Here is a 56,047-nt window from a genome sequence, read left to right as displayed (position 1 = left end):
CCTCGAGCAGGGCCCTGACCTCGGCCAACGGAGCCGCTTCCGCGCCCAACCGGGCCTGCAGTGTGTGCGACCACGCCGGATCGACCTCACCGTCGACCAGGATCGTGCCGCCGTTTGTGGTGATGGCGAAGCGCGGCACCGACCCCGGCAGCTGCACCCGGCTGTACTGGGCGACGGTGCGGGTGGTGACCGGCACGAACGTGGCGGTCGCGGCGAGGTCGAGCAGAAGCTGCTCGGCGGCGCGTGTCATGAACGAGATCGGCACGCCCTGATAGACCTCGGAGACGACGATCGGTGGAGCCTGGGCGTCGGTCGTCTCGAGCCAGAAGGCGCGCGATGAGTAGATGAGGGTGCGGTCGAGATCGCAGGCGACCAGGGGCATGCCGGTCACTGTGCACCCGCAATCCCGCGACCGGGCCGAATGAGCCCGACACAGCTGTACGGCAGGTCGGGAACGACCTCGATCGGGACGCCGCGCTGCTCGGCCAGCAGCAGCACGTGCGCGACATCCGCCACGGCATCCGCCCGCACCAGCACCTTCCAGGGCACCCGGCGCAGCAGGACCCGGGTGGTCTCGCCGACTCCCGGCTTGACCAGGTTCACATCGTTGATGCCGTACTCGGTGCTGATCTTCTCGACAGCCTTCCAGCCGACCCACGACGGGGTGCGGTCCTCGCCGCTCGCCGCCGCGACTCCGGCGGCGACGTCGGCGGCGACATCGGTGAAGTAGCCGCAGACGGTGTCGAGAAAGTCGCCCGAGACGTCGTTGGGGCTCAGCTCGGCGTAGAACTTGGCGCCGTGGAACTCGTCCTCGCCGATCAGGTCCCGGTTGAAGACGGTGCGGGACACGAGCCCGGACACCGTGGAGTTCAAGCAGGCGGACGGGATCAGGTAGTCCTCGCGGGTGCCGTGGATGGTGACGCAGTGTCCTGGGTCGGCCAGCACTGCCAGGTCGTCCCTGAAGAACACGCCGTCGGTCCGGCCGAACAGGGCGATCGCCGCGGACAGCTCCCGCGCGATGGCGCCCTTGCCGGTCCAGCCGTCGACGAAGATGATCTGCTCGGGATCGTGGTGGGCGGCGAGGTAGCGCAGGGCGGTCTGGTCCAGCCCCACGCCGCGCACGATGCTCATCGTGTAGTGCGGCACGTCGATCCCACGCGCCTGCTGGGCCCAGCGCCGCATCAGGATGCCTATCGGGGTGCCGGCCCGGGCGAGGGAGACGAACACCGGCCGGTCACCGCGGGCGGCGAGGGCCAGGTCGGTGACGACGCCGACGGCCACAGCGAGCCGGCGGCCGGAACGCTGGAGCGCCTCCCGGTAGAGCGCCTCGTATTCCGGCGACGGCAGGTACTCGATGGGTAACGACTCGGCGTAGTTCGCCGCCCCGGTCTGGATGGCGTGCTCGCGTTCCTCGGCCGGTGCCTCGAGGGCAACGCCCTGCAGGTCCTGCAGCAGCCAGCTCACGTCCTCGGCGGCGTATGAGCCGAAGGCGGGGCCGCTGAGCGGATGCGGCAGCAGGGCCGCCGGCGGGAGAGGGCTGGTGGTCACGGGGTGGGTATCCCATCGGTGGGGGCTGAAGCGGTCAGGAGCACGACCACGATGCGGTCGCTCACGCGGCGGAGGGCATCGATCACGCCGTCGGCACCGGTCAGCCGGGCGGGGTCGGTGCCGGGTTCCGGCATGAACACCACGGTGCCGAACCGGTGATGGCCGGCGGTGAGGTTGTAGGCGAATCGCACGCCGGCGCCGTCGGAGGTGGTGTCGTGGCTGCGGAAACTGATGGCGCTTCTGATCGGGTAGTCGGCTGCATCGAGGGCGGCGATCGGCGATCGGGTGCTGGTGGAGAACCTGACGAACAGCGGCGCGGCGGCGCGTCCGAGCTCGTCCGCGGTCAGCATCGGCAGGGCGATGAACTCTTCCGAGCCCAGGACCAGGACCCCGCGGTCGTCCACGGTCGCCTCCCCGGCGGGGAGCAGGGCGGCCACACGATTGGCGACCGCCGCGGCGAGGGCGGCGTCCGCGGGTGCCGTGGTGCCGAATCGGGCGCTTCGCAGCGGGGCGAGGTCGGTGCAGTCGAGCAGGTGCACCTCGCCGGCAGCGGCGGGCGCCGGGGTGATGACGGGCATCGACTCGATCATCCGGCCGGCACGGGGAAGCACGTCGGCGGGGAGCCCGATCGAGCCGGCGGCCAGGCAGACCACGGAGATGCGGGTGCCGAGCGTGGCCGCCAGCTCGTCGAAACGGCCGAGGTCGGCGGGGGACCGCAGGTCGATCAGCGAGGCGATCACCCAGTGCGATTGCGGGATGAGGGCATGCAGCGCCGTGATCGTGTTGATCACCGTGGTGCCGGTGCTCAGCTCGTCGTCGACCAGAATCGTCGTGCCGCCCGCGCGCAGCCAGTGCGGGTCTGTCGGCAGCAGGGCATGCTCGGTGGCGTGGGAGTGTTCCTCGGCGAAGCCGGCGAACGGGGTCGCCCCGGCCGGCGCGTGCCGGGTCGAGTGCAGGTAGTAGGCGCCGAGGGCGTCCGCGACGAGCTGGCCGAGGCCGGTGGCCGTCTCGGCGTAGCCGAACGTCACGACGTCCGGTTGCGGCGCCGTCGCGGCGCGGATGTCGCGGCGGAGGTCTGTCAGATCGCGGTGGGCCTGGGCCAGGGATTCCGCATCCGTCGACTCGGCCTTCTCGGCCAGCCGGGCCACCAGAACAGCGAATCGGTCGCCCAACTCGTTCGCGGCCGGAGGGCCGCCACTGACGACCGCGGAGACGAGCAACCCGAGCAGTTCCCCGGCCGCCAGGGCGATGCCGGGCACCGTCGGCACGTGTTTGGCGAGCACCGTGGAGACGAGCAGATGGGCGCGCTTGGGGTTGTGGCGGAGGGCGATGCCGACGAGTTCGTCTACGCCGAGGATGCTCCGGGTGTGGTCGGTGGCCACGTGAATGTCGAGGGCCGTTGCCACCGTCACCGCATGCTCGCTTCGAGGAGGTCGACGAAGGTGGTGGACTCCGAGGCCACCCCGAAGGCGTCGGCGCGCAGCATCGTCTTGTGCGCCCACGCGGAGTGCGGCTTGGCCTCGTTCATCTTGTTGCCGTACGGGGACGCGCTGGCTCCGCCGCCCACGTTGTCGAGAATGACCGCAGCGTCGAGGAACTCCTCGTGGCTCACGACAGACAGGGCGTGCACCACCGACACGTGGGTGGGGTGGATCACGGTTTTACCGAGGAGCCCGTTGGCCTGGTCGAGGGAGATCTCGCGGATCAGCCCGTCCAGGCCGCCCAGCATCAGCCGGTGCCGGAGTTCTCTCTCGTTGGCTTCGACGAACGGGGTCATACGCAACTGCGGACGGAGGATGCGCTCGGTCTCGTAGTGCTCCCACACCGTGCCGGTGATCACAAAACTGTCGTCTGACCGGCCCAGCACGTTCACGATGTCGGAGATCATCGAGGCGACCACCTTGACGTCGTACACCGTGAGGTCGCGCGAGCGGCGCAGCCCGAAGGCGCTGGACAGGTCGGTCGCGCCGATGCGCGCGGCCAGCACGTCCTCGCGGTTGTCGTGCAGAATCGTGCGGATCGACGCGAGCGCCGAGGTGCGCGTCTCGCTGTGGATCATGTTCGGAGACTCGAGAATGGGCATCAGCCGCAGCCGTTGGCCGCCCCGTGAGCCGTCGGCGCCGCTCTGCCGCTGGATCTCGCGGAGCGCAACGAAGAACCCCTCGGCATAGCCGGTTTCGTTCTCGAACTTGGGGACCACGAATCCGCTGAGCAGAGCCAGGCCCGCACCGCAGGACTCGGCCACCCGCAACATCTGTTCCGGGGTGCGCACCCGCACGAAGAGCAGGGGGAGGGCGGTGTCAGGCTTGTCCGTCGCGGTGCGGTGCAGGGCTCTGATCGCTTCGGCGACGTTGATCTCCGCGGCATCCACTGCGCTGTCGGCGATCGAGTCCTCGAGGCAGAGCACCATGCTGACGCAGCCGCGCGAGGCCTGTTTGATGACGTCGTCGGCGATAGCGGGACGGTCGCCGGGGCAGTAGAGCGTGGCGCCGAGGAACGCGGCGAGCAGCGGGGCGGGCGAGTCGACCGAGATTTCCTGGGGCCGCCGGTGGAAGAGCTGGTCGGTCTGGGAGTCATCGAGGAAGGCGAAGTGGCGCATGGGGGATTATCGGCTCCGGGACTCTCGAGTAGCGACGTGGGGGGTGAGGGTGAAACCGAACTGGCTCAGAATCGCTTCGTCAGACGCCGTGCGGTCCACGGGTTCCGCCCGCAATTCGACGAGGTTACCGACCCTCAGCAAACAGAGGATGAACATCCGTGAGTCGTCACCCCGTGCCGTCGTGACCGTGGAGCCGTCGAAGATCTGCACGCCGAGGGTGTGCGGTCCGCGTGCGATGAACAGGGCGCGTCGCAGCCTCTGCAGGTGGCGCAGGGAGACGATCGCATCGGCCTCGTCGAATCCCACCAGCGGCCGATTGCCGGCTGTCGTCACGGGAGTGCCGGCGGTGTCGCCTGCAGCGCTCTCCGAGCCGGTCACCCGGTCGGCGTCCTCCCACACGGCGAGGTCGGCGCCGCTCACGATGAGGCTGCCCACAGCGGACTCGCGGGCGTTGAGCCGGAGTACCGGCTCGTTCTCGCCCAGTTCGCGAACCTCGTCGATCGTGGGGGCCGGGAAGGGAAGCGAATCCGGCGAGACGGTGGCCGGCGCCGTCGCGACGGATGCCGGGCGGGCCGGTGATGCTGCTGTGCCCGTCGTCGCGGGGGCGAGAGACAAACCGGCGGATGCGGCCCGACGAGGTTCCGGCTCGGTGGCGGCGGCATCGCGCGCGACGGCGGCCGGCGCTGCGGGCTTGACGCGGCGGCGCAGGAACCCAATGTCGGTGCGGACCGGGGAGCTGTTCAGTGCCACCGGTCAGAGGTCGATCCGGAAGTCGGCGGCGACCCCGCGCAGGCCCGTCGAATAGCCCTGGCCGAGGGCACGGAACTTCCAGTCGTCACGGTGGCGGTAGAGCTCGCCGAACATCAGCACGTCCACGGTGCGGTACTCGCCGGACGGGAGAACAAAACGCACCAGCTCGCGGTTGTCGCGGGTGGCCACCCGGACGTACGCGGAACGGACCGAGGAGAAGTTGCCGGCGCCCCGCACGTCGGGGTCCACGTAGACGACGAACACGATCTTCGCGACCTCGGCGGGCACCCTGGCGAGGTCGACGTCGATCTCTTCGGTGTCCAGGTCGTCGCGGAAACCGACGGAGCCGTCCTGGCTGACGATCTGGTTGAAGAACACGAGATGGTCGTTGGAGAGCGACTTGCCCTGGGCGTCACACAGGATGGCCAGGGGCACGAGCTCGGACTGCGGACCGCGGCTGGGGATGATCTCCCATCCGAAGCCGATCATCAGCTCGGTGAGCCCCGGGTTCTCGGCGGTCAGGGCGGCGTTGGCCCCCGGGATCAGTGAGGTCATCGTCCGTCCAACGTGAGGGTGGGAGCCGCGAACTTGTCGGCCAGGAAACGCCCGTGGGTGGAGAGCTCCGCGATGGCGCCGATGCGAATCTGGTTGAGCAGGTCGCCGATGGTTTCCTCGAGGATCCCGAGTTGGGCCGAGAACTGCAGGGTGGCAGCGGAGGTGTTGGTGCGTTCGGCCTCTGGCAGAGCGAGGTAGGCCCGCAGCGGGGTCGGCAGGTAGTCCCGGATCATCGCATCGAGCAACACCCGCTGCTCGGTCGAGGCGTTCTGGGCGGCGACCATTTCGATGACGCGACGGAGCAGGTCGTCGATCTGGGCGAGCCTGGAGGTGAGCAGGGTGGGCAGTTCGCCCCCGGAGCTCCGAACGGCTGCGCGCAGCTGGTCGAGGGCGCGCCGTGTCGCTTCATCCTCGGATTCCACGACGGCAGCCGGCTCCACGGCCGCGGAGTGGGCATCCGTCGTCGCCGGACCCTTGAACAGAGAGTCTACGAACTTGCCGAACGCCATGCCCTCACCGTCCTCGTTACGTTGCCCGATTGTCTAGCGTAGCTCGCGCTGTTCCCCCTGCTTGCTGCGTTCCAGGTACGGCTTCGCCTTCTGCAGTCCGGTTTCGAGGGCCGAGACCGTGCCCTCCATGTTTTTGGCGGCAGCGGCGCGGAAGGTGTCGATCGCGTCCATGGTGGCGAACACGTTGTCGAAGGCCTTCTGCAGCGTCTCGACGCTCACTCCGGAGTTCGACGCCTGCTCGTGGATGCGCACGGTCTGGTCCTTGAGCATCTCGCTGGTCTTGAGGATCATGTTGTTGGTGGTGGTGTTGATCGCGTCGATCTGGTCGAGCACCATCTTCTGGTTGGCCAGGGCCTGCGCCACGATGACGGCCGTGCGGAGCGCCGCGATGGTCGTCGTGCGCGCCCGGTCGACACCCTTGATGAGTTCCAGGTTGTTCTTGCGGATCAGATCCATCGCCAGGTAGCCCTGCACCGACACGGCGAGCTGGGTGAGGATGTCCTGGTGCCGCTGGCGGATCGGGAAGAGCACGTCGGCTTCGAGCTTCTGTGCTTCGTCGATGCGACCGGCCGACCGCGAGGCGTCGATCTTCTCGACGGTGGCGTTGTCCAGGGCCTTGGCGAAGACCGCGTACTCGCTCAGCGTCTGCATGGTCTCCCAGAGCTGCACCTTCTCACCGGCCAGCGACGCGTTGTCCTTGAGGAGTTCGTCCTGCCCGCTCATCAGCGACTTGATGATCGCGTCGAGCTGGGTCTGGGCTGACTCGTACTTCTGGAAGTACTTCGCCAGCTTGTTCCCGCCGGGGATGAAGCCCAGGATCTTGCGTCCCATTCCGAGGTCGGCGTCGTTGGGCGTGAGGTCCTCAACGGTCGAGCGCAGCTCACCGAGAGTGTTCGCCACGGTGATCTGCGCGCTGTTGCCGGTGCGCTTGGCGCCGGCGACCGAAGTCGACGAGCGCTCGAGCATGCGGGTGGAGTAGCCGCTGGACTGCACCATCTCGGCGCTCGCGAGGCCGGAGATGCCCTCGATCTTCGCGCTGAACTCGGGGGTCCGCGGATCCAGGGACGAGACATCCGCCACGAACTCCCGCGCCTGACGGGCGATCTCCTGCTGCCGCTCGGCCGGAACCGGCACCATCCCGGGCGCGTCGTCCGCCACCACGATGTCCGGTGCATCCGGCGCTTTCAGCACCAGGGCCAGCTCGGAGGCGTCCGGGGGAGAGAGGGGTGAACTCATGCGTGGTCCTGTCTGATTCTGGTGCGGCGGGCGGCGACGAGCGTGGGCCGGTTAGTCGAGGGAGATGCCGAAGTCGGTGGCGATGCCCGCGAGTCCGGTGGTGTAGCCCTGGCCGACGGCCTTGAACTTCCAGTCGGTGCCGTTGCGGTAGACCTCGGCGAACAGCATGGCGGTCTCGGGTGCCGCGTCCTCGCTCAGGTCGAACCGCACGATCTCCTGATCGTCCTGGTCGACGATGCGGCAGTACGCCCCGCGCACCTGGCCGAAGTTCTGGCGGCGTGCGTCGGCCTGGTCGATCGAGACCACGATCACCACGCGGGAGACGTCGCTGGCCACCTGACGCAGGTCGATGTTGATCTGCTCGTCGTCGCCGTCCCCGGCTCCCGACCGGTTGTCACCGAGGTGCACAACCGACTTGTCTGCCGAGGAAGGCTGGTTGTAGAAGATGAAGTCGGCGGAGGAACGCACCTTGCCGTTGTCGCCGATGAGGAGCGCGGAGGCGTCCAGGTCGAAGGCTTCGCCGCTGGTGGTGCGCGGGTCCCAACCCAGGCCGACAGTCGCGACGGTGAGTCCGGGGCTGACCTTGGTCAGCGAGAGGTTGTTGCCTTTTGCGAGTGTCAGACCTGCCATGGGAATTTTCTCCTTGTGTGTATGGGGTGGGTGAACGGCCGTGCGGTGGCGCGGTTAGAGGACCTTCGCTGCCGCGGTGAGCAGGTCCATGGCCGAACGGCCGGTGGCGCGCTCGCCGATGGCCTTGAAGGTCCAGCCGGTGCCGTCGCGGGAGACCTTCGACATGATCATGGCGGTGTGCGGGCCGCTGTCGGTCAGCTGGTAGCGGGCGACCTCAGGGGTGCCGGCGGACGAGTCGTCGACGAGGCGGCTGAACGCGTTCTCGACGAGGTCGAAGGTCTGCTGGCTGTAGCTGCTGATGACGAACACGATCTGCGAGACCGCCGCGGACACCTGGGCGAGGTCGACGAGGATGGTTTCGTCATCGCCATCGCCGGCCCCGGTCAGGTTGTCGCCGGTGTGGCGGGTCGAGCCGTCCTTGCTGCTGAGCTGCTGGAACCAGACGGTGTCGAGGACCTTGCCGGCGGCGTCGAAGAAGATCGCCGAGGCGTCGAGGTCGACCTCTGCGGCCTTGCCGCGACCGAACAGGCCGCGCTTGACGGGGGCGGCGCTGTCCCAGCCGAGGCCCATGCGGACCTTCGAGAGGCTGCCGCCATCCGCCTTGGTCAGCGAGAGCGACTGGCCCTTTGACAAGCTCAAACCCATTGTGTACTCCTTCGTATGACGTTTTGTGTTGGTCAGCGCCAGTGCGCGCCCAGTCTAGAGGCCACCGGCACGGAAAATCCTGTACGGAGCGGGCGGCGAGGCGGCGACAGCCGCGCGCGTCGCCGCCCGCTCCGTGGGTGGTGCTACTTCGCGACGCCGGCGTGGGCGTTGTGCGCCTCGGCCAGCAGCGCCTGCAGCTCTTCGTCTTCGGCGGCACGAGCCCGGTGCTTGGGGGTGAGCAGGCCCAGGGCGCGTTCGTGGGCGACGACGAGAGCGTAGGTTTCGTCGCGCGTCTCACCCTTGCCGCTGAAGTCGCCGGTCAGGTACTTCTTGGCCGAAGCCTTGCTGAGCGCGATCGCGCTGTGCGCGCGGCCGGCCGGGCTGACGAGCGAAGCGATGACTGTGACCGTGAGAACACCGATGATCACGGCGAGCGAGACGCCGGTGCTGATCTCGAAGACCGGGACGTGCTCGCCGCCGTTGATGAACGGCAGCGTGTTCTCGTGCAGGGCGTGCAGTACGAGCTTGATGCCGATGAAGCCGAGGATCGCGGCCAGGCCGTAGCTGAGGTAGATCAGGCGGTCGAGCAGGCCGTCGATGAGGAAGTAGAGCTGGCGGAGGCCCATGAGCGAGAACGCCGTCGCGGTGAAGACGATGTAGACGTTCTGGGTGAGGCCGAAGATCGCGGGCACGGAGTCCAGCGCGAACAGGAGGTCGGTGCCACCGATGGCGACCATGACGAGAAGCATCGGCGTCATGACCTTCTTGCCGTTCTCCCTGGTGAAGAGCTTGTCGCCGTCGTACCGCTCGGTGGTGTGGAACAGGCGCTTCGCCAGCCGGATGATGAAGTTGTCGGCCTCGTCGCTCTCGGCTTCGGGCTTCAGCAGCTTGACCGCGGTGTAGATGAGGAATGCGCCGAACAGGTAGAACAGCCAGGCGAACGAGTTGATCAGCGCCGCGCCGAGGAAGATGAACCCGGTGCGGGCGATCAGCGCGAAGACGATGCCGAAGAGGAGCACCTTCTGCTGGTCGGCGCGAGGCACCTTGAAGCTGGCCATGATGATGAGGAAGACGAAGAGGTTGTCGACCGACAGCGCCTTCTCGGTGATGTAGCCCGCGAAGTACTCGGTACCGAGCGTGCCGCCGCCGAAAAAGAGAACACCGAGTCCGAAGGCGATCGCGATGCCCACATAGATGGCGGACCACTTGGCGGCCTCGGGGAGGGTCGGCTCGTGAGCCTTGCGCACGTGGAAGAAGAAGTCGAAGGTGAGCAGGGCGACGATGCCGAGGATCGTGAGGAGCCAGACGTAGCCGGGTATGTCCATGGGTGGTGTTCTCCGCGGGGGTAGTGGTGTGATTAAGTTGGGGTCGCCCAACCATTCGCATCCCAACCGAAAGGTAAGGTAGCTCCACTATGTTAGTTGGATCCGTCCAACTATTCGCACAGCCTCCGAAAAGTCAGGAAACTTTCAGCCATGGTGTACAGCCGGGAAACCGCTCCAACGGTCGGTGAGGCTCTGGAATCGGCCCTGTCGACCATCCTTCGCTGGTCGACGCGCGCCGACAATAAACGGATGCTGCACGATTCGAGCGGTGCCGCCCTCTCCAGCACGGACTCCTGGTTGCTGGAACGCGTCGTCGTCGCCGGGCCGCTGCGGATGTCGAAGCTCGCGGGCTGGATGGCGGTGGACAAGTCCACCATGACCACCGAGATCCGGCGGCTGGAGAAATCCGGACTGGTGAGTCGGCGATCCGATCCGACCGATCGGCGGGGCGTGCTCATCACCGCGACGGAAGAGGGGCGTACCGCTATCGCCCGGCACCGCCAGCTCGCCCAGGACGTGTACGGAACCCTGGTCGGCAAGTGGACTGAAGTGGACCGCACCGAGTTGGCCCGGTTGCTCGGTCGTTTCGTCGACGAGCTCTCCTGGGTGACCGATGCGGTGGCCAGGCACAACGAGTCGATCTGACCTCGCGCTGGGCTACCCGCCCAGGCCCAGCCAGAGGCCCAGGAAGGCGCAGCCCACCGCGAGCGCGAGCATCCCGAGCCCGTTGACGAGCGCCGGAAGGGACCGCCGGTCCTGCGCCAGCCGCACGGTCTCGTAGCTGGCGGTGCTGAAGGTGGTGAAACCGCCCAGCAGGCCGCCGCCGAGTACCAGGTGCCAGGCCTCCGGCAACCACAGCGCCAGGGTGAGGCCGGTGATGAGTCCCAGCAGCAGGGAGCCGACCACGTTGATGAGCAGGGTGCCGACCGGCAGCGTGGTGCGCACCCTGGACTTCACGACGCCGTCGAGGACCAGCCGCAGGGTCGCGCCGAGACCGCCGGCCAGCGCCACGGCGACAAAGAGCAGCGGGGTCATCGGGCCGCCGTCCCGCTACGATTCGGCCGCCGGCCGTGCAGCGCCCCGGCCGCGCCGATCCCGGCCCACGAGGCGACCGCGCCGATCAGAACCGTGCCCAGCGCGTAGAGCAGGGCGGCGCCGAGTCGACTGTCGGCCAGCAACAGGCCGGTGTCGGTGGCCAGGGCGCTGTAGGTGGTGAAGCCGCCGAGCACGCCGGTGCCCAGCAGCAGCCGCAGCTGCCGGCGTCGGCCTTCGTCTGGGCCGCGGCGGGCCAGGGTCTCCAGCAGCAGCCCGAGCACGAAGGCGCCGACGATGTTGATGCCCACGATCACGACAGCCACCCCCGCGACCGGCGGCACCGAGATCGCCAAGAGCTCGCGCAGCGCGGTGCCGACGGTGCCGCCGGCGAAGACGAGGGCGAGGTGCGGCCAGCGCAGGTGTACGGGGCGCGACGCGCCGGTCGGGACTGCCATCAGGTGCCGCCGTCGAGGGCGAGGGCGAGCGCGGCCGCCTCGGCACGTGGGGCGTCGAGGTACCGCCGGCCGCCGGCCTGGTAGACCAGCGGATGCCCGGTGGGCAGATTGAGTCGGTGGATGGCCGATTTGTCGAGGGTCTCGAGCACGGCGCAATACGCGCGGAGGGAGTTGCCGTGCGCCACGACCAGCACGGTGCGCTCATCCGCCAGGAGCGGCAGCACCCGATCGGTATGGATCTCGGCCACCCGGGCCATCACGTCACGTAACGACTCGCTGCGGGTGAGCGCCCGGGCGGGCAGGCCACGGAACAGGGCCGTGTCGGCGAAGCCGCCAAGCTGCTCGTCGGACATGGCCGGCGGCGCGGTGTCGACCGAGCGGCGCCAGGCCAGGAACTGGGCCTCGCCGACCTCGGCGCGCACATCGTCCTTGTACCGTCCGGTGAGGGCGCCGTAGTTGCGTTCGTTCAAACGCCAGTCGGTGTGGACAGCGTCGGCCGGCAACTCCAGCGCGGTGGCCACGATGGCACTGGTCTGCCTGGCGCGCTGCAGCGGGGAGACGAGGACGGCATCCGGGACCAGGTCGTGCGCCGTGAGCAGGTCGGCGGCGGCCAGCGCCTCGTCGGCGCCGGACGGTGACAGCTCGGGGTCGAGGATGCCGGTGAAGAGGCCGGCGGCGTTCGCGGTGCTCTGGCCGTGGCGGAGCAGGACGAGTGAAGCACCGCTCGGCCAGCTCGTCACCGTCACCCACCAGTCTCGTCGGCCGGAACCATCAGCGCAGTCGGCGGTTCGAGCGGGTGCTCAGGTGGGATCCATCACCACGCAAAAGGGTACACCGCTCACTCGGACTCCCATGGCACGTCATCGTCGAACGACACCGGCGACAGGGGGACGACGACGACGGGACGGTGCTGCCGGTGCGCCAGGTGCATCGCGATCGAACCCGCGAAGAACTCCTGCAGGCTGCCGCGCACGGTGCCGTCCCTGGTGCCGACCACGATCATCACGGCCCGGAGCGTCTCGGCGAGCTGCCCGAGCGCCCTGGCCGGGTCGCCGGAGAGCTGGCGGGTGCTCCACTCGATGTCGTGGCCGCCCAGGATCCGGGTCAGGTGGGCGGTGAGGTACGGGTCGACGCCCGCGCCGCTACCCGGCGTGGGCGCGTCGGCGTGGTCGGCCCGCGGATGCCGGCCGGGGTCCACCCAGGCGCACACCAGCTCGGCGTCGAACCGCGCGGCGAACACCGCGGCCTGCAGCACGACGCCGTCGGCCTGACCTGGATAGACCCCCACCACCACTCGGGCTCGGATGCTCATGGCGCCCAGAGTGACAGAAGACCCCGCACCGCGGTAGGCCCCTAGCCAGGACGGCGCCGCCGTGCCATTGACGCCGTCCGCGTCGACGCAGCACTGTCGCCTCAGTGCAGCTTGATGGTCCCACCGTCGACCATGAGCGTCTGCCCGGTGATGTAATTCGAGTCGTCAGAAACCAGGAAGGCGACCGCGGGGGCGACATCGGTACCCGGGTCCCCGAAACGACCGAGGGGGATCTTGGCCAGGGTCGACTGGTACAGCTCGGGGAACGCCTGTGACCAGGCCTGCACACCCTCGGTCATCGCCATGGGGCACACCACGTTGACCCGGATGCCGTCTGGTGCCCATTCGTTCGAGACGACGCGGCTGAGGCCCCGGATGGCTTCCTTCGCCGCCGCGTACGCGGCCTGGGTGGGCTGACCGTCCAGGCCGGCGCCGGAGCCGAAGTTCACCACCGATCCCGTGGTCTTCTTCAGTTCCGGGTAGGCGGCGCGCATGAAGTTGATGGTGGCGCGCAGCCCGGTGGAAAAGGAGAGGTCCCACATCTGCTCGGTGAGCTCGAGGAAGGGCGCCTGGCGCGAGGCGTGCGCGTTGTTCACCAGTCCGTGCAGCCCGCCGAAGCGATCCACGGCTGCGCCGACGGCCCGCTCGGCAACGGCAGGATCGGACACGTCGCCCTGCAGGAACACCACGGTGTCGCCGAGCTCGGCGGCCAGGGCTTCCCCGGCCTCCCGGGCGAGATCCACCACGACGACGCTGGCACCGCGTTCCACGAAGGTGCGGGTGATGGCGCCGCCGATGCCGGAGGCCCCACCGGTGACGATGACGCTCTTCTTGTCGAGTTGCATCGGGGTTACCAGGTGCTGTCGCCGCGCAGGACGGCGTCGTAGCCGCCGTCGATGAAGATGACCTGGCCGCACAGGTGCGAGTTCTCCTCGTCGGCGAGCCAGACGAGCAGCTTCGCGGCGACGTCGGCGTCAAAGGGCCCGTTGAGCGGCATCGGCACCTGTTCGTTCAGCTTTGCCCGGCCCTCGGGGGTGGCGACCAACTCGGTCGTCATCGGGGTGAGAACGACACCCGGCGCGATCGCGTTGAGTGGAATCCCGGCGCCCGCCCACTCGGCGGTGGGTGCGGTCGTGCGCAGCCACCGGGCCAGGGCCCGCTTGCTGGACGAGTAGATCTGGTGCCCGGTCGCCGGGGTCGTGGCGAGTTCGGCGGCGCGGGCCAGGGCATCCTGTTCGGTGCCTTCCAGCAGGAGTCGCACCAGCTCCTCATCGAAGGGTTGTAGCGATGCCATCGAGGCGACGGCCACGGCGCGCGGGGCGGGGGACCGGGTCAGCAGCGGACGGAGGCCCTCCAGGGTTGCGACGGTGCCGTAGTAGTTGACCGCGGCGGTGACCGGGATCGGGTGGCTGAGACCGGCGACGGCGATGACGCCGTCCAGCACGCCGCCGGAGAGTTCCTCGGCAGCGTGGATCAGGTGCTCGCGTCCCTGCACCGTGGACAGGTCGGCGTTGATGTCGGAGTCCTTGAGGTCGGCGCCGATGACGTTGTGGCCCCTGGAGCGAAGGAGCGCGGCGGTGGCCTTGCCGATGCCGCTGGCGGCGCCGGTCACGAGGTAGGTGCGGGTCATGATTGATCTACTTTCTGGTCGGTGGTGGGTTCAGGTGTCGGTGCCTCAACACTGATGGCGTACGCGAGCGCGTCATCTCGGAATCGGCGGAGGAGCCGGTCGAAGTCGTCGCGGTCGTCGTCTGACCACTGACGCATCAGGTCGGCCATCATCGCGTCGCAGGCCCGGGTCAGCGCCGTCGTGGCGGCTGTTCCTGCGGGCGTCAGCCGCACCAGCGTGGCCCGGGAATCGTCGGGGTCCTGACGCTTCTCGATCAGGCCGTGCGCGGTGAGCCGGTTGCTGAGCTTGGAGATCGCGGAGGCACCCACGCGCAGGCGGGAGGCGAGGGCGGATGCGCGCTGTTCGCCGTCGCGGGCCAGAACCGTGACGGCCACGATCGAGGTGGCGTCCAGATCAACGCCGGCCTCGACCGCCAGTCCCCGGATGAAGGTTGCGGAGGACCAGACCGAGAAGACCTCGAGCAGTGCCCCGAGTTGTTCATGACGGTACGGCTGAGCGGACGTTCCTCGTGATGCGGCGTCGGCCTCGGGGGGCACAGTGGCACGTCCTTTCACATCCTCAAGCTTTTACTGTCTTCAAGACAGCATATGTTCGAGGACGTCGTGGTGCAAGCCCCGTTTCGCCGGCGGGTGTCGCTAGGAGACGGGCAGGATCACGCCGATGGGTTCACGCTTCTCGGCCTGGAACCTGTCTTCGGTGCGGCCCTGCGCCCAATACCCCGATAGGGAGAGCTCGGATCTCTGCACGCCACGCGCCGTGAAGACATCGCGCAGTGCCTTCATCGCCGAGCGCTCGCCGTGCGCGAAGATCTGCGGCCGGCCGGGCAGCCAGCTGGCTGCGTCCACCGCGGCAGACAGCTGCGCCGGGTCGGTGCCGAACAGCCATCGGATCTGCACCGCACCGGGCGCGGTCAGCTCCAGGATTTCGCTCGCGCTGGCCACTTGGATGAAGGCCAGTCCCGCTGCCGTGGCCGGCAACGACTCCAGCGCGGCCGCGATGGCGGGCAGCGCGGACTGGTCGCCGGCGAACAGGTGCCAGGCCGAACCGGGGTCGGGGGCGTAGCCGCCGCCGGGGCCGGAGAACGAGAGCAGGTCACCCGGTTGCGCCGCGTCGGCCCACGGACCGGCCAGACCCTCGGTGCCGTGCACGACGAAGTCGATCGCGAGAGTGCGTGCGTCGAGGTCCACCTGGCGCACTGTGTAGGTGCGGGTCACCGGAAGGTCTTCCGGAGGGAGGATCTCCCGCAGGGCCGTGATATCGAAAGGCGGCGTGAGACCGAGCTCCCGCTTTGCGAAGTGGATCTTCACGTATTTGTCGGTCGAGTCGTTGGTCACGAACCTGTCGAACTGCTCGCCGGAGAGGACGATGCGCACCAGATGAGGGCTCAGTTGTTCGCGGCGCACAACGTGAAGAGTGATCTGCGGACGCACGGGACGGGCCGGACTGGCGGTGAGAGTAGTCATCCCGACTCACTCTAAGTTAGGTAACCCTCACTTGGCAATATCCCGGGGGCGGCTAGCCGAAGCGCAGGATCCGGAAGCCTGCCGCGTCCAGGGTGGTGAGGCCGAACCGCTGCCGGAGGGTGCGCTCCTTCTGGCCCGGCACGACATTCGAGAGCGCGAGGGCGACATGGAACAGGATTTCCGAAGCGACCAGGCGCTGCAGCTTCGGGGGAGCGAGCCTGGATCTGGCGCTCTGCACCACGACGATCCGCACGGCGTCCGGTGCGATGTGGTCCTCCAGCTCGCGAAGCAGCGTGGCGGCCTTCACGAGCGAGGATCGCCGGGCGTCCCGGTCGATGGCCAGCACGACCACGCGGGCCGGGCGCGCCGCCAGTGCGTGGTCGGTCACCGGGATTCCCGCCGCTCGCGCGCCGGCGCGCAGCACGGTGAGGAGCTCGTCGGCATCCCCCTCGAGCAGGATCGGAGCCGTCAGGACGTGCGCTGCGATCGCCCGAAGTTGTTCTGCTCGCTTCTTCTTCGACATGCCGCCCCTCTCGTGGTCCTCCCATTCTCCGGCACGGCGGCCAAGGGGCCTACTGGTGGGCGCTCTGGGTCGAGGCGGCATCCTGGCGGCGGCGGGCTTCAGCCCCGGAATCCGGGGATTTTCGGTGCTTATCTCACGGTTCGCGGAACCTCGCTAGCCTTGCACCATGGCCACCCTGGGCAGATACCCGAAAGGCGTTGCGAAGCGCGCCGAGATCCTGGAGACCGCCCTGGCGCTCGTGGCGCGGCAGGGCTTCCGTCAGACCTCGGTACGGGACATCGCCGCCGCGGTCGGGCTCACCCAGGCCGGCCTGTTGCACTACTTCGAGTCGAAGGATGACCTTTGGGTGGCCATCCTCCGCACCAGGGACGAGATCGACGCGTCGAAGGATCCCGAGGACCCGGACCCGGCGGCCACCTTCGCGGCCCTGATCCGGCACAACGCCGAGGTGCCCGGGCTCGTGCAGATGTTCGCCAACCTGTCCGCCGCGGCGGCGACCGACCCAGAGCATCCGGCGCACGAGTACTTTCGGGAACGCTACGCGCACTCGCGCAGCACGATCACGGCCGGGCTGCGCCGCATGCAGGCATCCGGGCGGCTCGACGACTCGGTCGACCCTGAGATGTTGGCGTCGATCCTGATGGCGGTCAGCGACGGTATGCAGGTGCAGTGGATGTTCGACGACAGCCGCGACATGGGCGCACACGTCGAGGCCGTGATAGCCCTGGCCCGCACGGGGAACCGCCCGCCGGCGGCGAACGGTTCCCCGGCCTGAGGGAGGAGCGGCTACAGGGTGGCCGCCGCGGGATCCCAGTCCTCGGGCAGCGGCGTCGGCCGGGCAACGCTCGACGCCACGTCGACGCTCTGACCGGTCTCGGCGGCGTCGGAGACGGCCAGCAGCACATCGAGGACGTGCGCGGCGACAGCACCGCTGGCGTGCTCGGGCACACCGGCACGGATGGAGCGGGCCAGGTCGAGCACGCCAGAGCCGCGACCGTAGGTGGAGCCCACCGCCGGGACAATGCTCGGCTCCTCGTGGCCGAACCGCCACAGCGTGGAATCACCCTCGAAGGTGTTCGGGTCCGGCAGCACCAGGGTGCCCTCGGTGCCGCTGATTTCTACGAAACCCATCCGCGGCAGGGCGTTCTGGAAGCTGAAGGTGGACTGCGCGGACTGGCTGCCCGCGAACGAGATGACCGCCGCGTGATGGGTCGGCACTTCCACCGGGAACTCGGTGCCCGCGCGGGGCCCGCTGCCGATGGTGCGGACCGCACTGGACTTGGACGACACCGCGCCGACCCGGCTGGCGGCGCCGAACGCATGCACCAGCGTCGTGACGTAGTACGGACCCATGTCGAAGAGCGGCCCGGCGCCGTATGCGAACAGGAACTCGGGGTTCGGGTGCCAGGCGTCGGGGCCGGGAACGTGGAACATCGTGGTTGCCGTCAGCGGCTCGCCGATGTCGCCGCGGTTGATGGCCCGCATGGCGGTCTGGATGCCCGCACCCAGCACGGTGTCCGGCGCGCAGGCGACGCGGAGCCCCGCGGCGTCCGCCGCGGCGAGCAGTGCCGCGCCGGAGTCGTGGTCAAGGGCGAGAGGCTTCTCGCTCCAGACGTGCTTGCCGGCGGCGATGATGCGCTCACCCACCGCGGTGTGCACGGCGGGGATGGTGAGGTTCACGACGATTTCGATATCGTCCCTGGCCAGCAGGTCCTCGACGGACCCGTGTCCGGGCACCCCGTAGGCCTCGGCCTGAGCCTGGGCGCGATCGAGGTCGAGGTCAGCGACAAACAGCACGTCGAGGTCGGCGAACGCCGTCATGTTCTCCAGGTAGGTGCCGCTGATGACGCCGGCGCCGATGACACCGACGCCGACGCGTCCGGTGCGGCTCACTTGTCGTTCTCCGCGAGCCAGGCGAACGACGCCGCGATGCCCTCGAAGACATCACCCGCGTAGCCGTCGAACTCCACCACGCGCAGGGCGTGCGGCGCGGCCTCGAGGATGGCGGCGACTCCGACGTCGCCGCTGCCGGCCGGCAGCTGGCTGCTGAAGGCGGTGACGAGCGCATCGGACACGTTCAGGGCACTGTCGCTGCCGGGCAGCGTCGTGACGATGTCGCCCTGGACCGGGCCGTCCTTGATGTGCAGGAACTGCACCCGGTCGCCCAGGCGGCGTAGCAGCTCCGGGGTGTCCGCGCCTCCGACGGTCGACCAGTAGGTGTCGAGTTCGAGGACCACGTCGGGGGAGAGGCCGTCGAGGAACAGCTCGTAGATGCTGCGGCCGTCGACCTTGTTCGCGAACTCCCACTGGTGGTTGTGGTAGCCGAAGCCCAGGCCGACAGCGGCCGCCTGCACCTGGAGCTCGTTCACCCGGTCGGCGATCCTGGCGGCGTCGTCAGCGGTCTGCCACCGATCGCTCGGGATGAACGGGTCGATGACCGTGCCGATGCCGAGCTGTGCGGCGGCGTCGAAGGTGCGGGCCGGGTCGTCGGAATCGATGACGGGTGCGTGTCCGGACGGCGCCGAGATGCCGGATGCCGCGAACGCCTTCTCGAACTCATCCGCGCGATCGACGAACGCGTACGGCTCCACCTTGGTGAAGCCGATGTCGGCGACGCGGGCGATGGCCCCCTGGAGGTCTGCGGAGATGGCATCCCTCACGGTGTAGAGCTGGACCGAGGGTGTGCTGGACATACGTGCTCCTTTGGAAGTAAGTGCGTGATTCTTCTGCAGGAACAAACCTAACGGTGCAAGGTTTTATCCACCAGACCCGGCCGGTGATTCGGCATCCGCACACTCGAACCGAGAACTCGATAGCGTCGCAGATGTGACCCAGACCTACGAGGTGCCCGCGGACTGGCTGACCGGCGCCGCCTCCCGCAAACCTCTGCAACTCGTCAATGCGTTCGCGTTCGCCACGTCGTCGACCCCGCCGCCGGACCAGTGGACCTACTTCGCCAAGCTCCGGCCCGTGCCGTGGCGGCCGGTGGCCGGCTGCGCCGCCATAGCCCTGGTCTGCGTCTGGGGATTCTTCGGCACCCTCGAGCTGGCCGGGGATGAGGTCGTCTACACCCTCATTCCGCTGGCCGGTTTGCTGGTGGGCGGGCTGTACTTCGGCTGGATCGCGATCATGTCGGTTCTCTCGTACAGCAAACGCACCGGCTGGCCGCACCTGCACGGTGCGGGCATCGGAGAATCCGGCATAGCCTTCCGCTTCGCCGGCGGCGACGCCGACGTTCCGTGGGACTCGGTCACCTCGATCCGGGCGGTGTTCACGAACGCGGACGATCCACGCAAACCGCACATCCCCGTGCTGCGGGTCGAGTTCGACGGCTCGACGGTCGATCTGAACACCGGGATTCTCGGCGCCAACCCGCGCCTGCTCTACTCGGCGTTGACCTATTACTGGAAGAACCCCGAGAGCAGGAGCGAGCTGGGCACGTCCCTGGCGCAGAAGCGGATGGAGGGCTGGCTGCCGGTGGGGTGATCCTGTGCGTTTGTACAGGGAGCGGCCCTAGGCTCGGGTGACTATGGATGACCCTCCCACGCATAAACCCTTGCTCCCTGCCCGCCCCGAAGCTTTTCGGACACAGAACTTCCGGGCACAGGGAGCCACCTCGTGAACGAATGGATCATGCTGGGCCTCGGGCTCATCCTGACGTTCGGCACCGGCGTGTTCGTCGCAGCCGAGTTCGCCCTCGTCACACTCGACCGCAATGAGCTCGAGGCCCGAGCGGCCCGCGGCGAGAGACGTCTCGGCCCCACCATCAAGGCCTTGCGGATCACCTCGACGCACCTCTCCAGCGCACAGCTGGGCATCACGCTGACGACCCTGCTCACCGGATACACCTTCGAGCCGGCCATCAGCTCGCTGTTACGCGGCCCGATGACGGACCTCGGGGTGCCGGAGGGCGTCGTGCCCGTGCTCGGCACCGTGATCGGCATCTCGCTGGCCACCCTGTTCTCCATGGTGATCGGCGAGCTCGTGCCCAAGAACTTCGCCCTGGCCGTTCCCCTGGCCACGGCCAAGTTCGTCGTGCCGATGCAGGCCGCGTTCACGGCGGTGTTCAAGCCCGTGATCCTGCTGTTCAACAACACCGCCAACGCCCTCATCCGCCTGGTCGGCATCGAGCCCAAGGAGGAACTCTCCGGCGCGCGCAGCGCCGAGGAGCTCGGCTTCCTGGTGCGCCGGTCGGCCCTGGAGGGGCTGCTGGACGCCGACCACGCCGAAATGCTGGGCCGCACGCTGCGGTTCTCCGAGCTCTCGGCCGCCGACGTGATGACCCCGCGGGTGCAGATGTCGTCGGTGCAGGCCGGCGACACCGCCGAGAACGTCGTGACTCTGGCCAGCGCCACCGGCTTCTCCAGGTTTCCGGTGATCGGCCGGGACACCGACGACATCTTGGGCGTGCTGCACGTCAAGCAGGCATTCGCGGTGGCTCTGGGTCGCCGCACCCTGGTGCGCGCCGACGAGCTCATGCTGCCCGCCCTGCGGGTACCGGAGTCGATGGGCGTCGACCGGCTGCTCGGCACCCTGCGCCAGCAGGGCCTGCAGATCGCCGTGGTGTCCGACGAGTACGGCGGCACCGCCGGCATCGTCACTCTGGAGGACCTCGTGGAGGAACTCGTCGGCGAACTCGAGGATGAGCACGACAGGGCCAAGCCCGGCATCGTGCGCACCGGCCGCTCCATCGTCTTCGACGCGGGCCTCCGCCCCGACGAACTGCTCGAGCGGATCGGCGTCGCCGTGCCCGAGGACGGCGACTACGACACCATCGCCGGATTCGTGACCGACCGGCTCGACCGGATGCCCGAGCTGGGCGACACCGTGCCCATCGACGTGGGCACCCTGCGGGTCGAGCGGATGGACGGTGCCCGCGTCTCGCGCATCCGTCTCACCCCCACCGCAACCACGGCGGACCTCGACCCGGTGACCGCTGCTAGTGGAGGGAGGCCGACCCATGAGTGAGTACCTTCCCGGGCTGCTCTGGCTCGTTGTGCTGCTGGCCGTCAACGCCTTCTTCGTCGGCGCCGAGTTCGCCGTGATCTCGGCCCGACGCTCGCAGATCGAGCCGTTGGCCGCGCAGGGCAGCAAGGCCGCCAAGACCACCTTGTGGGCCATGGAACACGCCACGCTCATGCTGGCGACCTCACAGCTGGGCATCACGGTGTGCTCGCTGGTGATCCTCAACGTGTCCGAACCGGCGATCCACCACCTGCTCGAGATCCCGCTGGGCCTCACGTCGCTCCCCGCGGAGGCCATCGGTGTGATCGCGTTCGCGGTGGCGCTGGGCCTGGTCACCTTCCTGCACGTGGTGCTGGGCGAGATGGTGCCCAAGAACATCTCGTTCTCGGTGCCCGACCGTGCCGCGCTGATCCTGGCGCCGCCGCTGGTGTTCGTGGCCACGGTGTTCAAACCGGTGATCTTCAGCCTGAACTGGCTGGCGAACGGGGTGCTGCGGCTGTTCAGGGTGACCCCCAAGGACGAAGCCACCAGCGCGTTCACCCTCGACGAGGTCGCCGGCATCGTGCGGCAGTCCACCCGTGAGGGCATGCTGATGGATGCCTCCGGCACGCTCTCGGCGGCGTTCGAGTTCACCACCAAGCGGGTCCTGGACGTGGAGGTGCCACTGTCCGGCATCGTATTCCTGCCCGAGCATGCGTCGCCGGCGGACCTGCAACGGGCGGTGGCCGAGCACGGTTTCTCCCGCTACATCCTCACTGACGGGGCCGGGTTGCCCGCCGGCTACCTGCACCTCAAGGACGTGATGGACCTCACCGGACCGGACGCCTTCGCGCAGCCGGTGCCCGTCAAGCGGGTGCGCAAGCTGGTGACAGTGCTGCGAGACAGCGACCTCGAGGACGCCCTCGCGGCCATGCGCCGCACCGGCTCGCACGTGGCGTGTTCGTTCGACACGAGCGGGGTCGCCACCGGGGTGCTGTTCCTCGAGGACATCATCGAGGAGCTCGTCGGTGAGGTGGAGGACGTCACCAGCGTGTAGCCGGCGTGGTGGGTGCCCAGGAGGCAAGCGCACCGTTTTATTAGGAAGTAGTGCGTTTATTAGGACCGAATCGGGCAAAGCATCCTATTAAACGAACTTTGTCCTAATAAGCGACCGGTGAGTGCCTCAACTGAGCGTGGGTGCCGGGCGACGCAGCAGCGACCAGGCCGCCACCACCGCGACAAGGGCCATGGCGGCGACGCCGAGGCCCGAGTAGCCCACCAGCAGCAGGACCGGACCGGCGAGCGCCCCGCCGAGGGCGCCGGCGGCGTTCATCGACAGGTCGGAGAAACCCTGTAGCGCCGACCTGTCGTGCACCCCCACGGCCTCCGTGATCAGCGCCGAGCCGGCCACGACGGATGCCGACCAGCCGAGCCCGAGCAGGATCAGCCCGACTGTCATGGCGGTGGCGTTCTCGCCGGCGAGCCAGAACAGCACGAGCGCGGCCAACAGCAGGGCCTGGCCGGCCAGGATCACCGGCACCCGGCCCAGCCGGTCGGCCAGGGCGCCGAACAGCGGCGACAGCGCGTACATACCGGCCACGTGCAGGCTGATGGTGAGGCCCACGATGGTGAGCGAGGCGCCGTGCTCGGAGAGATGCACCGGGGCCATCGACATCAGCGCCACCATGGTGGCGTGGCTGAGGGCGATGACCACCACGGCATAACGGGCCAGCGGGTTGGAGCGCACGATGGCCAGGCCGCCGTGCTGCCGGGTGCTTGTCGGCCGCGCCTCGCGCACCGACAGGGCGGTGAGCAGCGGGTCGGGGCGGAGCCCGATCGTGTAGACCAGGGCGGCACCGACCTGAGCGGCGAGGGAGAAGGCGAATGCCCCGGTCAGCGGCGGCAGGCCGAGCTGCGCGCCGACGACCTCGCCGGGACCGAACAGGTTGGGGCCGAGGACCGCGCCGATGGTGGTCGACCACACCACGATCGAGAGGTCACGGGCGCGAGTGGTGGCGCCGGCCAGGTCGGTGGCGGCGAACCGGGCCTGCAGGTTGGTGGCCGAGCCCGCGCCCAGCAGCATCAGGGCGAGCAGCAGCAGCGGGAAGGTGTCCAGCGCGACCGATGTGATGGCCAGGATGGCACCGACGCCGGCGATCCCGGCGCCGGTGGCGAGGGACCGGCGCCGGCCGCTGGCCTGGGCCAGTCGGGCAAGCGGCACGGCCACCAGGGCCGCGCCCAGCGTGCTCATCGTGGCGGCCATGCCCGACCAGGCATTCGAGCCGGAGAGCTGGGCGGCGAGCAGGGCGCCGAGCGAGAGCGTGGCACCCATGCCGATGCCACCGAGGATCTGGCCGAGGACGAGCACCCGCACGACCTTCCGCTGCAGGCGGGGGTGCGCGCTCGCATCCGTTCCGGCGGGACGGCGGGGTGTGGTCATCGGGATCCCTGTTGGTTGACTGTGTGGTGCGCTGCGGTGTCGATCAGCCTACGGCCGGTGACGTAAAGGCGGAATTTTTCGCCGAAACGCCGGCCGAGCACCCCGCGCAGACGGCGTTTCGGGAATTTCTTCGCCTGTGCTGCTGCCGGTCGAGCCTGTGGAGGGAGTATCTTCGCGCCAACGGTGACGGCGGGAGATGCGCGGATGACGTTCGAGGCAGTGGTCGAGGCGGCCGTGCGAGTGGTCGAGGTGGTGGGTGCGGCCATCATGGTGTTCGGCGGGCTGGCGGCGCTGGTAGCCGGCATCCCGCGGATGCTGCGCGCGGACACCCGGGCGACGGCGTACCAGACCATGCGCCGGGAGCTTGGCCGGGCCATTCTGCTGGGCCTGGAGGTGCTGATCGTGGCCGACATCATCCGCACCATCGTGGTGGAACCCACGGTGGAGAGCGTGCTGGTGCTCGGGGCGATCGTGATCATCCGGGTGCTGCTGAGCTTCTCGCTCGAGGTGGAGATGGACGGCGTCTGGCCGTGGGCCAGGTGGCGGATGATGGGAAAAACTGAGACGTCGAGCCCGCCAGGCTAGGACGCGGTCGGGCCCGGCGGCCGGTGGGGTCGGGCGGATCAGGCCCGGCGCAACCGCCAGACCGAGGTGACCTCGGCGGCCCTGGCGGCATGCAGGGGGTCGGTCGTGTCGGCGACCTTGTGATGGGTGGGGCGGGTGTCCAGGCGCGCGATCACCGTGAGGCCGGCGTCGTCGATGAGGTCGAGCAGCGTGCCGCGGGAGCGCAACCCGAGCAGCTCGGCCAGGTTGGAGAGGATCAGCCAGCCCTCGCCGCCATCGGTGAGGTGCCCGGCGAGCCCGGCCAGGAAGCCGCGCAACATGCTGCTGTCGGGGTCGTAGACGGCGGCGTCGGTGCTCGTCGCGGCCGAGGCCGGCAGCCAGGGCGGGTTGCAGACCACAAGGTCGGCCCGACCCGCCGGGAACAGATCGGCGTCGAGAACGTCGACCCGGTCGGCCAGGCCCAGGCGTTTCAGGTTCTCTCTGGCGCAGGCCAGTGCTCGTGCCGACGTGTCGGTGGCCACCACTTTGTCGATGCCGCGGCGGGCCAGGATCGCGGCGATGACGCCGGAGCCGGTGCCGATGTCGAACGCCGACCCTGTCGCGGGCAGCGGAGCGGTGGCGACGAGGTCGAGGTATTCGCCGCGGACCGGCGAGAAGACGCCGTAGTGCGGGTGGATGCTCGCGCCGAGCGCCGCGACCGGCACACCCTTGACGCGCCACTCGTGCGCGCCGATCACGCCGAGCAGTTCGCGGAGCGAGGTGACCGACGCGGTGGTGCTGGGGCCGTACGCCTCATCGCAGGCCTGACGCACGTCGGGGGCGCGGCGGAGGCTCAGGGTGCGGTCGGCGTCGAGGGAGACGAGCACCAGGCCCAACAGCCTTGCGCGGCGCATGGCCTCGGTGCGGCCCACCTCGAACGCGGCCTTGAGCGAGTCGCTGGGAGTGCGTCGGTGCCGGTCAACGCGACGGGCCATCGCCGTGAGCAACTGCCGGGCGTTCTGGAAGTCGCCCTGCCAGAGCAGGCCGGTGCCGGACTTCGCCAGCCTGTACGCGGCATCCGCGGTGAGGGTGTCGTCGACGACGACCACACGCTTGGGGGCCGGCCAGCCGCCCTCGGAGTGCCAGCGGGCGGTGTGCTCGGTGTCGCCGTCACGCCAGTGGATGTCTGCGGGGGTGTTGATGCTTCCCGATTCGGTGCTCTGGGTGCCGTCGGGGGTGTTCGTGCTGGACATGGTGTCCGATCTTGTGCCGCTGGGTTTCGTATCCGCCCGAGTCGTGCACGCGGGACTCTCGGTCGGAGCCAGCCCTGGCAGGCTGTCGCGACCTGTTCGATTATCGCATCCGTCGCCGCCCGACACCGAGAAGGGGCGGGCGGGCGACGGGCGAGCGCTACAGCAGGGCCGGCATGACCTCGCGCTCGAACAGCTCCAGGCCGGACCTGTCGTAGGCCGCCTCGGGGAAGTAGTGGATCGCGTAGCCGAGGCCGCGCTGCTTCATGCCGTTCAGGCGCTCCACGATCTGCTCGGGCGTGCCCACGCCCTGCGCCTCGCCGCTGCGGTACTCGGCCATGAAGCTCGCCGCGCCCTCGACGCCGAGATACGGGGTGACCCGGGCCTCGATGGCATCCAGCCGTTCGGCGACCTCGGCCTCGTCGCGGCCGATCACGGTGTTGTAGTTGGCCGAGCGCACGATGGCGTCGAAGTCGGTGCCGAGGGTGGCGCAGTGCTCGCGCAGCAGGTCGCTCTTGTGCGTGAAGCCCTCTGGGGTGCCGTCGAAGTTGGTGTAGTTCGCGTACTGCGCCGCGATGCGCAGGGTGACCTTCTCGCCGCCGCCGGCGATCCAGATCGGGATGCCGCCCTCCTGCAGCGGCAACGGCCGCACGATGGCGCCGTCCACCTGGTAGTGCTCACCGTCGAGGGTGGCGGTGCCGGTGGTCCAGGCCTGCTGCATGATCTGCACACCCTCATCGAGACGGGAGAGGCGTTCGCCGGCACGCGGGAAGCCGTAACCGTATGCACGCCACTCGTGCTCGTACCAGCCGGCGCCGATGCCCATCTCGACGCGGCCGCCGGAGATGGTGTCGATCGTGGAGGCCACCTTGGCCAGGTACGCGGGGTTGCGGTAGCTCATGCAGGTGCACATTTGGCCGAGCCGCACCCGACTGGTGGTGGCGGCGAAGGCGCTCATCAGGGTCCACGCCTCGTGGGTGGCCTCTTCGCTGGGCACCGGAACCGTGTGGAAGTGGTCGTACACCCAGATCGATTCCCAGGCGCCGGCATCCGCGTGCGCGGCGAGGCCGCTCATGGTGGCCCACTGCTGGGCGGGGTCGATGCCGACGAGGTCGTGACGCCAGCCTTGGGGAATGAAGAGTCCGAATCGCATGGGCCCAGCCTAGGGGTGGCGGCGGCGGAAACGGCGTCAGGCGGGCAGCACCGCGAACAGTGAATGGATGTTGCCCTCGGGGTCGGCGAAGAAGCCGGTCAGGTGCCCCCAGTCGCGCTCCGCTGGTGCGGCGATGGCCACCGCTCCACGCTCGACGAGCTCGGCGAACCGGGTGCGCACCTGGTTCGGGGTGCCGCACTGGAAGTTCAGCTCCACGGCCTGGCCGCTTCGCGGCGCCACGAACGACGGATGGTCGTGGGTGTGCGCTCCCATGCCGGCGCGCCGGAAGATGGCGAGCCGCACCCCGATGGGGCCGCCGAGCGCCACGTAGTCCGGCTCTCGCACGGTCACCTCGAATCCGAGCGCATGCTCGTAGAAGTCGGCCATGCCGGCCACGTCGTCGGCCAGCAACGTCACCCCTTCGAGCATCATCGTGTCCATGCCTCAGACGGTAGCATCGCCCGGGTCGACTTACGGCCTGGTGTCGGGGTCCTCCGGTGTGGAGGAGCTGGTGGAGGCAGCGGCGCCGGTCTCGGCGGGCTCCGCATCCGGGCGGCGCAGGTGCACGCCCATCACGGTGAGGATCGCCAGCATGATTGCGCCGGCGAAGATCGCGATGTCGGCGACGTTGCCGATGAACAGGTTGCCGTAGCCGATGAAGTCCACCACGTGGCCGCGGGCGAAGCCGGGCTCGCGGAAGAGCCGGTCACCGAGGTGGGTGGTGGCACCGCCGAGCAGCAGGCCGAGGGCGACCATCCAGCCGCGGGACTCGACCCGCCAGGTGAGCATGGTGATCCACACCACGGCGCCGGCGGCGAGCACCGCGAACACCCAGGTGAAGTCGGAGCCGATCGAGAATGCGGCGCCGGGGTTGTAGACGAGCACAAAACGGATGATGTCCCCGATCACCGGAATGACCCTGCCATCGGCGAGTTCGGCCTCGGCCCACCACTTGGAGGCCTGGTCGATGAGGATCACGAGCAGGGCGATGCCGAAGGCGGGCCAGGCCAACCGGGAGGCCCGCCGCGAGCGGGTAGAGGCCGGCAGCGGAGTCTGGGAGGCAGAAGTCACCCCTCCATCATCCCAGCGATCGGGTGCCAGGCGCGGCGCGGCTCACAGAACCCTTCCCAAGCGAGGCGTGTAGCGTTGGTGCACCCGCACGCTGAGCCTGCCGGCTGCCGCGGGATTCACCCGAGCGGAATCATCCGCTCATCTGCCTGAGGAGAGCGCGCATGTCGACACCGTCCGACATCCCGACCGACATTCCGACCGACGACCCGATCGACGACAAGACCGCGACCGCGGATGCCGCGCCCGCCCGGGAGAGCGCAGCCGGACTGGCCGCCGTGGTGTACAACCCCATCAAGGTGAACCTCGACGACATCAAACGCGCCGTCGCCGCCGAAGAGGCCAAGGCCGGCTGGGGGGAGACCCTCTGGTTCGAAACCTCCAAGGAAGACCCGGGGCAGGGCGCAGCCCAGGCCGCGATCGATGCCGGCGCCACCATGGTGATCGCCGCCGGCGGCGACGGCACCGTGCGTGCGGTGGCCGAGGTCGTGCACGGCAGTGACGCGGCGTTGGCCCTGCTGCCGTCCGGCACCGGTAACCTCCTGGCCCGCAACCTCAACCTCACGCTCGACAACCTCGAACACTCGATCGGCACGGCCTTCAGCGGCAAGGACCGCAAGGTCGACATCGCCCGGATCGAGATCCGGCACGAGGACGACAGCGTCAGCAAGCACGCGTTCCTCGTGATGGCCGGCCTGGGCTTGGACGCCAAGATGCTCGCCAGCACCAACGACGAGCTCAAGGCCAAGATCGGCTGGCTCGCCTATGTGGGGGCGATCATCACGGCCCTGCGTGACCGCAACCAGTTGCGCCTGCGCTACAGCCTCGACGGCGGCCCCACCAAGTCGGTGCGCGCGCACACCGTGATCGTGGGCAACACCGGTACCCTCACCGCCAACGTGCTGCTGCTGCCGGAGGCCGTCATCGACGACGGGCAGTTCGAGATGCTGATGCTGCGCCCGGAGGGCTTCGTGCACTGGGTGCAGATCGTCGTCAAGGTCTTGTGGGAGAACGGCGTGCTGCGCCGCACGCCGCTCGGCCGGCGCATGATGACCAAGGAGGTCGAGGCCCTCAACTACGTCAAGGGCCGCCAGATCACCGTGAAGCTCAGCCACCCCGAGGAGATCGAACTCGACGGCGACGGTTTCGGCACCGCCACGGCGTTCAAGGCGCGGGTGCTGCCCGGCGGCCTGCGCGTGCGCGTTCCGCAGGAGTGACCGATGCTCCCGATGACCCGCAGGTCCCCACGACGACCACGTCGAGCAAGCGGAGACGGTCGCGTGCGTGAGCTGCTGCTGCCGGAGAGCGGCGCATCCGTCACTGTGCGCTCGACACCGGGTCCGGGAACGCCGGACGCGCCGGTGTTCGTGCTGGTGCACGGCATCGGCATGTCGCACCGTTACTTCGACCGGATGCACGCCGAGCTGGCCGCCACGGGCGCGGTGCACTCGGTGGACCTGCCGGGCTTCGGCCGCTCGCCCAAGCCCGCGGACGGGGTGTCGATCGAGCAGTACGCCGACTACCTCGGTGAGTTGCTGCCGATGCTGAGCGGGCGGCCCGTCGTACTGGTCGGGCATTCGATGGGCGCCCAGTTCGTGACCGAGACGGCCGTGCGCCACCCGACAGTGGTCGCCCACCTCGTCTTGATCGGTGGTGTCACCGACCCCACCCGATCTTCGGCGCTGCGCCAGGCTCTTGCCCTCGGCCGGGACACCCTGAAGGAACCTGTCAACGGCACCATGATCGTGGTGCGCGACTACCTTCTGTGCGGTCCGCGCTGGTACCTCGCCACCCTGCGGCCGATGCTCGCCTACCGCACCGACCTGCGGCTGCGGGAGGTGTACGCGCCGACCCTGGTGATCCGGGGAGAGGACGACCCGGTGTCACGCCACGACTGGGGCGTGCACCTCGCCGCGCAGGCTACACGCGGGAAGTTGCTCGAGCTGCCCGGCCGCCACCTCGTGCACTTCAGCGCCGCGGTCGACACGGCGGCCGGCATCCGGGAGTACGCCCGCACGGCCGCGCCTGACGGTGAGCCAGTCACGCCATGACCCGCAAGCCTGGTCGGTCGGCGCGGGGCCTGCTCTGCGTCGGCCTGCGGAACGCCGGCTCCTGGCTGCTGGACTACCGGTACGCCGTTCTCGCCCAGGTGCGTGGTGCCGTCGCCCGCACTCACCCCGACGACTTCGCCTCGGGCGAGGCGGCGCCGGTGCTGATCATTCCGGGGATCTACGAGAGCTGGCACTTCATGCGGCCGCTGATCCAGGCGCTGCATGACGCCGGGCATCCGGTGCACGTGGTGACGCCGTTGCACACCAACCGGCGGCCGGTGGTGCCGTCGGCCGAGATCGTGGCCGAGTACCTGCGTGATCGCGAGCTGAACCACCTGGTGATCGTGGCGCACAGCAAGGGCGGCCTGATCGGCAAGTACCTGATGACGCAGCTTGACCCCGACGATCGTGTCGAGCGGATGGTGGCGGTGAGCACCCCGTTCTCCGGCTCGCGATACGCCAGGTACATGCCCACTCCGAGCCTGCGCGCGTTCGCCGGCACCGACCCGCAGCTCGCCGCCCTCGGCGCCGATGCCCGGCTGAACGACCGGATCGTGTCGGTGTTCGGGCGGTTCGATCCGCACATCCCGGATGGCAGCATCCTGACGGGCGCCGAGAACGTGCGAATCGACACCGGCGGGCACTTCCGCATCCTCAGCCACCCCGACACCGTTCGCCAGGTGCTCGCGGCCGCCGCCCGCCCCTGACCCGCGCGAGCGGTGCTGCCCGCGAGAGCGGCCGTGGTGCTGCCTCAGCGCGGGGTGGCAGCCACACGACCGCTTTCGCGGGGTGATGGCTAGGCGCGGGCGACAGCCACGATCGACTGGATGCGGCCGGGCACGGTGTCGTCCTGCAGCGAGGTGACGTCGCCGAGCGGGCGGCCGTCGACGATGTCGCCGAGCAGCCGGCGCATGATCTTGCCGGAGCGGGTCTTGGGCAGGTCGGGCACCAGGAACACGTCCCGGGGCTTGGCCACCGCGCCGATCTCGTGGGTGATGTGCGCCCGCAACTGCGGGGCCAGCTCGGCCGCCAGCGCCAGCCAGGCGGCCGGGTCATCCGTTGCCGGCGCCACCGCGGGAATCACGAACGCGGCAATGCCCTCGCCCGTGGTGGCATCGGTCACGCCCACCACGCCGGATTCGCCGACCGCCGGGTGCGACACCAGTGCCGACTCGATCTCGATGGTGGACAGCCGGTGCCCTGACACGTTGATCACGTCGTCGACCCGGCCGAGCAGCCAGATGTCGCCGTCATCGTCGTACTTGGCGCCGTCGCCGGAGAAGAAGTAGCCCTGCTCGGCGAACCGTGCCCAGTAGGAGTCGCGGTAGCGCTCCGGGTTGCCCCACACCGTGCGGGCCATGCCCGGCCAGGTGCCGGCCAGCACCAGATAGCCGCCGGTGCCGTGCGGAACCGGCTGACCCGCGTCATCCACCACCAGGGCGCTCAGGCCCGGCAGGGCGCGCAGGGCCGAACCGGGCTTGAGGGTGCTCACGCCGGGCAGCGGCGCCATCACGGCGGCGCCGGTCTCTGACTGCCACCAGGTGTCCACGATCGGGGCGTGGCCGGCGCCGATGTTCTCCCGGAACCACACCCAGGCCTCGGGGTTGATCGCCTCGCCGACCGAGCCGAGCAGACGGATGCTGGACAGGTCGTGTTCGCTCGGCAATCCAGTGGGGAACCAGGTCATGAACGTGCGGATCAGCGTGGGCGCCGTGTAATAGGTGGTGACGCCGTAGCGCTGGATGATCTCGAAGTGCCGGCCAGGGTGCGGAGTGTTCGGGGTGCCCTCGTAGATCACCGAGGTGGTGCCGTTGGAGAGCGGGCCGTAATGCACGTAGCTGTGCGCGGTGACCCAGGCGAGGTCGGCGGTGCACCAGTGCACGTCGTCGTCCTTGGCGTCGAAGACGGCCCAGTGGCTCCAGGAGGCGTGGGTGAGGTAGCCGCCGCTGGTGTGCACCAGGCCCTTCGGCTTGCCGGTGGTGCCCGAGGTGTAGATGATGAACAGCGGCGTCTCGGCGTCGAAGAACTCCGGCTCATGGGTGGCGGACGCCGTGTCGACGGTGTCGTGCCACCACACGTCGCGACCGGTCGTCCAGGGGATGTCCGGGGTCAGGTCGCCGGTGCGGCGCACCACGAGCACGTGCTCGATCTGGTTTGTGCCCGACACGGCTTCGTCGGCGGCTTCCTTCACCGGCACGGCCTGGCCGCGGCGGAACTGGCCGTCGGTGGTGACGAGCAGCTTGGCGCCGGTGTCCTCCACCCGGAAGCGCAGCGCCTCGGCCGAGAAACCGCCGAACACCAGGGAGTGGATGGCGCCGAGGCGGGCGACCGCGAGGGTGATGATGATGGTTTCGGGGATCACCGGAAGGTAGATGACGACCCTGTCGCCCTTTTCGATGCCGAGGGCGGTGAGTGCGTTCGCGGCGCGGGCGACCTCTCTTTCGAGGTCGGCGTAGGTGAGGGTGCGCCGGTCACCGGGTTCGCCCTCGAAGTGGAACGCGACCTTGTCGCCGCGGCCGGCGGCCACGTGCCGGTCGACGCAGTTCACCGCCACGTTCAGTTTTCCGCCGGCGAACCACTCCGCTCGCGGCACGCTCAAGACGCCGTCGGCATCCGGGGCGGGCGGCTGCCAGGTGTGGTCGGTGTGCCAGGGCTCGGCCCAGTCCAGGCGCTTGGCCTGCTCGGTCCAGAAGGCGACCGGGTCGGCTGCGGCTTTTTCGTACCAGGAGGCGTCGACATTGGCCTGCGCGGCGAACGCGGCCGGCGCCGGGTAGCGGCGGTGCTCGGTGGAGAGGTTGCGGATGGTGGCGCTGGTGTCGGTCCAGTCCGCGGTGGCAGCGCGGGTGGCCGTGGGGTGGGTGTCCGTGTTGGAGTGAGTGCTGGTGCTGGTGCTGGTGCTGGTGCTGGTGCTGGTGTTGGAGTGAGTGCTGGTGCTGGTGCTGGTGCTGGTGCTGGTGTCGAGGTTCGGCATGGGCACACTCCGGCGGTTGGTTCTGATGGCGGACTATCGGGCGCTTTCGACGCTACGCAGCGCGGGCATCCATTGCAGGCAGCGGCGCAATGCGGCGTAACCTGCGCGGCCGGGCGGTGGCCGCTCGCGGCAGGTCTTTGTCGCGGCGCCTGAGGCGTGCCGCGGGCGCCGGTCAGGCCCACTTGGTGATGGCCCACTTTTCGAACACGCCCAGGATGGCGTCGGTGAGCTTGCCGAGCAGAGCGAGCAGGATGATGGCGAGCAGGATGCGGTCGATGCGGCCGTTCGTGCCCGAGATGGAGAGCAGATAGCCCAGCCCCATCGACGCGCCGAGCAACTCGGCGGCCACCAGGAACAGCCAGGCCTGGGCCAGCGCGAGCCGCAGCCCGGAGATCACCGACGGGATCACGGCGGGCAGCTGCACGGCGGTGAACAGCCGCACCCCGCGTAACCCGAAGGCGCGGCCGGCCTCCACGAGCTGGCGGTCCACGTGCCGCAGTGCCTGCGCGACCGTGGTGTAGACCGGGAAGAAGGCGCCGATGGCGACGAGAACGATCTTGGATTCCTCACCGTACTTCAGCCAGATGATCAGCAGCGGCACCCAGGCCAGCGACGGCACGGCCCGGATGGCGCCGAGGGTGGGCGCGAAGAGCACGTCGGCGGCGCGGGAGAGCCCCACCAGCGACCCGGCGGCCAGGCCCAGCGCGGCGCCGATGGCGAACCCGATGAGCACTCGCTGGGTGGAGATGGCCACGTAGAGGGTGAGTTCGCCGCGGTCGAAGAGGTCGACGGTGGCGATCCAGACCATGGCCGGAGACGGCAGTTGGGACACCGTGACCAGGCCGAGGGCGGTGCTGAGTTGCCACAGGATCAGGATCAGCACCGGCAGGAGCAGCCCGCCGAGGATGCGTGCGCTCCGCCGCGACGTCAACGGCCGGCGCACGACGGGCGCCGTGTCCGGGGCGAGGGTCTCGGTCATCGGGGGCCTTTCGTGCGGGATGGGTGTGGCGGTGAAACCGAGGCGGTGAGGCGGATGCCGCGGCGGCCTGCGTGCGGCCGGCGCGGCATCCACCGGGCTACTCGATGATCGTCGGGTCGGCCTTCGTGGCGAAGGTGTCGTTCACGATGCTGTCGAGGGCGTCGTCGACCTGGCTCTGCTCGAGCACGTCGCCGGTCTCGACGAAGATCGGGCCGATCGTGGTGAGGACGTCGATCTGGGCGTCGCCGGGGACGTTGTCGACGTCGAGGTTGGAGCGTTCGGTGATGACCTTCGTGGCGACCGCGAGGTCGAGTCCGGCGACGTCGGCGAGGATCTGTGCGGTCTCCTCCTCGTTCGCCAGCGCCCAGGCGCGGGCGTGCTCGTAGACGTCGACGACGGTCTGGGCCACATCCGGCTTCTCGGTGATGAAGGCCTCGGTGGCGTTGAGGAAGCCGTAGCTGTTGAAGTCGACGTTGCGGTAGATGAGCTCCGCACCGGCGGCTTCGGCACCGGCCATGATCGGGTCGAGTCCGGCCCAGGCGTCGACCGAGCCGTTCTGCAGGGCGGCCCAGCCGTCGGCGTGCTGCAGGTTCTGCACGGTGACGTCGTCCAGGCCGAGGCCGGCCTCTTCGAGCGCCTGCAGCAGGAAGAAGTACGGGTCGGTGCCCTGGGTGGCGGCGATCTGCTTGCCCTTGAGGTCTGCGACGGAGGTGATCTCGGAGCCGTCCGGGACGACGAGGGCGGCCCATTCGGGCTGCGAGTAGATGTCGATGACCTGGATGGGCGAGCCGTTCGAGCGGTGCAGCAGCGCGGCGGAGCCGGCCGTGGAGCCCACGTCGATGGCGTTGGCGCGGAGGGCCTCGTTGGCCTTGTTCGAACCGGCCGACTGCACCCAGTTGACGGTGATCTCCTGGTCGGCGAGGGCCTCTTCGAGCCAACCCTTCTCCTTGATCACCAGGCTGAGCGGGTTGTAGGTGGCGAAGTCGATGTTGAGCTCGCCGCCCTGGGTGACGATGCCGGCGTCGTCGTCGGTGCTGACGGCTGCCTCGGCGGCGGGCTGGTTCTCACCGGCGACGCAGCCGGTGAGCAGCAGGGCGGCGGCCGCGGCGGAGGCGATCAGGGCGGTGGCAGTGAAGCGTTTCTTCATGGCGAGTCTCTCGTTGGGTGCGGGCGGGGAACGGGCATCCATGCTGTGGATGTGGTGCGGTGGAACGTGGAGGGGGTCTGGCTGGTCAGTAGGGGAAGTGCGGGATGCCGGTGTTCGAGGCGACACCTCGGGCCTCGCCGTGCCGGTCGATGCCGAGGCCCGCGAGGAGGCGCCCGCGCAGCTCGGCGAGTTCCGCCGAGCCGCGGTCGCGGGGCCGGTTGCCGGGCACGGTGAGTTCCTGCACGATCGTGGCACCGGGTGTCGTGGCGCCGCCGACGGCCTGTGCGGCACCCGTCGTGGCCGGCTCCTGGCCGAGCAGGATGATCCGGTCGGCCAGCTGCAGAGCCTCGTCGACGTCGTGGGTGACGAGCAGCACCGTGGTGGGGGCGGCGGCGTGCACGTCGAGCAGGAGGTCCTGCATCTTGAGCCGGGTGAGGGCATCCAGTGCGCCGAAGGGTTCGTCGAGCAGCAGCACGCCGGGGTTGCGGGCCAGGGCGCGGGCCAGCGACGCGCGCTGCGCCATGCCGCCGGAGATCGCGGCGGGCCGGTGCCCGGCGAAGGCCGTGAGGCCCACGAGTTCGAGCAGCTCGGCGACGCGGGCGCGGCCGGCCTCGCGTGCGGTGCCGCGCGGCAGGCCGAGGGACACATTGGCCGCCACCGTGCGCCAGGGCAGCAGTCGCGGCTCCTGGAACCCCACCGCGCAGCGGGTGTCGAAGGCGGTGCTTGGCGTGCCGTCGATCTGCACCGAGCCAGTGCTGGGGGAGTCCAGCCCGCCCGCGATGCGCAGCAGGGTGGACTTGCCGCAGCCGCTGGTGCCGAGGATCGCGAGGACCTCGCCGGGACGCACGGTGAGCGACACGTCGCGCAGCACCGGGCGGGCGGCACCGAATGCCACGGTGCCGCTGCTCGGCGCGAAGGTGCGCCCCAACCCGGCGAACTCCACGGCGAGGGCCGCCTTGGTGGTCGCCGGCCGAACGGTCCGGTCGCGCTCAGACACGCCGCCGGGCCCCGCGGCGCGGCGGGCGGCGGTGCTCGTGGCGGTGCTGGCAGACATGGGCGTCCGATCGGTTGGGAGCTCGACGTTTTCTCGACGCTATCCAGCCGGCCGGGCCGGCGCACGCCCCTCTGCAACGCAACGTAGTAATCGGGTGTCGGGCGCGCGGGCGAGGACGCCGGACTTCACGCCCAGGAGTTGGGATGATTGACCCATGACTCGAACCGTTTCCGGAGCCCGCGTGCTGATCACCGGCGCCGCCATGGGCATGGGCCGCCTCTACGCCGAGCGGGCCGTCGCCGAGGGCGCACGGGCCGTGATCCTGTGGGACCGGGACGCCGCCGCGCTCACGGCGACCGCCGCCATCCTCACCGAACGTGCCGGCGGCAGCACCCAGATCGCCCCATACGTCGTCGACATCGCCGACCTCGGCGCGATCGCGCCGACCGCCCAGCGGGTGCGCACCGAGGTGGGCAACCCCGACATCGTGATCAACAACGCCGGCATCGTGCGCGGGTCGTTCTTCTGGGAGCACGACAACGGCGACGACACCCGCGCCACGATGCAGGTGAACGCCCTGGCCCCGATGTACATCACCCGGGAGTTCCTGCCCGCCATGATGCGCAACCCGTACCGCGAATCGCGCATCGTCAACATCGCCTCCGCCGCCGGGATGCTCTCCAACCCGCGAATGAGCGTCTACGCGGCCTCCAAGGCCGCCGTGATCACCTGGAGCGATTCGCTGCGCCTCGAGCTCGCCCAGCAGGGCTTCGACCACGTGCGGGTGAGCACCATCGCGCCCAGCTACATCTCCACGGGCATGTTCGACGGCGCCCGCGGCCCGTTGTTGACCCCCGTGATGACCCCGGAGTACGTGGTCAACCGGGTCTGGCGGGCGATGCTCGCAGGCTCGCCCCAGCTGCTGATGCCGTGGACCGTCGGCTTCTCCAAGAAACTGCGCGGCGTGCTGCCGCTGGCGGCCTGGGATGCCGTGGCCGGCCGGGTCTTCGGCGTGTACAGCTCGATGGACACCTTCGTCGGGCGCCGCTGACCGGATCTGCGCAGCCCACCCGGGTCGGATCAGCCGGCCCGGTTGACACGTCTTCTTCCGCGACGTACGATGGAAACGATTCCATGGAAACGATTCCATGGGTTCCGGAGTCATCAGCAATACCAAGCACGCACACACAAGGGAGTGGCTGTGGAAGCCGTAACGATCAAGGACGTCGCCGCCCTCGCTGGCGTCTCGGTGGGCACGGCCTCCAGGGTTCTGTCGGGCAACCCGGCCACCTCGGCCGACACCCGCGAACGCGTCGCCGCCGCGGCCGCCGAGCTGGACTACCAGCCCAACGCCCAGGCCCAGGCCCTACGGTCCACCCGGTCCAACTCCCTCGGCCTGCTGGTACCGGATGTGCGCAACCCCTTCTTCGCCGACCTCGCGCACGCCGCCGAACAGGCCGCCCTCTCGGCCGGCTACGTCACCCTGCTCGGCAACGCCAACGAGCGTAACGACCAGCAGGACCGCTACCTCGACACCCTCATCTCCCGTCGGGTCGACGGAGTGATCGTCGCCCCCGTCGGCGACGACGGCGGCCGGCTGCGCGCCCTGATCGAGCGCGAGATTCCCACGGTGCTCGTGGACCGTACCGTTCCCGGCCTCGACCTGCCCAGCGTCACCACCGACAGCGAGACCGGCATCCGCCAGGCCGTGCAGCACCTCGCTGAACAGGGCCACACCCGGATCGGCTACATCTCGGGCCCAGAGGCCACCTCTACCGGCCGGGACCGCTTCGCGTCCTTCACCCGCGCCGTCGCCGAGGCCGGCCTCAGCCAGGACCCGGAGCTGGTCTACTTCGGCGACTACCAGGCCGCCAGCGGCTCGGCCGGCGTGCACACCCTGATGGACCTCACCAACCCGCCCACCGCTCTGCTCGCCGCCGACAGCCTGATGGCCGTCGGTGCCATCAGCATCCTGCACAGGCTCGGTCTGCGGATCGGCACCGACATCGCCCTCGTCGCCTTCGACGACATCGAGTGGTTCGCGCTGCTCAACCCGGCGCTGAGCGTCATCGCGCACAGCGTCGAAGACATGGGCCGGATCGCCGTTGACCTTTTGTTGCAGGTGATCGCCGGGCACACCCCGGAGTCGGTGGTGCTACCCAGCGAACTGATTGTGCGGGCCTCCTCGGCAACGCCCATCCGCCCCACGACACAGCCTGAGCAAAGGAGCCAGCAATGACCGTGAAACCCCTGATCACCTTGCAGAACGTGACAAAGACCTTCGGCCAGGTCACCGTCATCCAGGACGTGACCGTGAGCGTCTACCCCGGCCAGGTGCAGGTGCTGCTCGGCGAGAACGGCGCCGGCAAGTCCACCCTGATCAAAATGGTCGCCGGCGTCTACCAGCCCGACGGCGGCCAGATCCTCGTCGACGGCGCCGTGACCAGCCTGCCCAGCACCCGCGCCGCCGAAGAACACGGCATCGCCACCATCCACCAGGAACTCAACCTCGTGGCCACCATGAGCGTGGCCGAGAACGTGATGCTCGGCCGGATGCCCACCAAGCTCGGCATGGTCGACCGCAAGGAACTCCGCCGGCAGGCCCGCGCGGCACTGGCGCTGATCGGCCTCGAGATCGACGTGGACACCCCGGTCGGTCAGCTCGGCATCGCCCGGCAGCAGCTGGTGGAGATCGCCAAGGCCCTGAGCATCAACGCACGTGTGCTGATCCTCGACGAACCCACCGCCGCGCTCACCCGGCACGAGACCCAGGCCCTGTTCGCCGTGATGGCCGACCTCCGCCAGCGGGGTGTCGGCATGCTCTTCATCAGCCACCACCTCGACGAGATCGCCGAGGTCGGTGACACCGTCACCGTCATCCGCGACGGCCACTTCATCGCCGAGGTTCCCGCCTCCACTCCCGAAGACGAGCTGGTCAAGCTCATGGTCGGCCGCAGCATCGAGGACCAGTTCCCGCGCCGCGCCGACGAGACTCCCGCGCTCACCGAGGTGCTCACAGTGACCAACCTCACCAGCGCCGGCCACTTCGACGACATCAGCTTCACCGTGCGTGCCGGCGAGGTGCTCGGCATCGCGGGGCTCGTCGGGGCCGGCCGCACCGAACTGATCCGCGCCATCGCCGGCGCCGACAAATACGACACCGGCTCCGTCACCGTGCGTGGTGCGCAGCTGCCCAAGGGTGACATCCAGGCGGCCATCCGGGCCGGCATCGGCCACGTGCCCGAAGACCGCAAGGGCCAGGGCCTGGTGCTGGACGCCTCGGTCAACGACAACCTCGGCTACGCCACCCTGGCCTCCAGCGCCAAGCTCGGTCTGGCCGACTTCACCGGCCAGCGCCGCCGCGCCGAGGCCGTGGCCGAGAAGCTGCGCATCCGGATGCACACCATCGACCAGCCGATCCGCTCACTCTCCGGCGGCAACCAGCAGAAGGCCGTCTTCGGCCGGTGGATCATCGCCGCCTCGACGGTGCTGCTGCTGGACGAACCGACCCGCGGTGTGGACGTGGGCGCCAAGGTCGAAATCTACGAACTGATGAACTCGATCACCGCAGCCGGTGGAGCCATCGTCATGGTTTCCAGCGAACTGCCCGAGATCCTGGGCATGAGCGACCGCATCCTCGTCATGCGCGACGGCCGGCTGGCCGGCGAACTCAGCGCAGCGGATGCCACCCAAGACACCGTCATGACTCTTGCTGCCCGCGACGTCGCCGCGCAGCGCTGAAACCGAAGGAACTGAAACCATGTCCACGACCACGCTCGCGCCCACCCGACGCTCCTTCGACTACAAGACCTTCCTGGCCAACAACGGCGCCCTGGTCGGCCTGGTGGTGCTCTGCATCGCCCTGGTCATCGCCACGCCGGACTTCCTGACCGGCCAGAACCTGCTCAACATCGGCATCCAGGTGTCGACAGTGGCGGTGCTCGCCTTCGGCATGACCTTCGTCATCGTCGCCGGCGGCATCGACCTGTCTGTCGGCGCCGTCGCGGCTCTCTCGGCCATGGCCTCCGGCTGGTTCTTCGTCAGCGCCGGCCTGCCCGGCTGGATGGCGCTCGCCGGCGGCCTCGTCGTGGGCCTGCTCGCCGGCGTCATCAACGGCGCCGCGAACGCCTACGGCAAGCTGCCCTCCTTCATCGCCACCCTGGCCATGCTCAGCGTGGCCCGCGGCCTCACCCTGGTGATCTCCGACGGCCGGCCGATCAAGACCGCCCCTGAGGTGTCGTTCCTCGGCGGCAACATCGGCCCGGTGCCGATGCCCATCGTGATCCTGGTCCTGGCCGCGCTGGTGGCCTCCTTCATCCTCAACCGCACCGTGCTCGGCCGCTCCATGTACGCCGTCGGCGGCAACGCCGAGGCCGCCCGGCTCTCCGGCCTGCCGGTGAAGCGCATCATCGTCACGGTCTTCGCCCTCGCCGGCCTCTTCGCCGCGCTGGCCGGACTGCTCCTGGCCGGCCGGCTCGACTCCGCCCAGCCGCAGGCCGCCGCCGGCTACGAACTGGATGCCATTGCCGCCGTCGTCATCGGCGGAGCGTCGCTTTCCGGCGGGCTCGGCAAGATCTCCGGCACCTTCATCGGCGCCCTGGTGCTCGTCGTCATCCGCAACGGACTCAACCTGCTCAACGTGTCGTCGTTCTGGCAGCAGGTGGTCATCGGGCTGGTCATCGCCCTCGCGGTGGGCGCCGACGTGCTGCGCCGCAAGACCCGTAACAGCTGAGCCCTTTCCCTACTTACCTCACACCGACCCACCACAACAAAGGAAACACAATGAAGTCATCCTCCTTTCGCCGTATCGCCGCCGTCACCGCCACGGCCGCACTGATCCTCGCCGGCACCACCGCCTGCGGCCGCGGCGGCGGCGACGAGGCCCGCGGGCCGAAGATCGTGCTCGCGATCTCCACCCTGAACAACCCGTTCTTCGTCGAGCTGCGCGACGGCGCCCAGGCCGCCGCCGACGAGGCCGGCGTCGACCTCTACATCGTCGACGCCCAGAACGACTCCGCCACCCAGGCCAACCAGCTGGCCACGGCCACCGCAGGAAGCACCAAGGCCGTCATCGTCAACCCGGTCGACTCCGACGCCGCCAGCGCCTCGGTGAACGCGCTGACCGCCGCCGACATCCCGGTCATCGGCGTCGACCGCACGGTCAACGACGCCGACCTGACTTCCCTGGTCGCCAGTGACAACGTCGCCGGCGGCAAGCAGGCCGCCGACGAGCTCGCCGCGGCCATGGGGGAGAAGGGCACAGTCATCTCCCTGCAGGGCGTATCGGGCACCTCCGCCAGCCGCGACCGCGGCGCCGGCTTCGACGAGGGCATCGCCGCCTACCCCGACATCACCGTCGTCGCCGAGCAGACCGCGAACTTCGACCGGGCCTCCGCACTCGACGTCACCACCAACCTGCTGCAGGCCAACCCCGGTGTCACCGGCATCTTCGCCGAAAACGACGAGATGGCCCTCGGCGCCATCCAGGCTCTCGGCGCTCGCGCCGGCTCTGAGGTGTCCGTTGTGGGCTTCGACGGCACCGCGGATGGTCTGACCGCCATCTCGGACGGCTCGCTCTACGCCACCGTCGCCCAGCAGCCCGCCGAACTCGGCAAGCTCGCCATCGAACTGGCCGTCAAGGCCATCAACGGTGAGGATGTCGAAGCGACAGTCCCCGTCGACGTCGTTGCCGTCACGAAGACGAACGTGGGCGACTTCTCCAAGTGACCCCGCCAACCCCGCACCCAGACTCCGCGGCGACCCTGACCGGGGTTGTCGTGGTCGGCTCGATCAACGCCGACCAGGTCACCACCGTCGCGCGTCATCCGCTGCCGGGCGAGACTCTGATCGGCACCTCGATCACCGTTCTGCCCGGCGGTAAGGGCGCCAACCAGGCCGTCGCCGCGGCCCAGCTCGGCGCCCGGGTGAGCATGGTCGGCGCGGTCGGCCTGGACGCCCTGGCCTCCTCGGCCACGGCCATCCTCGAATCCGCGCAGGTCGACCTGTCCAGCGTGCGGGCCGTGGACGGGCCCACCGGCCTGGCCCTGATCACGGTGGCCGCCGACGGTGAGAACACCATCGTCGTCATCCCCGGGGCCAACGCCGCGGTGGATGCCGGTGTCGTCGGCCAGAGCGCCGGCCTCATCGCCGGGGCCGCCGTGGTGGTGCTGCAGGGCGAGATCCCCGCAGCAGGAAGCGCCGCCGCCGCCCGGCTGACCCGCGGGCGCCTGGTGCTCAACCTGGCCCCGGTGATCGAGCTCGACCCTGCCACGGTCGCGGCCGCCGACCCCCTGATCGTGAACGAACACGAGGCCGCGCTGCTCCTGGCGCAGCTCACGCCCGGCACAGCGCCGCCCGCGACGGACGCCGAGGCGGTGGCCCGGCTGCGCGAGTGGGGGGTGGCCTCTGTTGTGCTCACCCGCGGTGCGCTCGGCGCGATCGTCTCCGACGCCGAGGGCACCGAAACGGTGGCGTCCCCCGTCGTGGAGGCGGTCGACAGCTCCGGCGCTGGCGACGCCTTCGTGGGCGCTGTGAGCGCCCGGCTCGCCGCCGGGGACACCCTGCGCGAGGCGGCCCGGCTGGCCGTGCGGGTGGGGGCGTTCGCAGTGCAGTCCCGGGGAACGCAGCCGTCCTATCCGCACGAGGGCGACAGCCTTCCCGAGGTCCGTCCCGATGCAGCCACCGATTCTGCGATCGACTCCGCCACCGAGAAGAACGAGGCACACCCGTGAAACGCGCCGGCATCCTGAACGCCGACCTGAACGCGGCCCTCAGCCGCCTGGGTCACGGTGACATCGTCCTCGTCGCGGACTGCGGCATGCCCGCACCCGCCGGCGTGCCGGTGATCGACCTTGCGCTGGTGCACGGCGTGCCGCGCTTCGAGCAGGTTCTCGACGCGCTGCTGGGCGAACTCGTCGTCGAGCGTTGCGTGGCTGCGTCGGAGGCGCAGGGCACGGAGGCCGGGGACTGGCTGAGCGGGCGCTTCACCGACATCGAGTACATCGGACACGGTGACCTCAAGGTGCTCTCGGCGTCTGCGCGGGTGTTCGTGCGCACCGGGGAAGCCACCGCGTTCGCCAATGCCGCGCTCGTGTGCGGGGTGCCGTTCTAGGCGGCAGCCGCAGACCACAGCTGGGCACTGCCGCCGATTAGGTTAGCCTTTCCATCCTCTGATCAGGGGGATTAGGCAAGCCTTTCCAGGCTGGCGGAGTCGGCGGGGGGTGCCTATGGTGACTCTATGGCCATCCTCTCGCCCCCGCTGTTCAGGCCCTTTCACGCCGCCCCGGATGCCGCACCGCGCGCCCAAACAGAGGGCGCTTCGCTGGGCGGCAGCCTGGCCACCCGGCTCAACTGGCTGCGCGCCGGCGTGCTCGGCGCCAACGACGGCATCGTGTCCGTGGCCGCGATCGTGGTCGGCGTCGCCGGTGCCGGCGCCTCCACGCCGGCCATCGTGGCGGCCGGCGCGGCAGGGCTCGTCGGCGGGGCCATCTCGATGGCGCTGGGCGAATACGTCTCGGTGAGCAGCCAGAGTGACAGCCAGCGCGCCATGATCGAGAAGCAGAAGCGCGAGCTGCGCGACGACCCGGCCGGCGAACTCGACGTGCTCACCACCCTTTACGAGGAGCGCGGGCTGGCCCCGGCCACCGCCCGCCAGGTGGCGCTCGAGCTCACCGAGAAGGATGCCCTCAAGGCGCACCTCTCGCTCGAACTCAACATCGTCGAAGAGGATGTGGCCAGCGCCTGGCACGCCGCCGCCGCCTCGGCCCTGGCCTTCACGCTCGGAGCGATCCTGCCGTTGCTGGCGATCCTGCTGCCGCCGGAGAACGTCCGGGTCCCGGTGACGTTCCTCGCCGTGCTGGTGGCCCTGGCCCTCACCGGCGCGCTCGGCGCCCGACTCGGCGGCAGTCGCCTCGCCCGCGCCACCGTGCGCGTGGTCACCGGCGGTGCCGCGGCACTCTTCGTCACCTGGCTGGTCGGCACCCTGCTCGGCACCAGCGTCTTCTAGCGGCGCACGCGCGCGGCCGGGAGTGCCCGTTCGTGAGTTACCGCAAAGTGCCCCCTCCGGGCGTCTGAGGGGGCGTTTTGCGGCAAGTCGAGACGTTGCGGCTAGACCAGGCCGAGCAGTCTCGCCGCGCCGACGAGGCAGGCGCCGGCGACGGCGAAGAACACCAGCACCCAGAACGGGCCGGGCAGGTGGCTGAGCCGGGCCAGCTGGTCGGCGTCCGAGGCGCTGCCGCCGCGGCGCGACCGGGTGACCTGCAGCTCGACGACGGTGCGCAGGGCACCGAGCAGCAGGAACGCGGTGACCAGCACGGCGAAGATGCTCTGCACGGTGGGCGAGCCGAACCAGGTGACCGCGAAGACCACCGCCGCGGTGACCGCCACCGACCACAGCCCGAACCAGTTGCGGATCTGCACCAGCAGCAGCGCCAGCGCCGCAAGCAGCGCCCAGAGCAGGCCGATGTCATGGCCGCGGCTGAGCATCCACGCCGCCCCGAGCCCGAGCAGGGCCGGCGCCGTGTACCCGGCGAGCAGGGTGAAGACCATGCCGGGCCCGCGCGGCTTGCCGCGGCTCACGGTGAGGCCGGAGGTGTCGGAGTGCAGCCGGATGCCCTGCAGCCGGCGGCCGCCGAGAGCCGCGACGAGCCCGTGGCCGCCCTCGTGCACGATCGTGATGCCGTGCCGGGTCAGTTTCCAGGCCGGCGGCACCAGCACGAGCAGGGCGGCCGCGGCGATGGTCACCCACACCGTCAGAGCCGGCAGGGGAGCGTTCGTGGCCGAGACGCGGGTCCAGAATTCGAGGAGCAGGTCCATCTCAGCCCTTCGCGGCCAGGACCATTTCCAGGTGCCGCTCCGAAGTGCGGTGCGGGTCCGTGATGTAGTCGCCGGTGGGGCGGGCGCCGTTCTTCTCGTAGAAGCGGATGGCGCGGTGATTACTCTCGTGCACGTGCAGGTAGATCCGGTCGAGGTGCTGCTCGTCGGCGACCCAGGTGCGGACGGCGCCGAGCAGTCGCGTGGCCACTCCGGTGCGGCCGCGATAGGAGGGGTCGACCCAGACGCCCACCAGGTTGGCGCGAACCGGGCCGCCGATCGGCGGCTCGCCCGGCCGGTAGCTCGGCGGACCGGAGGACACAAAGGCGGCCATCGTGCCGACCCACTGTTCGCCGGGGGTGCGGGCGACAACCTGGAAGCTGGTGGGTTCGGTGTTCCGGGCGCCGCGCTGGCGCCAGTCCGTTTCGGTGAGCGCGAGGACGGCGGCGAATGATTCGAAGAAGCCCAACGGGAAGTTCGCGATGGACCGGAGACGGATATCGCGCAGGCCTGCCCAGTCGTCAGCGGTGGGACAGTAGAGCTCCACAGCGCGGGGCGCGGCGGGTGTTCGTGTTTCGGCCATCCATGGAGGCTAGTCGTGTTCTCTGACCAACGGGTCAATCGGGCCGACTGCGCCCGAATCGTCGGCGAGGGTTCGTGCCTGATGGACCCGCTTACCGCACCAGGATCGTCCCCATCATCCCGGCGTCCTCGTGGTCGAGGATGTGGCAGTGGTAGACGGCGCGTCCGGCGAAGTCGGCGAAACTGATGCGCACTGTGGTCTGCCCGCGGGCCGGCACGTTCACCACATCGCGCCACACGACTGCAGCCTCGGCGGTGCCGCCCCGATCGACGATCTGCATCGGCCACACGTGCAGGTGCACCGGATGGTCCATCTCGCTCGTGTTGCGCAGCGTCCACTCCTCCACGCTGCCGGCCAACACAGTCGTGTCGAGGCGCTCCGGGTCAAACTCCTGCCCGTTGATGGTGAAAGTCATCATCGAGCCGCCGCCCATACCCATTCCCATGTCGAAGCTGAGTTCGCGCCGGGCCGTCACGGTCGCACCGCGCAGGTCGAGCGGTGCCGGTTGGCGTGGCACGGCCCCCGGCGCCGCCACCGGGTCCCCGGTCACCGTGACAGTCGCGAGGGCGACCTCGGTGCCCGTCGCGGCCTGACCGGAGCCGCCCATCATGCCGCCGGAGGTCGCGGTGCCTCGGTCGTAGGCCAGGGTGCGCAACTCGGTTCCGCCCTCCAGCGCGGTGACGAGGATATCGGCCCGATTGCCCGGCGCGAGCAGGATCTCGTCCACCTCCGCCGGTCTTTCGAGGCGACCGGAGTCGATGCCGAGCAGCTGCAGCCGTTGACCGTCGAGGCGCAGTCGGAGGTATCTGGAGACGCAGGCGTTCACGATCCGCCACCTCTCGCGCTCGCCGGGTCGTAGCGCCAGGACAGGCGCCAATTGACCGTTGACCAGCACTAGCTCGCCCTCCCGGCCCTGCATCCGGTCCGCGGCGGATGCGTCCGCGACCGCACCGACGCCGTCGAGCGTGACGTCCGAGATCACCAGGACCCGTTCCCGGCTGCTCTCGATGGGCACCGGGTCGTCGATGACGATGGTGCCGTACAGGCCGCCGAAGACCTGGTCGGCGACGGTGCCGTGGTGGTGCGGGTGGTACCAGTACACGCCGGGCGGGTGGTCGGCCGGGAGCCGGTACTCGTAGTGGAAGGACTCACCGGTCTTCACCATGACGGCCATGTTGTCGCCGTTTCCCTCCGGCGACACGTGCAGGCCGTGCACGTGCAGGTTGGTCGGGCCGGCCAGGCCGTTGACCAGCGTGACCCGCAGCCGGTCGCCGGGAACGAGCCGCAGCGTGGGGCCGGGCAGGCCGCCGTTGTAACCGAGCACCCTCGCGCTGCGCCCGCCGATCACGGTCGTGGCCGGTGTGGCGGAGAGGGTGACATCGAGCAGCCCGCCGCTGCTCGTCAGCTCGTCGGGCTGGTGCAGGTCGTCACCGCCGACGAACCCGGCTGTGCCCGACGGCCAGGTCGCCCAGAGCGCGGCCGCTCCGCCCGCCACGGCAATGACGCCCAGCCCGCCCAGGGCCAGAACGGTGCGCCGGCTGACGGGGCGGGCCAGGGCTGGCGGTTCCTGATTCCGGGGTGCTGCCGGAGGCGCCCGCATCAGGACACCGGTGTCGGCGTGGCGTCGGGGTGGCGGGCGCCGAGCACCCGGGCTGTGCTCACCTCGGGCCGCAGGTCGAGGCGGCGAAGCAGCTGCGCGTTCACGGCCACCACCACCGTCGAGGCCGACATCAGCAGCGCACCCACTTCCATCGGCAGCACAAAGCCGATCGGGGCGAGGACTCCGGCGGCCAGCGGCACCGCGAGCAGGTTGTAGCCGGCGGCCCACCACAGGTTCTGCGTCATCTTGCGGTAGCTGGCGCGGGAGAGCTCGATCACCGAGAGCACCGATCGGGGGTCGTCGCTGGCCAGGATGACGCCGGCGGAGGCGATCGCGACATCCGTGCCGGCGCCGATGGCGATGCCCACGTCGGCTTGGGCCAGAGCCGGGGCGTCGTTGACCCCGTCGCCCACCATGGCCACCCGGTGACCTTCCTGTTGCAGCTGCACCACGGCGGCGGCCTTTCGGTCGGGGTGCACGCCGGCGAAGACCCTGTCGATGCCGAGCTGGGCGGCCACATTGTGCGCCACGGCCTCGGCGTCGCCGGTGATCATCACCACCGCGATGCCCAGGGCGTGCAGGGCGGCGACGGCCTCCGTCGATTCCGGCCGCACCTCGTCGGCGAGGCCGATGGCGCCGATCACGCGGCCGTCTTGCAGCACGTGCAGCACGATGGCGCCCTCGGCGGCCCAGGCGTCGGTGTGCTCGAGCGGCTCGGCGTGATGGCGGCTGAGCAGGCTCGGCCCGCCCACCGCCACCTCGTGGCCGGCGACCGTGGCGCTCACCCCCACGGCGGTGGCCGCCCGGAACCCGGTGGCCGCTGGAACGGATCGGCCGCGGGCCGCGGCGACGATGGCCGTGGCCAGCGGATGCTCGCTGTCGGCCTCCACGGCGGCCGCCAGGGCGAGCACGTCCTCCTCGGTGTGACCGGCGGCGGCGTGCACGTGACTGACCACGGGTTCGCCCCGGGTGAGAGTGCCGGTTTTGTCGAACAGCACGGTGTCGACGGTACGCATGCTCTCCAGGGCGAGCCGGTCGGTCACGAGCACCCCGCCGCGGGCGGCCCGCTCGGTCGCGATCGACACCACCAGCGGAATCGCCAGGCCCAACGCGTGCGGGCAGGCGATCACCAGAACGGTGATGGTGCGCATCACGGCATCCTCCGGGCTGCCGAGCAGGGTCCACGCGATCGCGGTGAGCAGACCGACACCGAGCGCGAACCAGAACAGCCAGCCGGCCGCCCGATCGGCCAGGCGCTGCGCCCGCGACGACGAGGCTTGCGCCTCGGCGACGAGCCGGCGGATGCCCGCGAGCGCGGTGTCGTCGCCGACCGCGGTCACCCGCAGCCGCAGGGCCGTGTCGGTGGCGACGGTGCCGGCCACGACCGCGGCGCCGGGGCCGCGGCGCACCGGACGGGATTCGCCCGTGATCATCGACTCGTCCACATCGGCGGTGCCCTCGGTGACCTGCCCGTCGGCGGGGATCCGGGCGCCCGGTCGCACGATGACCAGGTCGCCCACCTCGAGGTCGGCGGGAGCGACAAGAGTGACGGTGCCGTCATCCACCCGCTCGGCCCCGTCGGGCAGCAGCGCCGCCAGCGATTCGAGCGCGGACGAGGACTGCGCCAGCGAGCGCATCTCGATCCAGTGGCCGAGCAGCATGATCACGATCAGCAGCGCGAGCTCCCACCAGAAATCGAGCTCCATGGCCAGGATGCCCAGGCTCGCGCCCCAGGAGGAGAGGAACGCCACGGTGATCGCCAGTGCGATCAGCAGCATCATACCGGGGGAGCGCTGCCTGAGCTCGGCCACCGCGCCGGTGAGGAACGGGCGGCCGCCCCAGACGTACATCACCGTGCCCAGCAGCGGCGAGACCCAGACGACCCACGCGGCGTTGGGCAACTCATAGCCCAGGAGCATGGAAAACATGCCGTTGAAGACCACGACGGGAACGGCAAGCACCAGCATCAGCCAGAACAATTGGCGGAATCGGGCGACGTGATCGCCGTGCCCGGCATGTCCCATGGCTCCGTGGTCCATCGAGGTGTGGTCCATCGATCCGTGGTCCGTGTCGGCGTGATTCATCGCGGCCTGATCCGCCGGAGAGGCGCCGTCGGTGGGCTGGTCGATGTGGTGATCCGGGTGGGAAGGCATGCCCTCACGTTATACCCCCTAGGGGTACCAGGCAAGGGCAATGAGACTACCGTGGGGGGCACGATCACTTGTGCTCGTCAGGAAAGGAACCTGGATGATGTGGGGATACGGAATGAACCCGGCCTGGCTCTGGCTCTACGGGTTGCTATCGCTGGGCGCGGTCGTGCTGCTCATTGTGTGGACCGTGCGGGTGTTCCGCGACGACTCGCCCGGCCCGGTGGGCCCGCGCAGGAGCGACGCCCGACGGATCCTCGACGAGCGCTACGCACGCGGCGAGCTCACGGCCGAGCAGTACCGCCAACAGGTCACCGAGCTCGGCGAACAGCCCTGAGCGGGTTCCGGCGCGGCCGAGCGACTACCTAAAGGCGGAGAATTTCGGGACTCGCCGGGCCGGCGACCACGACACGCCGCAAGGCCGGAAGATCTCCGCCTGGACCGCAGGCGCGGACGGCAGGTCAGCCGAGATTGATGATCGCGGCCAGCAGATCGGGCTTGAGGGGCCGGTCCGCGAAGATGAGCCGTTCGAGCGCCGCGGTGGCGGGCTGGTCGGACGCCGTGCCGGCCACCCCCTGCCCGCGCCACACCAGGGTGAGCCCGATGCGCTCGAGCACCCGCACCGAGGCGGGGTTGCCGGCCAGAACGCGGGCGGTCACCGGATACGCCGAGGCCTGCGCCGCGGCGAGGGCCACCGTCGCGGCCTCGGTGGCCAGTCCGATTCCCCAGCTGGCCGGGGTCAGCCGGTAGCCGAAGTTGTGCGCCCCGCAGTCCATCAGCGTCGCCGAGGCCACCCCGATGAGCATTCCCGCCGCCAGGGTGGTGCCGGGCAGTGCAGTGCCGGGCAGTGCAGTGCCGGGCAGGTCGTGCCGCAACCGAATCGCCCAGCGCCCCAAACCGGATGCCGCCCAGCTCTGCTCGCTCTCGTCGACCATCCGCTCGGCCTGTGCGAGGGCCGTGTGGCGGCCGGTCGGCAGGTGCAGCCAGGTTCCCGGGTCGGCGTAGACGGCGTGCACCTCGGCCACATCGGCCGCGGCGAGAGGTGCCAGTCGCAGGCGGGTCGTGCTGAGGAACTCGGGGGCGCTGGATTCGGGCACCTCCCCATGTTTCCATGATGCGCGGCGCCGGTCATCCGCAGGAGTGGTGCACCCCGCACCCCGCGCCCCGCACCCGTTGTGACGGGCTGGGCGCGGGGCGCTCTGGGGAGCGGTTAGCGCAGCGCGGAGATCTTCAGCGCCGCCGTCTTGAAGTTCTGGATGCGCTGCTCGTACCGCGCGGCGAGCACGATCAACAGCACGCCGCCGATACCGAGCCAGAGCCACCACTGCACCGAGACGTAGAGCAGGGCGATCCACGGCCAGAGCTGGGCGAGCGCGTGCAGCAACAGCACTGTGGCGCCGAGCACGAACGGAGCCTGCAACCGCCGCGCGGTGCCGAGCAGCAGCACCGCGATGGCGACCACGCCGAGGCCCACCACGCGCCAGACCGGGCTGAAGCTCAGGTCGAGCAGCAGCGACGGCACCAGCAGGAGGAGCAGGCCGGGGGCGAGCGCGGGCCAACTGCCCGCAGCGGGCACCCGCCGCAGGTGCACCAGCCCGGCCGCCACGAGCGCCAGCGCCAGCGGCACGGTGACGATCTCGACGGGGTCCGGCACGTCGTGGAACAGGCCGGCAACGAGCATCCCGGCGGCACCCGCGAGGGCCGTCCCCGCGATGAGCCGGCCCAGCGGGCTACGGTCGCCCCAGAACGCGGCCAGGAACACCGCCGCGAAGACCCAGACCACCAGCACCACCCGCACCGTGGCCAGCGGTGGGTAGCCCAGGGCGACCACTTCGGCGAGCACGGTGCCGAGCAGGGCCGCGACGACGAGGCCATACCCACTGCGAAGCGGCAGGCTGGTGGCGTCGGCGGAATCGGTGCTGCGGGCAACCCAGACCAGGCAGGTTCCGGTGGCCACCAGGAGGGCGGCGGCCGGCAGCAGCCAGGCCTCCAGCTGGCCGCTCGGTCCGGCCGGGGCTCCGGGCAGGGTGAGGATCCGCAGGCCCGCGGCGGTCAGGACGGTGAGGGTGCCCACCAGGCAGGCCGGCCAGGCGAGCAGGGTCCAGCGTGGGTGGGTTGTCTGCAGGGCGCCCAGGATGGCCAGGGCGCCGCCGATCGCCAGGCTGAGCACCGCACGCACCGGGGTGCCTTCGGCGCCGAGGAGAGCGCTGGGCAGCACTAGCGCCGCCAGGCCCACGACGAGACCGGACTGCACCAGACGGGCCGAGGGGACCGGGAACGCGGTACCCCGCGCCCGGCCGATGACCCGCGCCGAGATCAGCTGACCGACGACCAGGGCGATCCCCAGAGGCACGGTGCCCACCTCGACGGGGTCGAGCAGGTCCCGGCCGAGACCGGCGACCAGCACCAGGAAGCCGGCGGCCACGAGCAGCCAGGCCAGCAGGACGCCCGCGCGGCTGCGGTCGAACCAGCGCACGACGACCTGTAGCACGGCGAACAGCGCGATCAGGGCGATCACCCGGCCCGCGGCGAAGGCCGTATAGGGCAACGCGGCGGTTTCGGTCCCGAGGATGCCGGTGAGGGCGACGATGACGAGGCCGTAGCCGAGCAGACGGCGCGGACCGGCCGGGTCCACGGTCACCGCGACAGCGGCATCCATCACGGCAGCATCCGCACGAACCGGCCGTACCAGCGCCGGGGACCTGGCGATGATGGCGTAGCCCGCGCCGATCAGCAGCAGGGCGGCCGGCAGCAGCCAGGCCTCGAGCCGGCCGTCCGGGCCGGCCGGCGAGCCGAGCAGCGGCCGGATGCGTCCCGACGCGGCGACGGTGACGGCCACGGCACCGACCAGGACGCCGGGCCAGGCCACAACCCGCCAGCGCGGCCGGCTGATCAGCAAGGCTCCGCCGACCGTGAGGATGCCGCCGACGGTGAGCACCAGTACCGGTCGCAGCAGGGCGCCCTGGGCACCCTCGACCGCACTGGGCAGCAGTACCAGACCGAGCCCCACGGCCAGCCAGGCCTGCAGAACCGGACCGGCGGCAGACTCCCGCAGGGACGCCGGGTTCCGCGCCGGACCGAGAAGCCCGGCGGCCAGGAGCTGCCCGAGAATCAGGGAGAGCCCCAGCGGACCGGTGGTGAGTTCGAGCGGGGTGGGCAGGCCGAACCCGAGGCCGGCCAGGAGCGCGACCAGGCCTGCGGCCCAGCTGAACCAGGCGAGCACGGTACCCGCGGGGCTGCGATCGAACCAGCGAAGGGCCACGTGCAGCACGGCGAACAGAGCGACCAGGGCGATCACGCGTCCCTCGGCGTACGGACCGAACGGCAGTGCCGCAGTTTCCGCGCCGAGGATGCCGAGCAGTGCCAGGCCGACGAGGCTGTAGCCGAAGCCCCGACGCACGGTGCGGGTACGGGGCGCCGTCGGAGCCGTCGCAACGGAGACGATGAACGGCGTGTGCCGGATGATGATGCCGCCGGTGACCACCAGCAGCAGCGCCGCGGGCAGCAGCCACGCCTCGAGGCGCCAGTCGGCGCCGGCCGCCGGCGCCGTCACCAGCGCCAGGATGCGCCCGGTCGCCGTGACCACGACGGCCGCGGTTCCCACGAGCAGGCCGGGCCAGGCGAGCAGGCTCCACCGGGGGCGGCCCAGTAGTACGGCGCCCGCGATGGCGAGCAGGCCGCCGAGGGTCAGGGTGACCAGTTGGCGCACGGCGTCGTCGGTGAGGCCGGCGGCACCGAGGGTCGTGGCACCGGGTGTGGCCGCCACGACGGCGCTGGGCAGCAGCGCCAGCGCTAGTCCGGCGCCGGTCCAGGCCCACGCTCCGGCGGGCCGGGCGCCATCCGTGGCCCGGAGGCGGGCCGTGACGAGCTGACCGGCCACCAGAGCGAGTCCGACGGGCACCGTCACGAGCTCGAATGGCTCCACAGTGCCGGCGACGAGCGCGGCGCCGGCAGCGAAGCCGGCCAGGGCGGCACAGGTCCACGCCGCGATGGTGCCCAGTGGCACCTGCGGCCGCCAGAGCGCCAGCACATGCCCGATGGCCAGAACGCCCACGAGGGCGATCGCGCGGCCGGCCGCCAGAGCCGAGGTGTCGAACGAGGCCGTTTCCAGCACGGTGAGGGTGCCGAGGGCCACGACCAGGAGCACGACGGCGGCGCGGTCCCTGGCCAGGCGGGTGCGGGCATCCGGGTGGCGCACCAGCAGGAACGCCGCGGTGGCCGTGATGACCACGGTGGGCAGCAGCCACGCCTCGAGCAGCGGTCCCGTGGCGCCCGCGGTGTCGAGCAGGCGCAACGAGCGGGCGATGCCGGTGCTGAGCAGCCCGAGAGCGCCGGCCAGCGCGGTCGCGGCCAGGTAGGCCGAGCGCGGCGGCGCCCAGCGCACGAGCGTGGCGCCGATGAGCAGCACCGCGGATGCCGCGCCGACGATGACCGGACGCACCGGCGACCCGGTCTGCACGCTGAGGGCCAGGGGCAGCAGGGCCACCGAGAGCCCGGCCAGGGTGAGCAGCGCGGCGCCCGGGCTGGCGGTGACGGCGCGGTCGATGCGGCCGTAACGCCAGAGCAACGCGGCCAGCAGCAACAGTAGTCCGGCCAGGGGGAGCACGTAGGCCTCCACCGGGGTGGTGCCGGCGCGGGCCAGGCCCCACCAGAGCCCGGCGGTGGCCGCGACGAGCGAGAGCCAGCCGACATGGCGGCGCCAGGAGGCAGAGGCGAAGAGACCGTCGGCGTCGATCGCGGTGAGCAGCAGGGCCACCGCGGTGAGCAGCAGCACCAGCCAGCCCAGCTCGGCGAGTCCGGGCCGCAGGAAGACGGAGGCGAGCACCACGGCGGCGCCGATCTCCAGGCCGGCCGACGAACGCGCCCAGCTGCCGGTGGTGCCGCCGGTGGTGCGTGCGAGAGTGCGGAGGACCAGGGCCAGTGCCACCGTGAGCAGAGCGGCGATCGGCGCGGCGAGCACCGACACCGTGCCGGGCGCCTCGGTGAGGGAGATGAGGTTCACCGTGAGTGCGAGCACGGCGGGGGCCACGAGCAGCGCGCCGGTGAACCGCTCCCAGCGCAGGCCGCCGCCGCGGGTCAGGGTCCAGAGCAGCATCGCGGCCGCTGTCAGCGCGGCGGCCAGGATGCCGGCGACGGGGGCGGCAGGCAGCATCGTCGCCCGGTCGGCACCGCTCAGGCCGTCGATGATGCGCCCGGTGGGCAGTAGGAGGCCCAACAGAGTCGGGGCGAGCAGGGTCCAGAATCCTGCTCGGCGTTCTACGGCGGTGAATCCGCCGATCCGGCCCTGGGCCAGGAACAGCTGGAGCAGACCGGTGGCCGACGCCACGGCGAGGGCCACCAGCAGCCAGAGCACGGCGGGAGTGGGCGGCGCGGCCAGGGTGAGCGCTTCCGGAGCGGCAGCGGCGCCGACGAGGGTGAGCACGATCGCTCCGGAGAGCAGAGCACCGCGGCTGCCGGCCTGAGACTCGCGGTTCAACAGCAGCCGGGCGACGAACACTGTCAGCACCGCCGACAGCGTGCCGAGCCACCAACTGGCGCTACTGGCCCAGCTCACGGTGTAACCGAGCGCTTCGCTGGCGATGAAGAATGTCACGACAATCGGCCGGTAGCCGCCCAGTGTCAGACGCCCGGCGCGGGCGAGCAGGAGCACGGTGAGGGCGGCGGCGCCCAGCAGCAGATACAGCGGAAGCACCAGCCAGAGCGCCTCGGTGAACGGCATGGCCAGCAGTACCATGACCAAACCGAACCAGGCGAGTATCCGCAGGCGTGGGGCGAGCACCGCACCGGCCCGCCAGAACCCGGCCACCAGCACGGCGACGCCGGTCAGCGTGGCCAGTGCCCAGACGCTCATCTCGTTCACCGAGACGAGCGGATCGCCCGACGTCGTGAACGTCGAGAGCAGGGTGGAGGCCAGTGGTGCGGCGGCTGTGGCCAGCGCAACCGCACCGATCGCGGCCACGAACGACGCGGCGGTGAGCGCGGCGGTGAGCAGGGCGATGCGGGCGGGGCCGGTCGCCCTGCGCCGCCAGGCGAGTTCGAGGCCCAGAGCGAGAGCGGCGATGGCCAGCAACGGCAGGGTCACGAGCAGGGTGTTGTCGTCGGTGCGCCAGACGAACACCTCGATGCCGAAGACCACCGCCAGCGTGGCCAGGCTGGCGGATGCGTAGGCGAAAGCCCGGTAGAGGGCACCCGGTGTGCGCCCGGTCAACGCGACGACGGTGTGAGCGAGAGCGCCGGCGGCGACGGCGCCGAAGGTGAGCAGGGGAATCAACGTCTCGGCGGGAGCCACGAATCCGGCGGTCAGCGTGGCGGTGGCCAGGGCGAGGGCGGCCAGCGCGAGCAGGGCGATCCTCTCGGCCGTGCGGTCCACGGCGGGCCAGAACGAGGCCGTTCCCGGCCGGGTGAACCTGTGCAGGAGCGCGCCGGCTGCGACGCCCAGCGCGGCCAGGAACACCCGGGTGACCGGCTCGGCATCCGCGGCCAACCCGGCCGCGAGAAGACCCACGGCCGGTGCGGCCGCGGCGAAACCGGCCACGCTGGCCACCCGCAACGACGACACCGCGTGCCAGAACAGGAACAGCGCGGTGCACACCGTCAGCGTCACGCCCCAATAGAGGAGGCCGTCGACGGCGCCGAAGCCGAACAGATTGTTCTCCCGCAACGCCCAGGCGTCCAGGAGCACCAGCACCACGGCGAGGGCGCCGATGCCCTCTGCCGTGCTGACCAGACCCTTGCGCCGCAGCAGCCCCGCCGTGATCAGCATGGCCACGGTGAAGAGCCCCACGATGGCCGAGCGTACGGCCAGGCCGGCGACGACGAAGGCCACGGTGAGGAAGACGATCGCCGCGACCGACACGAGGGTGACACCCACGAGCAGCAGCACGACCTGCACGCTCGAGCGCTTGTGCGGGGTCGGCCCCGTCGGCGTCGCCGGTGCGGGGGTGCTCGGCGGGGTCGGCGGCGTGTGGGCGGCCGGGCGAGCCGCCGGAGAAACACCGGGCAGAGCGAATGGGGGAACGGGCTGGGCGGACGGGGCGGGTTCTGCGGGCGCGGCGACGGTGGGCGAGGCCGGGGCCGCGGCGGCGACGCTGACCGGGGTCTGCGCGCCGGCCTGGGTGGCGGCGGATGCCTGTGCGAGGGCCGGCGCGGCG

At 70.2% G+C, this 56,047-nt stretch carries 55 protein-coding genes (1 of these 55 cut by a window edge); 18 read left to right on the top strand and 37 right to left on the bottom strand.

Annotated features, from left to right (window positions below; all coding sequences use genetic code 11):
- From C3B61_RS14120 to C3B61_RS14070, 11 genes are all read right to left on the bottom strand, one after another.
- A protein-coding gene (locus C3B61_RS14120) for an HAD family hydrolase (protein WP_103461283.1) crosses the window boundary here: on the bottom strand, positions 1-382 show its beginning. 425 nt of this gene lie to the left of the window's left edge; 382 of the gene's 807 nt are visible here — the first part of the coding sequence; its start codon is at positions 380-382; the stop codon falls past the left edge of the window.
- 5 nt (positions 383-387) lie between these two features.
- Complete coding sequence (locus C3B61_RS14115; RefSeq protein ID WP_103461259.1) at positions 388-1,548, bottom strand: cysteine protease StiP family protein; 1,161 nt, start codon at positions 1,546-1,548, stop codon at positions 388-390.
- Entirely contained in the window at positions 1,545-2,960 is a 1,416-nt protein-coding gene (locus tag C3B61_RS14110; RefSeq protein WP_174776353.1) for a phosphoribosyltransferase domain-containing protein, read from the bottom strand. The genes C3B61_RS14115 and C3B61_RS14110 overlap by 4 nt, the downstream gene beginning before the upstream one ends.
- Complete coding sequence (locus tag C3B61_RS14105; RefSeq protein ID WP_088457530.1) at positions 2,957-4,147, bottom strand: HpcH/HpaI aldolase/citrate lyase family protein; 1,191 nt, start codon at positions 4,145-4,147, stop codon at positions 2,957-2,959. Before C3B61_RS14105 ends, C3B61_RS14110 begins: the two co-directional genes overlap by 4 nt.
- A gap of 6 nt (positions 4,148-4,153) precedes the next feature.
- Positions 4,154-4,897 carry a hypothetical protein gene (locus tag C3B61_RS14100; RefSeq protein ID WP_103461257.1) on the bottom strand — a complete coding sequence of 248 codons (744 nt, stop codon included), beginning with the start codon at positions 4,895-4,897 and terminating at the stop codon, positions 4,154-4,156.
- A 3-nt stretch (positions 4,898-4,900) separates the two neighbouring features.
- Complete coding sequence (locus C3B61_RS14095) at positions 4,901-5,452, bottom strand: TerD family protein (protein ID WP_103461256.1); 552 nt, start codon at positions 5,450-5,452, stop codon at positions 4,901-4,903.
- A complete protein-coding gene (locus C3B61_RS14090) occupies positions 5,449-5,961 on the bottom strand; it encodes a hypothetical protein (protein WP_103461255.1) in 513 nt (170 codons plus the stop codon). The genes C3B61_RS14095 and C3B61_RS14090 overlap by 4 nt, the downstream gene beginning before the upstream one ends.
- Positions 5,962-5,994: 33 nt before the next feature.
- The gene (locus C3B61_RS14085; protein WP_088457526.1) at positions 5,995-7,197 is read right to left on the bottom strand and encodes a toxic anion resistance protein; all 1,203 of its coding nucleotides are present in this window, start codon (positions 7,195-7,197) and stop codon (positions 5,995-5,997) included.
- 51 nt (positions 7,198-7,248) lie between these two features.
- Complete coding sequence (locus tag C3B61_RS14080) at positions 7,249-7,827, bottom strand: TerD family protein (RefSeq protein WP_103461254.1); 579 nt, start codon at positions 7,825-7,827, stop codon at positions 7,249-7,251.
- Positions 7,828-7,881: 54 nt separating this feature from the next.
- Positions 7,882-8,472: a TerD family protein gene (locus tag C3B61_RS14075; RefSeq protein ID WP_088457524.1), complete on the bottom strand. Its 591-nt coding sequence runs from the start codon at positions 8,470-8,472 to the stop codon at positions 7,882-7,884.
- Positions 8,473-8,615: 143 nt separating this feature from the next.
- A complete protein-coding gene (locus C3B61_RS14070) occupies positions 8,616-9,797 on the bottom strand; it encodes a TerC family protein (RefSeq protein WP_103461253.1) in 1,182 nt (393 codons plus the stop codon).
- Positions 9,798-9,947: 150 nt separating this feature from the next.
- On the opposite strand from C3B61_RS14070, the gene C3B61_RS14065 reads away from it, so the two are divergent.
- The gene (locus C3B61_RS14065; RefSeq protein WP_103461252.1) at positions 9,948-10,442 is read left to right on the top strand and encodes a MarR family winged helix-turn-helix transcriptional regulator; all 495 of its coding nucleotides are present in this window, start codon (positions 9,948-9,950) and stop codon (positions 10,440-10,442) included.
- Between the two features lie 12 nt (positions 10,443-10,454).
- Here the strand turns inward: C3B61_RS14065 and C3B61_RS14060 are convergent, their stop codons facing one another.
- The 9 genes from C3B61_RS14060 to C3B61_RS14020 form a co-directional block, all read right to left on the bottom strand.
- Positions 10,455-10,832 (bottom strand): fluoride efflux transporter FluC, encoded by a 378-nt coding sequence (locus tag C3B61_RS14060; RefSeq protein WP_103461251.1) that lies wholly within the window; start codon positions 10,830-10,832, stop codon positions 10,455-10,457.
- Positions 10,829-11,287, bottom strand: a complete 459-nt coding sequence (locus C3B61_RS14055; protein ID WP_103461250.1) for a fluoride efflux transporter FluC — start codon at positions 11,285-11,287, stop codon at positions 10,829-10,831. Before C3B61_RS14055 ends, C3B61_RS14060 begins: the two co-directional genes overlap by 4 nt.
- Positions 11,287-12,033 (bottom strand): 2,3-bisphosphoglycerate-dependent phosphoglycerate mutase, encoded by a 747-nt coding sequence (locus tag C3B61_RS14050; protein WP_244285943.1) that lies wholly within the window; start codon positions 12,031-12,033, stop codon positions 11,287-11,289. The genes C3B61_RS14055 and C3B61_RS14050 overlap by 1 nt, the downstream gene beginning before the upstream one ends.
- A gap of 92 nt (positions 12,034-12,125) precedes the next feature.
- The gene (locus C3B61_RS14045; RefSeq protein ID WP_103461249.1) at positions 12,126-12,599 is read right to left on the bottom strand and encodes a universal stress protein; all 474 of its coding nucleotides are present in this window, start codon (positions 12,597-12,599) and stop codon (positions 12,126-12,128) included.
- A gap of 101 nt (positions 12,600-12,700) precedes the next feature.
- Complete coding sequence (locus C3B61_RS14040) at positions 12,701-13,444, bottom strand: SDR family NAD(P)-dependent oxidoreductase (RefSeq protein ID WP_103461248.1); 744 nt, start codon at positions 13,442-13,444, stop codon at positions 12,701-12,703.
- A 5-nt stretch (positions 13,445-13,449) separates the two neighbouring features.
- Positions 13,450-14,229 carry an SDR family oxidoreductase gene (locus tag C3B61_RS14035; RefSeq protein WP_103461247.1) on the bottom strand — a complete coding sequence of 260 codons (780 nt, stop codon included), beginning with the start codon at positions 14,227-14,229 and terminating at the stop codon, positions 13,450-13,452.
- Positions 14,226-14,765 (bottom strand): MarR family winged helix-turn-helix transcriptional regulator, encoded by a 540-nt coding sequence (locus C3B61_RS14030; protein ID WP_165787992.1) that lies wholly within the window; start codon positions 14,763-14,765, stop codon positions 14,226-14,228. The genes C3B61_RS14035 and C3B61_RS14030 overlap by 4 nt, the downstream gene beginning before the upstream one ends.
- A 99-nt stretch (positions 14,766-14,864) precedes the next feature.
- Positions 14,865-15,692, bottom strand: coding sequence for a siderophore-interacting protein (locus C3B61_RS14025; RefSeq protein WP_103461245.1), 828 nt, complete (start codon positions 15,690-15,692; stop codon positions 14,865-14,867).
- A 52-nt stretch (positions 15,693-15,744) separates the two neighbouring features.
- Positions 15,745-16,215, bottom strand: coding sequence for a hypothetical protein (locus C3B61_RS14020; RefSeq protein ID WP_103461244.1), 471 nt, complete (start codon positions 16,213-16,215; stop codon positions 15,745-15,747).
- Positions 16,216-16,381: 166 nt separating this feature from the next.
- On the opposite strand from C3B61_RS14020, the gene C3B61_RS14015 reads away from it, so the two are divergent.
- On the top strand, positions 16,382-16,990 hold the full coding sequence (locus C3B61_RS14015; protein ID WP_103461243.1) for a TetR/AcrR family transcriptional regulator: 609 nt from the start codon (positions 16,382-16,384) through the stop codon (positions 16,988-16,990).
- A gap of 11 nt (positions 16,991-17,001) precedes the next feature.
- Here the strand turns inward: C3B61_RS14015 and C3B61_RS14010 are convergent, their stop codons facing one another.
- Positions 17,002-18,108, bottom strand: coding sequence for a Gfo/Idh/MocA family protein (locus C3B61_RS14010; RefSeq protein WP_103461242.1), 1,107 nt, complete (start codon positions 18,106-18,108; stop codon positions 17,002-17,004).
- Positions 18,105-18,908 (bottom strand): sugar phosphate isomerase/epimerase family protein, encoded by an 804-nt coding sequence (locus C3B61_RS14005; RefSeq protein ID WP_088457511.1) that lies wholly within the window; start codon positions 18,906-18,908, stop codon positions 18,105-18,107. The genes C3B61_RS14010 and C3B61_RS14005 overlap by 4 nt, the downstream gene beginning before the upstream one ends.
- A gap of 133 nt (positions 18,909-19,041) precedes the next feature.
- Between C3B61_RS14005 and C3B61_RS14000 the strand changes: the two genes are divergently transcribed.
- From C3B61_RS14000 to C3B61_RS13990, 3 genes are all read left to right on the top strand, one after another.
- The gene (locus C3B61_RS14000) at positions 19,042-19,701 is read left to right on the top strand and encodes a hypothetical protein (protein WP_103461241.1); all 660 of its coding nucleotides are present in this window, start codon (positions 19,042-19,044) and stop codon (positions 19,699-19,701) included.
- A gap of 132 nt (positions 19,702-19,833) precedes the next feature.
- Positions 19,834-21,183, top strand: a complete 1,350-nt coding sequence (locus C3B61_RS13995) for a hemolysin family protein (RefSeq protein ID WP_103461240.1) — start codon at positions 19,834-19,836, stop codon at positions 21,181-21,183.
- Entirely contained in the window at positions 21,176-22,216 is a 1,041-nt protein-coding gene (locus C3B61_RS13990; protein WP_103461239.1) for a hemolysin family protein, read from the top strand. Before C3B61_RS13995 ends, C3B61_RS13990 begins: the two co-directional genes overlap by 8 nt.
- Positions 22,217-22,342: 126 nt before the next feature.
- On the opposite strand, the gene C3B61_RS13985 is transcribed toward C3B61_RS13990, so the two are convergent.
- On the bottom strand, positions 22,343-23,599 hold the full coding sequence (locus C3B61_RS13985; RefSeq protein WP_103461238.1) for an MFS transporter: 1,257 nt from the start codon (positions 23,597-23,599) through the stop codon (positions 22,343-22,345).
- Positions 23,600-23,803: 204 nt separating this feature from the next.
- Here C3B61_RS13985 and C3B61_RS13980 point away from each other — a divergent pair, with 204 nt between their 5' ends.
- Positions 23,804-24,184 (top strand): DUF1622 domain-containing protein, encoded by a 381-nt coding sequence (locus C3B61_RS13980; RefSeq protein WP_088457505.1) that lies wholly within the window; start codon positions 23,804-23,806, stop codon positions 24,182-24,184.
- 38 nt (positions 24,185-24,222) lie between these two features.
- Here the strand turns inward: C3B61_RS13980 and C3B61_RS13975 are convergent, their stop codons facing one another.
- The 4 genes from C3B61_RS13975 to C3B61_RS13960 form a co-directional block, all read right to left on the bottom strand.
- Positions 24,223-25,395, bottom strand: coding sequence for a methyltransferase (locus C3B61_RS13975; protein WP_103461237.1), 1,173 nt, complete (start codon positions 25,393-25,395; stop codon positions 24,223-24,225).
- 157 nt (positions 25,396-25,552) lie between these two features.
- Positions 25,553-26,545, bottom strand: a complete 993-nt coding sequence (locus C3B61_RS13970) for an LLM class F420-dependent oxidoreductase (protein ID WP_103461236.1) — start codon at positions 26,543-26,545, stop codon at positions 25,553-25,555.
- Positions 26,546-26,581: 36 nt separating this feature from the next.
- The gene (locus tag C3B61_RS13965) at positions 26,582-26,986 is read right to left on the bottom strand and encodes a VOC family protein (protein WP_088457502.1); all 405 of its coding nucleotides are present in this window, start codon (positions 26,984-26,986) and stop codon (positions 26,582-26,584) included.
- A 30-nt stretch (positions 26,987-27,016) separates the two neighbouring features.
- Positions 27,017-27,616: a signal peptidase II gene (locus C3B61_RS13960; RefSeq protein WP_244285942.1), complete on the bottom strand. Its 600-nt coding sequence runs from the start codon at positions 27,614-27,616 to the stop codon at positions 27,017-27,019.
- A gap of 161 nt (positions 27,617-27,777) precedes the next feature.
- Between C3B61_RS13960 and C3B61_RS13955 the strand changes: the two genes are divergently transcribed.
- From C3B61_RS13955 to C3B61_RS13945, 3 genes are all read left to right on the top strand, one after another.
- On the top strand, positions 27,778-28,830 hold the full coding sequence (locus tag C3B61_RS13955; protein WP_088457501.1) for a diacylglycerol/lipid kinase family protein: 1,053 nt from the start codon (positions 27,778-27,780) through the stop codon (positions 28,828-28,830).
- A 63-nt stretch (positions 28,831-28,893) separates the two neighbouring features.
- Positions 28,894-29,664, top strand: a complete 771-nt coding sequence (locus C3B61_RS13950; protein WP_165791180.1) for an alpha/beta fold hydrolase — start codon at positions 28,894-28,896, stop codon at positions 29,662-29,664.
- Complete coding sequence (locus C3B61_RS13945; protein ID WP_103461234.1) at positions 29,661-30,371, top strand: esterase/lipase family protein; 711 nt, start codon at positions 29,661-29,663, stop codon at positions 30,369-30,371. Before C3B61_RS13950 ends, C3B61_RS13945 begins: the two co-directional genes overlap by 4 nt.
- An 89-nt stretch (positions 30,372-30,460) precedes the next feature.
- Here C3B61_RS13945 and acs read toward each other — a convergent pair whose 3' ends face one another.
- From acs to C3B61_RS13925, 4 genes are all read right to left on the bottom strand, one after another.
- Positions 30,461-32,635, bottom strand: a complete 2,175-nt coding sequence (acs, locus tag C3B61_RS13940) for an acetate--CoA ligase (protein WP_103461233.1) — start codon at positions 32,633-32,635, stop codon at positions 30,461-30,463.
- Positions 32,636-32,807: 172 nt separating this feature from the next.
- Positions 32,808-33,614: an ABC transporter permease gene (locus tag C3B61_RS13935; RefSeq protein WP_088457497.1), complete on the bottom strand. Its 807-nt coding sequence runs from the start codon at positions 33,612-33,614 to the stop codon at positions 32,808-32,810.
- 97 nt (positions 33,615-33,711) lie between these two features.
- On the bottom strand, positions 33,712-34,761 hold the full coding sequence (locus C3B61_RS13930) for an aliphatic sulfonate ABC transporter substrate-binding protein (protein WP_103461232.1): 1,050 nt from the start codon (positions 34,759-34,761) through the stop codon (positions 33,712-33,714).
- Between the two features lie 85 nt (positions 34,762-34,846).
- Positions 34,847-35,815 (bottom strand): ABC transporter ATP-binding protein, encoded by a 969-nt coding sequence (locus tag C3B61_RS13925; protein WP_103461231.1) that lies wholly within the window; start codon positions 35,813-35,815, stop codon positions 34,847-34,849.
- 154 nt (positions 35,816-35,969) lie between these two features.
- On the opposite strand from C3B61_RS13925, the gene C3B61_RS13920 reads away from it, so the two are divergent.
- From C3B61_RS13920 to C3B61_RS13885, 8 genes are all read left to right on the top strand, one after another.
- Positions 35,970-36,806 carry an SDR family NAD(P)-dependent oxidoreductase gene (locus tag C3B61_RS13920; RefSeq protein ID WP_103461230.1) on the top strand — a complete coding sequence of 279 codons (837 nt, stop codon included), beginning with the start codon at positions 35,970-35,972 and terminating at the stop codon, positions 36,804-36,806.
- A gap of 150 nt (positions 36,807-36,956) precedes the next feature.
- The gene (locus tag C3B61_RS13915) at positions 36,957-37,994 is read left to right on the top strand and encodes a LacI family DNA-binding transcriptional regulator (RefSeq protein WP_208858826.1); all 1,038 of its coding nucleotides are present in this window, start codon (positions 36,957-36,959) and stop codon (positions 37,992-37,994) included.
- Positions 37,991-39,496: a sugar ABC transporter ATP-binding protein gene (locus C3B61_RS13910; RefSeq protein ID WP_103461228.1), complete on the top strand. Its 1,506-nt coding sequence runs from the start codon at positions 37,991-37,993 to the stop codon at positions 39,494-39,496. Before C3B61_RS13915 ends, C3B61_RS13910 begins: the two co-directional genes overlap by 4 nt.
- A 19-nt stretch (positions 39,497-39,515) precedes the next feature.
- Positions 39,516-40,487, top strand: a complete 972-nt coding sequence (locus C3B61_RS13905) for an ABC transporter permease (RefSeq protein WP_103461227.1) — start codon at positions 39,516-39,518, stop codon at positions 40,485-40,487.
- A gap of 50 nt (positions 40,488-40,537) precedes the next feature.
- Entirely contained in the window at positions 40,538-41,482 is a 945-nt protein-coding gene (locus C3B61_RS13900) for a substrate-binding domain-containing protein (RefSeq protein ID WP_103461226.1), read from the top strand.
- Positions 41,479-42,486, top strand: a complete 1,008-nt coding sequence (locus C3B61_RS13895) for a ribokinase (protein ID WP_244285941.1) — start codon at positions 41,479-41,481, stop codon at positions 42,484-42,486. The genes C3B61_RS13900 and C3B61_RS13895 overlap by 4 nt, the downstream gene beginning before the upstream one ends.
- A complete protein-coding gene (gene rbsD, locus C3B61_RS13890) occupies positions 42,483-42,866 on the top strand; it encodes a D-ribose pyranase (protein WP_088457490.1) in 384 nt (127 codons plus the stop codon). Before C3B61_RS13895 ends, rbsD begins: the two co-directional genes overlap by 4 nt.
- A gap of 126 nt (positions 42,867-42,992) precedes the next feature.
- Complete coding sequence (locus C3B61_RS13885) at positions 42,993-43,760, top strand: VIT1/CCC1 transporter family protein (protein WP_088457489.1); 768 nt, start codon at positions 42,993-42,995, stop codon at positions 43,758-43,760.
- Between the two features lie 101 nt (positions 43,761-43,861).
- On the opposite strand, the gene C3B61_RS13880 is transcribed toward C3B61_RS13885, so the two are convergent.
- The 4 genes from C3B61_RS13880 to C3B61_RS13865 all read right to left on the bottom strand — a co-directional run bounded on the left by C3B61_RS13880 (position 43,862) and on the right by C3B61_RS13865 (position 48,902).
- Positions 43,862-44,569, bottom strand: coding sequence for a M50 family metallopeptidase (locus tag C3B61_RS13880; protein ID WP_103461225.1), 708 nt, complete (start codon positions 44,567-44,569; stop codon positions 43,862-43,864).
- A 1-nt stretch (position 44,570) separates the two neighbouring features.
- The gene (locus C3B61_RS13875) at positions 44,571-45,149 is read right to left on the bottom strand and encodes a GNAT family N-acetyltransferase (RefSeq protein ID WP_103461224.1); all 579 of its coding nucleotides are present in this window, start codon (positions 45,147-45,149) and stop codon (positions 44,571-44,573) included.
- Positions 45,150-45,240: 91 nt separating this feature from the next.
- Complete coding sequence (locus C3B61_RS13870; RefSeq protein ID WP_103461223.1) at positions 45,241-46,749, bottom strand: multicopper oxidase family protein; 1,509 nt, start codon at positions 46,747-46,749, stop codon at positions 45,241-45,243.
- Positions 46,749-48,902 carry a copper-translocating P-type ATPase gene (locus tag C3B61_RS13865; protein WP_103461222.1) on the bottom strand — a complete coding sequence of 718 codons (2,154 nt, stop codon included), beginning with the start codon at positions 48,900-48,902 and terminating at the stop codon, positions 46,749-46,751. Before C3B61_RS13865 ends, C3B61_RS13870 begins: the two co-directional genes overlap by 1 nt.
- Positions 48,903-48,996: 94 nt before the next feature.
- On the opposite strand from C3B61_RS13865, the gene C3B61_RS13860 reads away from it, so the two are divergent.
- Positions 48,997-49,233, top strand: coding sequence for an SHOCT domain-containing protein (locus C3B61_RS13860; RefSeq protein ID WP_103461221.1), 237 nt, complete (start codon positions 48,997-48,999; stop codon positions 49,231-49,233).
- A 124-nt stretch (positions 49,234-49,357) separates the two neighbouring features.
- Here the strand turns inward: C3B61_RS13860 and C3B61_RS19745 are convergent, their stop codons facing one another.
- Together C3B61_RS19745 and C3B61_RS19740 are read right to left on the bottom strand one after the other, a co-directional pair.
- Positions 49,358-49,993 (bottom strand): GNAT family N-acetyltransferase, encoded by a 636-nt coding sequence (locus C3B61_RS19745; RefSeq protein ID WP_165791179.1) that lies wholly within the window; start codon positions 49,991-49,993, stop codon positions 49,358-49,360.
- Between the two features lie 113 nt (positions 49,994-50,106).
- A partial coding sequence (locus C3B61_RS19740; protein ID WP_103461219.1) for an SCO7613 C-terminal domain-containing membrane protein occupies positions 50,107-56,047 on the bottom strand: 5,941 nt, incomplete at its 5' end.

The sequence above is a fragment of the Cryobacterium zongtaii genome, assembly GCF_002909375.1.
Taxonomy (GTDB): domain Bacteria; phylum Actinomycetota; class Actinomycetes; order Actinomycetales; family Microbacteriaceae; genus Cryobacterium; species Cryobacterium zongtaii.
The sequence above is the reverse complement of the archived record's forward strand: the minus strand, read 5'-3'. Positions and strand labels throughout refer to the sequence as shown.

Excerpts from the sequence above, each read along its gene's own strand:
- C3B61_RS14105 (WP_088457530.1), bottom strand. The coding sequence starts at position 4,147 with ATGCGCCACTTCGCCTTCCTCGATGACTCCCAGACCGACCAGCTCTTC.
- C3B61_RS14095 (WP_103461256.1), bottom strand. The coding sequence starts at position 5,452 with ATGACCTCACTGATCCCGGGGGCCAACGCCGCCCTGACCGCCGAGAAC.
- C3B61_RS14090 (WP_103461255.1), bottom strand. The coding sequence starts at position 5,961 with ATGGCGTTCGGCAAGTTCGTAGACTCTCTGTTCAAGGGTCCGGCGACG.
- C3B61_RS14085 (WP_088457526.1), bottom strand. The coding sequence starts at position 7,197 with ATGAGTTCACCCCTCTCTCCCCCGGACGCCTCCGAGCTGGCCCTGGTG.
- C3B61_RS14080 (WP_103461254.1), bottom strand. The coding sequence starts at position 7,827 with ATGGCAGGTCTGACACTCGCAAAAGGCAACAACCTCTCGCTGACCAAG.
- C3B61_RS14075 (WP_088457524.1), bottom strand. The coding sequence starts at position 8,472 with ATGGGTTTGAGCTTGTCAAAGGGCCAGTCGCTCTCGCTGACCAAGGCG.
- C3B61_RS14070 (WP_103461253.1), bottom strand. The coding sequence starts at position 9,797 with ATGGACATACCCGGCTACGTCTGGCTCCTCACGATCCTCGGCATCGTC.
- C3B61_RS14065 (WP_103461252.1), top strand. The coding sequence starts at position 9,948 with ATGGTGTACAGCCGGGAAACCGCTCCAACGGTCGGTGAGGCTCTGGAA.
- C3B61_RS14060 (WP_103461251.1), bottom strand. The coding sequence starts at position 10,832 with ATGACCCCGCTGCTCTTTGTCGCCGTGGCGCTGGCCGGCGGTCTCGGC.
- C3B61_RS14055 (WP_103461250.1), bottom strand. The coding sequence starts at position 11,287 with ATGGCAGTCCCGACCGGCGCGTCGCGCCCCGTACACCTGCGCTGGCCG.
- C3B61_RS14045 (WP_103461249.1), bottom strand. The coding sequence starts at position 12,599 with ATGAGCATCCGAGCCCGAGTGGTGGTGGGGGTCTATCCAGGTCAGGCC.
- C3B61_RS14040 (WP_103461248.1), bottom strand. The coding sequence starts at position 13,444 with ATGCAACTCGACAAGAAGAGCGTCATCGTCACCGGTGGGGCCTCCGGC.
- C3B61_RS14035 (WP_103461247.1), bottom strand. The coding sequence starts at position 14,229 with ATGACCCGCACCTACCTCGTGACCGGCGCCGCCAGCGGCATCGGCAAG.
- C3B61_RS14025 (WP_103461245.1), bottom strand. The coding sequence starts at position 15,692 with ATGACTACTCTCACCGCCAGTCCGGCCCGTCCCGTGCGTCCGCAGATC.
- C3B61_RS14020 (WP_103461244.1), bottom strand. The coding sequence starts at position 16,215 with ATGTCGAAGAAGAAGCGAGCAGAACAACTTCGGGCGATCGCAGCGCAC.
- C3B61_RS14015 (WP_103461243.1), top strand. The coding sequence starts at position 16,382 with ATGGCCACCCTGGGCAGATACCCGAAAGGCGTTGCGAAGCGCGCCGAG.
- C3B61_RS14005 (WP_088457511.1), bottom strand. The coding sequence starts at position 18,908 with ATGTCCAGCACACCCTCGGTCCAGCTCTACACCGTGAGGGATGCCATC.
- C3B61_RS13990 (WP_103461239.1), top strand. The coding sequence starts at position 21,176 with ATGAGTGAGTACCTTCCCGGGCTGCTCTGGCTCGTTGTGCTGCTGGCC.
- C3B61_RS13985 (WP_103461238.1), bottom strand. The coding sequence starts at position 23,599 with ATGACCACACCCCGCCGTCCCGCCGGAACGGATGCGAGCGCGCACCCC.
- C3B61_RS13980 (WP_088457505.1), top strand. The coding sequence starts at position 23,804 with ATGACGTTCGAGGCAGTGGTCGAGGCGGCCGTGCGAGTGGTCGAGGTG.
- C3B61_RS13975 (WP_103461237.1), bottom strand. The coding sequence starts at position 25,395 with ATGTCCAGCACGAACACCCCCGACGGCACCCAGAGCACCGAATCGGGA.
- C3B61_RS13970 (WP_103461236.1), bottom strand. The coding sequence starts at position 26,545 with ATGCGATTCGGACTCTTCATTCCCCAAGGCTGGCGTCACGACCTCGTC.
- C3B61_RS13965 (WP_088457502.1), bottom strand. The coding sequence starts at position 26,986 with ATGGACACGATGATGCTCGAAGGGGTGACGTTGCTGGCCGACGACGTG.
- C3B61_RS13955 (WP_088457501.1), top strand. The coding sequence starts at position 27,778 with ATGTCGACACCGTCCGACATCCCGACCGACATTCCGACCGACGACCCG.
- C3B61_RS13945 (WP_103461234.1), top strand. The coding sequence starts at position 29,661 with ATGACCCGCAAGCCTGGTCGGTCGGCGCGGGGCCTGCTCTGCGTCGGC.
- acs (WP_103461233.1), bottom strand. The coding sequence starts at position 32,635 with ATGCCGAACCTCGACACCAGCACCAGCACCAGCACCAGCACCAGCACT.
- C3B61_RS13935 (WP_088457497.1), bottom strand. The coding sequence starts at position 33,614 with ATGACCGAGACCCTCGCCCCGGACACGGCGCCCGTCGTGCGCCGGCCG.
- C3B61_RS13930 (WP_103461232.1), bottom strand. The coding sequence starts at position 34,761 with ATGAAGAAACGCTTCACTGCCACCGCCCTGATCGCCTCCGCCGCGGCC.
- C3B61_RS13925 (WP_103461231.1), bottom strand. The coding sequence starts at position 35,815 with ATGTCTGCCAGCACCGCCACGAGCACCGCCGCCCGCCGCGCCGCGGGG.
- C3B61_RS13920 (WP_103461230.1), top strand. The coding sequence starts at position 35,970 with ATGACTCGAACCGTTTCCGGAGCCCGCGTGCTGATCACCGGCGCCGCC.
- C3B61_RS13910 (WP_103461228.1), top strand. The coding sequence starts at position 37,991 with ATGACCGTGAAACCCCTGATCACCTTGCAGAACGTGACAAAGACCTTC.
- C3B61_RS13905 (WP_103461227.1), top strand. The coding sequence starts at position 39,516 with ATGTCCACGACCACGCTCGCGCCCACCCGACGCTCCTTCGACTACAAG.
- C3B61_RS13900 (WP_103461226.1), top strand. The coding sequence starts at position 40,538 with ATGAAGTCATCCTCCTTTCGCCGTATCGCCGCCGTCACCGCCACGGCC.
- C3B61_RS13885 (WP_088457489.1), top strand. The coding sequence starts at position 42,993 with ATGGCCATCCTCTCGCCCCCGCTGTTCAGGCCCTTTCACGCCGCCCCG.
- C3B61_RS13880 (WP_103461225.1), bottom strand. The coding sequence starts at position 44,569 with ATGGACCTGCTCCTCGAATTCTGGACCCGCGTCTCGGCCACGAACGCT.
- C3B61_RS13875 (WP_103461224.1), bottom strand. The coding sequence starts at position 45,149 with ATGGCCGAAACACGAACACCCGCCGCGCCCCGCGCTGTGGAGCTCTAC.
- C3B61_RS13870 (WP_103461223.1), bottom strand. The coding sequence starts at position 46,749 with ATGCGGGCGCCTCCGGCAGCACCCCGGAATCAGGAACCGCCAGCCCTG.
- C3B61_RS13865 (WP_103461222.1), bottom strand. The coding sequence starts at position 48,902 with ATGCCTTCCCACCCGGATCACCACATCGACCAGCCCACCGACGGCGCC.
- C3B61_RS13860 (WP_103461221.1), top strand. The coding sequence starts at position 48,997 with ATGATGTGGGGATACGGAATGAACCCGGCCTGGCTCTGGCTCTACGGG.